At 67.0% G+C, this 52,442-nt stretch carries 51 protein-coding genes, 2 tRNA genes and 1 pseudogene (1 of these 54 running past the window's edge); 24 read left to right on the top strand and 30 right to left on the bottom strand.

The window, feature by feature from the left end; translation table 11 throughout:
- Nucleotides 1-89 precede the first annotated feature (89 nt).
- Nucleotides 90-1,289: pseudogene (locus HWX08_RS30440) on the top strand (alpha,alpha-trehalose-phosphate synthase (UDP-forming)); the annotation flags it as partial.
- Entirely contained in the window at nt 1,282-1,863 is a 582-nt protein-coding gene (locus HWX08_RS30435; RefSeq protein ID WP_174921167.1) for an AAA family ATPase, read from the top strand. The pseudogene HWX08_RS30440 and the gene HWX08_RS30435, both read left to right, overlap by 8 nt.
- A gap of 40 nt (nt 1,864-1,903) precedes the next feature.
- On the opposite strand, the gene HWX08_RS30430 is transcribed toward HWX08_RS30435, so the two are convergent.
- Together HWX08_RS30430 and HWX08_RS30425 are read right to left on the bottom strand one after the other, a co-directional pair.
- The gene (locus tag HWX08_RS30430; protein ID WP_069257291.1) at nt 1,904-3,271 is read right to left on the bottom strand and encodes an MFS transporter; all 1,368 of its coding nucleotides are present in this window, start codon (nt 3,269-3,271) and stop codon (nt 1,904-1,906) included.
- 159 nt (nt 3,272-3,430) lie between these two features.
- Entirely contained in the window at nt 3,431-3,811 is a 381-nt protein-coding gene (locus HWX08_RS30425; RefSeq protein ID WP_069257290.1) for a DUF5594 family protein, read from the bottom strand.
- Between the two features lie 117 nt (nt 3,812-3,928).
- On the opposite strand from HWX08_RS30425, the gene HWX08_RS30420 reads away from it, so the two are divergent.
- A complete protein-coding gene (locus tag HWX08_RS30420; RefSeq protein ID WP_069257289.1) occupies nt 3,929-4,330 on the top strand; it encodes a hypothetical protein in 402 nt (133 codons plus the stop codon).
- 184 nt (nt 4,331-4,514) lie between these two features.
- Here the strand turns inward: HWX08_RS30420 and HWX08_RS30415 are convergent, their stop codons facing one another.
- Nucleotides 4,515-4,826 (bottom strand): hypothetical protein, encoded by a 312-nt coding sequence (locus HWX08_RS30415; protein WP_174921168.1) that lies wholly within the window; start codon nt 4,824-4,826, stop codon nt 4,515-4,517.
- A gap of 143 nt (nt 4,827-4,969) precedes the next feature.
- On the opposite strand from HWX08_RS30415, the gene eco reads away from it, so the two are divergent.
- Nucleotides 4,970-5,470: a serine protease inhibitor ecotin gene (gene eco, locus HWX08_RS30410; RefSeq protein WP_069257287.1), complete on the top strand. Its 501-nt coding sequence runs from the start codon at nt 4,970-4,972 to the stop codon at nt 5,468-5,470.
- A gap of 63 nt (nt 5,471-5,533) precedes the next feature.
- Here eco and HWX08_RS30405 read toward each other — a convergent pair whose 3' ends face one another.
- Entirely contained in the window at nt 5,534-6,148 is a 615-nt protein-coding gene (locus HWX08_RS30405) for a TetR/AcrR family transcriptional regulator (protein ID WP_174921169.1), read from the bottom strand.
- Nucleotides 6,149-6,263: 115 nt separating this feature from the next.
- Here HWX08_RS30405 and HWX08_RS30400 point away from each other — a divergent pair, with 115 nt between their 5' ends.
- Nucleotides 6,264-7,004, top strand: coding sequence for an SDR family NAD(P)-dependent oxidoreductase (locus HWX08_RS30400; RefSeq protein WP_174921170.1), 741 nt, complete (start codon nt 6,264-6,266; stop codon nt 7,002-7,004).
- 45 nt (nt 7,005-7,049) lie between these two features.
- Here HWX08_RS30400 and HWX08_RS30395 read toward each other — a convergent pair whose 3' ends face one another.
- From HWX08_RS30395 to HWX08_RS30380, 4 genes are all read right to left on the bottom strand, one after another.
- Entirely contained in the window at nt 7,050-7,382 is a 333-nt protein-coding gene (locus HWX08_RS30395; protein WP_174921171.1) for a hypothetical protein, read from the bottom strand.
- A gap of 215 nt (nt 7,383-7,597) precedes the next feature.
- A tRNA-Met gene (locus tag HWX08_RS30390) sits at nt 7,598-7,674 on the bottom strand.
- A gap of 316 nt (nt 7,675-7,990) precedes the next feature.
- Nucleotides 7,991-8,308, bottom strand: coding sequence for a hypothetical protein (locus HWX08_RS30385; RefSeq protein ID WP_069257283.1), 318 nt, complete (start codon nt 8,306-8,308; stop codon nt 7,991-7,993).
- 86 nt (nt 8,309-8,394) lie between these two features.
- A complete protein-coding gene (locus tag HWX08_RS30380; protein ID WP_069257282.1) occupies nt 8,395-8,631 on the bottom strand; it encodes a hypothetical protein in 237 nt (78 codons plus the stop codon).
- Between the two features lie 552 nt (nt 8,632-9,183).
- On the opposite strand from HWX08_RS30380, the gene HWX08_RS30375 reads away from it, so the two are divergent.
- Complete coding sequence (locus tag HWX08_RS30375; protein WP_069257281.1) at nt 9,184-9,531, top strand: hypothetical protein; 348 nt, start codon at nt 9,184-9,186, stop codon at nt 9,529-9,531.
- Nucleotides 9,532-9,909: 378 nt separating this feature from the next.
- On the opposite strand, the gene HWX08_RS30370 is transcribed toward HWX08_RS30375, so the two are convergent.
- Both HWX08_RS30370 and HWX08_RS30365 read right to left on the bottom strand, forming a co-directional pair.
- Nucleotides 9,910-9,984, bottom strand: a tRNA-Arg gene (locus HWX08_RS30370).
- A 165-nt stretch (nt 9,985-10,149) separates the two neighbouring features.
- Nucleotides 10,150-10,332 (bottom strand): rubredoxin, encoded by a 183-nt coding sequence (locus tag HWX08_RS30365; RefSeq protein ID WP_006398668.1) that lies wholly within the window; start codon nt 10,330-10,332, stop codon nt 10,150-10,152.
- Between the two features lie 208 nt (nt 10,333-10,540).
- Here HWX08_RS30365 and HWX08_RS30360 point away from each other — a divergent pair, with 208 nt between their 5' ends.
- The 5 genes from HWX08_RS30360 (at nt 10,541) to HWX08_RS30340 (ending at nt 18,524) form a co-directional block, all read left to right on the top strand.
- On the top strand, nt 10,541-10,945 hold the full coding sequence (locus HWX08_RS30360) for a DUF4399 domain-containing protein (RefSeq protein ID WP_069258044.1): 405 nt from the start codon (nt 10,541-10,543) through the stop codon (nt 10,943-10,945).
- A gap of 311 nt (nt 10,946-11,256) precedes the next feature.
- Nucleotides 11,257-13,206: an ATP-binding cassette domain-containing protein gene (locus HWX08_RS30355; RefSeq protein WP_069257280.1), complete on the top strand. Its 1,950-nt coding sequence runs from the start codon at nt 11,257-11,259 to the stop codon at nt 13,204-13,206.
- Nucleotides 13,207-13,441: 235 nt separating this feature from the next.
- Nucleotides 13,442-15,424, top strand: coding sequence for a DNA topoisomerase IV subunit B (locus tag HWX08_RS30350; protein WP_069257279.1), 1,983 nt, complete (start codon nt 13,442-13,444; stop codon nt 15,422-15,424).
- A 69-nt stretch (nt 15,425-15,493) separates the two neighbouring features.
- Complete coding sequence (gene parC / locus HWX08_RS30345) at nt 15,494-17,815, top strand: DNA topoisomerase IV subunit A (protein WP_069257278.1); 2,322 nt, start codon at nt 15,494-15,496, stop codon at nt 17,813-17,815.
- Nucleotides 17,816-18,065: 250 nt separating this feature from the next.
- Nucleotides 18,066-18,524 carry a CopD family protein gene (locus HWX08_RS30340; RefSeq protein ID WP_069257277.1) on the top strand — a complete coding sequence of 153 codons (459 nt, stop codon included), beginning with the start codon at nt 18,066-18,068 and terminating at the stop codon, nt 18,522-18,524.
- Between the two features lie 49 nt (nt 18,525-18,573).
- Here the strand turns inward: HWX08_RS30340 and HWX08_RS30335 are convergent, their stop codons facing one another.
- Nucleotides 18,574-19,458, bottom strand: a complete 885-nt coding sequence (locus HWX08_RS30335) for a LysR family transcriptional regulator (protein WP_069257276.1) — start codon at nt 19,456-19,458, stop codon at nt 18,574-18,576.
- 113 nt (nt 19,459-19,571) lie between these two features.
- On the opposite strand from HWX08_RS30335, the gene HWX08_RS30330 reads away from it, so the two are divergent.
- A complete protein-coding gene (locus tag HWX08_RS30330; protein WP_069258043.1) occupies nt 19,572-20,018 on the top strand; it encodes a multidrug/biocide efflux PACE transporter in 447 nt (148 codons plus the stop codon).
- A gap of 66 nt (nt 20,019-20,084) precedes the next feature.
- On the opposite strand, the gene HWX08_RS30325 is transcribed toward HWX08_RS30330, so the two are convergent.
- From HWX08_RS30325 to HWX08_RS30295, 7 genes are all read right to left on the bottom strand, one after another.
- Nucleotides 20,085-21,293: a chromate transporter gene (locus HWX08_RS30325; RefSeq protein WP_069257275.1), complete on the bottom strand. Its 1,209-nt coding sequence runs from the start codon at nt 21,291-21,293 to the stop codon at nt 20,085-20,087.
- 190 nt (nt 21,294-21,483) lie between these two features.
- Nucleotides 21,484-23,823 carry a bifunctional diguanylate cyclase/phosphodiesterase gene (locus tag HWX08_RS30320; RefSeq protein ID WP_069257274.1) on the bottom strand — a complete coding sequence of 780 codons (2,340 nt, stop codon included), beginning with the start codon at nt 23,821-23,823 and terminating at the stop codon, nt 21,484-21,486.
- Between the two features lie 219 nt (nt 23,824-24,042).
- Entirely contained in the window at nt 24,043-24,924 is an 882-nt protein-coding gene (locus HWX08_RS30315) for a PhzF family phenazine biosynthesis protein (RefSeq protein WP_174921173.1), read from the bottom strand.
- 13 nt (nt 24,925-24,937) lie between these two features.
- Nucleotides 24,938-25,396 (bottom strand): RidA family protein, encoded by a 459-nt coding sequence (locus tag HWX08_RS30310; RefSeq protein ID WP_034208050.1) that lies wholly within the window; start codon nt 25,394-25,396, stop codon nt 24,938-24,940.
- A gap of 42 nt (nt 25,397-25,438) precedes the next feature.
- The gene (locus HWX08_RS30305) at nt 25,439-26,620 is read right to left on the bottom strand and encodes an aminotransferase-like domain-containing protein (protein ID WP_069257272.1); all 1,182 of its coding nucleotides are present in this window, start codon (nt 26,618-26,620) and stop codon (nt 25,439-25,441) included.
- 152 nt (nt 26,621-26,772) lie between these two features.
- Nucleotides 26,773-27,681: a DMT family transporter gene (locus tag HWX08_RS30300; protein WP_174921174.1), complete on the bottom strand. Its 909-nt coding sequence runs from the start codon at nt 27,679-27,681 to the stop codon at nt 26,773-26,775.
- A gap of 54 nt (nt 27,682-27,735) precedes the next feature.
- Nucleotides 27,736-28,428 (bottom strand): VOC family protein, encoded by a 693-nt coding sequence (locus HWX08_RS30295; RefSeq protein WP_174921175.1) that lies wholly within the window; start codon nt 28,426-28,428, stop codon nt 27,736-27,738.
- Between the two features lie 243 nt (nt 28,429-28,671).
- Here HWX08_RS30295 and HWX08_RS30290 point away from each other — a divergent pair, with 243 nt between their 5' ends.
- From HWX08_RS30290 to HWX08_RS30275, 4 genes are all read left to right on the top strand, one after another.
- Nucleotides 28,672-30,132, top strand: a complete 1,461-nt coding sequence (locus tag HWX08_RS30290) for an aminotransferase-like domain-containing protein (RefSeq protein WP_069257269.1) — start codon at nt 28,672-28,674, stop codon at nt 30,130-30,132.
- Nucleotides 30,133-30,286: 154 nt separating this feature from the next.
- Entirely contained in the window at nt 30,287-32,185 is a 1,899-nt protein-coding gene (gene htpG, locus HWX08_RS30285; protein ID WP_174921176.1) for a molecular chaperone HtpG, read from the top strand.
- Between the two features lie 8 nt (nt 32,186-32,193).
- Complete coding sequence (locus HWX08_RS30280) at nt 32,194-32,790, top strand: chorismate--pyruvate lyase family protein (RefSeq protein ID WP_069258042.1); 597 nt, start codon at nt 32,194-32,196, stop codon at nt 32,788-32,790.
- Nucleotides 32,790-33,266 carry a DNA-deoxyinosine glycosylase gene (locus HWX08_RS30275; protein WP_174921177.1) on the top strand — a complete coding sequence of 159 codons (477 nt, stop codon included), beginning with the start codon at nt 32,790-32,792 and terminating at the stop codon, nt 33,264-33,266. Before HWX08_RS30280 ends, HWX08_RS30275 begins: the two co-directional genes overlap by 1 nt.
- Before the next feature lie 64 nt (nt 33,267-33,330).
- Here HWX08_RS30275 and HWX08_RS30270 read toward each other — a convergent pair whose 3' ends face one another.
- Together HWX08_RS30270 and HWX08_RS30265 are read right to left on the bottom strand one after the other, a co-directional pair.
- Nucleotides 33,331-33,654, bottom strand: coding sequence for a helix-turn-helix domain-containing protein (locus tag HWX08_RS30270; protein ID WP_069257266.1), 324 nt, complete (start codon nt 33,652-33,654; stop codon nt 33,331-33,333).
- Nucleotides 33,651-34,031 (bottom strand): type II toxin-antitoxin system RelE/ParE family toxin, encoded by a 381-nt coding sequence (locus HWX08_RS30265; RefSeq protein WP_174921178.1) that lies wholly within the window; start codon nt 34,029-34,031, stop codon nt 33,651-33,653. Before HWX08_RS30265 ends, HWX08_RS30270 begins: the two co-directional genes overlap by 4 nt.
- A gap of 509 nt (nt 34,032-34,540) precedes the next feature.
- Between HWX08_RS30265 and HWX08_RS30260 the strand changes: the two genes are divergently transcribed.
- From HWX08_RS30260 to mctP, 3 genes are all read left to right on the top strand, one after another.
- Complete coding sequence (locus tag HWX08_RS30260; protein WP_069257264.1) at nt 34,541-35,458, top strand: class I SAM-dependent methyltransferase; 918 nt, start codon at nt 34,541-34,543, stop codon at nt 35,456-35,458.
- 198 nt (nt 35,459-35,656) lie between these two features.
- Nucleotides 35,657-35,899, top strand: coding sequence for a DUF3311 domain-containing protein (locus HWX08_RS30255; protein ID WP_069257263.1), 243 nt, complete (start codon nt 35,657-35,659; stop codon nt 35,897-35,899).
- Nucleotides 35,896-37,446 (top strand): monocarboxylate uptake permease MctP, encoded by a 1,551-nt coding sequence (gene mctP / locus HWX08_RS30250; RefSeq protein WP_069257262.1) that lies wholly within the window; start codon nt 35,896-35,898, stop codon nt 37,444-37,446. The genes HWX08_RS30255 and mctP overlap by 4 nt, the downstream gene beginning before the upstream one ends.
- Nucleotides 37,447-37,506: 60 nt before the next feature.
- Here mctP and HWX08_RS30245 read toward each other — a convergent pair whose 3' ends face one another.
- The 5 genes from HWX08_RS30245 to HWX08_RS30225 form a co-directional block, all read right to left on the bottom strand.
- The gene (locus HWX08_RS30245; RefSeq protein ID WP_069257261.1) at nt 37,507-37,962 is read right to left on the bottom strand and encodes a VOC family protein; all 456 of its coding nucleotides are present in this window, start codon (nt 37,960-37,962) and stop codon (nt 37,507-37,509) included.
- Between the two features lie 243 nt (nt 37,963-38,205).
- On the bottom strand, nt 38,206-39,159 hold the full coding sequence (gene tal, locus HWX08_RS30240) for a transaldolase (RefSeq protein ID WP_069257260.1): 954 nt from the start codon (nt 39,157-39,159) through the stop codon (nt 38,206-38,208).
- A 168-nt stretch (nt 39,160-39,327) separates the two neighbouring features.
- On the bottom strand, nt 39,328-40,539 hold the full coding sequence (locus HWX08_RS30235) for a benzoate/H(+) symporter BenE family transporter (protein ID WP_174921179.1): 1,212 nt from the start codon (nt 40,537-40,539) through the stop codon (nt 39,328-39,330).
- 54 nt (nt 40,540-40,593) lie between these two features.
- Entirely contained in the window at nt 40,594-41,769 is a 1,176-nt protein-coding gene (locus tag HWX08_RS30230) for a vWA domain-containing protein (protein WP_174921180.1), read from the bottom strand.
- A 27-nt stretch (nt 41,770-41,796) separates the two neighbouring features.
- Nucleotides 41,797-42,639, bottom strand: coding sequence for an AAA family ATPase (locus tag HWX08_RS30225; protein WP_069257257.1), 843 nt, complete (start codon nt 42,637-42,639; stop codon nt 41,797-41,799).
- A gap of 236 nt (nt 42,640-42,875) precedes the next feature.
- On the opposite strand from HWX08_RS30225, the gene HWX08_RS30220 reads away from it, so the two are divergent.
- On the top strand, nt 42,876-43,235 hold the full coding sequence (locus HWX08_RS30220; RefSeq protein ID WP_069257256.1) for a c-type cytochrome: 360 nt from the start codon (nt 42,876-42,878) through the stop codon (nt 43,233-43,235).
- Between the two features lie 40 nt (nt 43,236-43,275).
- Nucleotides 43,276-43,635 (top strand): c-type cytochrome, encoded by a 360-nt coding sequence (locus tag HWX08_RS30215; protein ID WP_069257255.1) that lies wholly within the window; start codon nt 43,276-43,278, stop codon nt 43,633-43,635.
- A gap of 114 nt (nt 43,636-43,749) precedes the next feature.
- Here the strand turns inward: HWX08_RS30215 and HWX08_RS30210 are convergent, their stop codons facing one another.
- The gene (locus HWX08_RS30210; RefSeq protein WP_069257254.1) at nt 43,750-44,184 is read right to left on the bottom strand and encodes a DUF1841 family protein; all 435 of its coding nucleotides are present in this window, start codon (nt 44,182-44,184) and stop codon (nt 43,750-43,752) included.
- Nucleotides 44,185-44,446: 262 nt separating this feature from the next.
- Between HWX08_RS30210 and HWX08_RS30205 the strand changes: the two genes are divergently transcribed.
- On the top strand, nt 44,447-45,376 hold the full coding sequence (locus tag HWX08_RS30205; protein WP_174921181.1) for a DMT family transporter: 930 nt from the start codon (nt 44,447-44,449) through the stop codon (nt 45,374-45,376).
- Between the two features lie 156 nt (nt 45,377-45,532).
- Here HWX08_RS30205 and nth read toward each other — a convergent pair whose 3' ends face one another.
- Together nth and rsxB are read right to left on the bottom strand one after the other, a co-directional pair.
- Complete coding sequence (gene nth / locus HWX08_RS30200) at nt 45,533-46,177, bottom strand: endonuclease III (protein ID WP_107312252.1); 645 nt, start codon at nt 46,175-46,177, stop codon at nt 45,533-45,535.
- Entirely contained in the window at nt 46,174-47,166 is a 993-nt protein-coding gene (gene rsxB, locus HWX08_RS30195; RefSeq protein ID WP_174921209.1) for an electron transport complex subunit RsxB, read from the bottom strand. Before rsxB ends, nth begins: the two co-directional genes overlap by 4 nt.
- Nucleotides 47,167-47,322: 156 nt before the next feature.
- Here rsxB and HWX08_RS30190 point away from each other — a divergent pair, with 156 nt between their 5' ends.
- Nucleotides 47,323-47,955: a TetR/AcrR family transcriptional regulator gene (locus HWX08_RS30190; protein WP_069257250.1), complete on the top strand. Its 633-nt coding sequence runs from the start codon at nt 47,323-47,325 to the stop codon at nt 47,953-47,955.
- A gap of 90 nt (nt 47,956-48,045) precedes the next feature.
- On the opposite strand, the gene HWX08_RS30185 is transcribed toward HWX08_RS30190, so the two are convergent.
- Nucleotides 48,046-49,524, bottom strand: coding sequence for a polyhydroxyalkanoate depolymerase (locus tag HWX08_RS30185; protein ID WP_174921182.1), 1,479 nt, complete (start codon nt 49,522-49,524; stop codon nt 48,046-48,048).
- 211 nt (nt 49,525-49,735) lie between these two features.
- Nucleotides 49,736-51,565, bottom strand: a complete 1,830-nt coding sequence (locus HWX08_RS30180) for a glycoside hydrolase family 15 protein (protein WP_069257248.1) — start codon at nt 51,563-51,565, stop codon at nt 49,736-49,738.
- 165 nt (nt 51,566-51,730) lie between these two features.
- Here HWX08_RS30180 and HWX08_RS30175 point away from each other — a divergent pair, with 165 nt between their 5' ends.
- A protein-coding gene (locus HWX08_RS30175) for a lactonase family protein (RefSeq protein ID WP_174921183.1) crosses the window boundary here: on the top strand, nt 51,731-52,442 show its 5' portion. Its footprint extends 533 nt past the window's final position; the window shows 712 of its 1,245 coding nt (coding positions 1-712); the start codon lies at nt 51,731-51,733; the stop codon falls past the right edge of the window.

The raw sequence follows: 52,442 nt of genomic DNA, 5'->3' as shown, positions 1-52,442 counted from the left end.
ACCGGACGTCGCTCCAACATTCTTCGGCTGGAATAAGCCGATTAATGTTCACAATGTGGAACGACGGAATTTTCTGGGGTTCCGGCGTAGATCCCCACTATCGCGGCTTCTCGAACGCGACGCTGTGGCCGGTGTTCCATTACCGCGGCGATCTCGCGCGCTTCGATCGCCAGGAGTACGCGGGTTACCTGCGCGTGAACGCGATGCTCGCGAAGCAGCTCGCCGCATTGCTGCGCCCCGACGACCTGATCTGGGTGCACGACTACCACCTGTTGCCGTTCGCGCATTACCTGCGCGAGCTCGGCGTGACGAACCCGATCGGCTTCTTCCTGCACATTCCGTTTCCGTCGCCCGACATGCTGCGCCTCGTGCCGCCGCACGAGGAACTCGTGAAGTTCATGTGCGCGTACGACGTCGCGGGTTTCCAGACCGAGGCCGACAAGCAGGCGTTCACCGACTACATCGAGCGGCGCGGGATCGGTGCGGCGAGCGACGACGGGATGCTGCACGCGCACGGTCGCGTCGTGAAGGTCGCCGCCTATCCGATCGGCGTGCATCCCGATGCGATCGCGCAGGCGGCCGTCCAGTACGGCACACGCAAGCCGGTGAAGATGCTGCGAGAGGCACTCGACGGCCGCAAGCTGGTGATGAGTGTCGACCGCCTCGACTATTCGAAGGGGCTCGTCGAGCGCTTCCAGTCGTTCGAGCGGATGCTCGCGAACGCGCCGGGCTGGCAGGGACGTGTGTCGCTGCTGCAGATCGCGCCGCCGACGCGTTCCGACGTGAAGACCTATCAGGACATTCGCGAAACGCTCGAAGGCGAGGCCGGCCGCATCAACGGCCGCTTCTCGCAGCTCGACTGGACGCCGATCCAGTACCTGAACCGCAAGTACGAGCGCAACCTGCTGATGGCGTTCTTCCGGATGTCGCAGGTCGGCTACGTGACGCCGTTGCGCGACGGAATGAACCTCGTCGCGAAGGAGTACGTCGCGTCGCAGGACCCGGCCGATCCGGGCGTGCTCGTGCTGTCGGAGTTCGCGGGCGCGGCGGCCGAGCTGACCGGCGCGCTCCTCGTCAATCCGTACGACCTGTCGCAGATGGCCGACGCGCTCGAGCGCGCGCTGTCGATGCCGCTCGCGGAGCGGCAGGCGCGCCACGAGGAGAACCTCGCGCGGCTGCGCGAAAACGACCTGTCGGTCTGGCGCGATACGTTCGTCGCCGACCTGCGCAGTGTCGCGGCGGCCGCGTCGGTCACGCGGCGCGCCGGCCGGCGGATTGCGCATGCGTGAATTCGGGCAGGCGCCCGGCACGGACGACGATGCCGCGCGCCGCTTCTTCGTCGTGACCGGCGGCCCTGGCTCGGGCAAGAGCACGTTGCTCGATGCGCTCGAGCAGGCCGGCTTCGCGCGCTCGCAGGAGGCCGGGCGCGGCGTGATCCGCGACCAGATGGCGATCGACGGGCGGGCGCTGCCGTGGCGCGACCCGGCCGCGTTCGCCGAGCTGATGCTGAGCTGGGAGATGCGCTCGTACGAGCTCGCGCGGCATGCGGGCGGGCCGGTGTTCTTCGATCGCGGCGTGCCGGACGTGATCGGCTACCTGCGGCTGACGGGGCTGCCGGTGCCCGCGCATGCGCAAGCCGCGGCCCGCCGTTTCCGCTATCACCCGCGCGTGTTCATCGCGCCGCCGTGGCCCGACATCTATACGCAGGACACCGAGCGCAGGCAGGATTTCGCCGAAGCCCTGCGTACCTACGACGCGATGGTCGAGGGCTACACGACCTATGGCTACCGGCTGGTCGAACTGCCCCGCGACAGCGTGCAGGCGCGCGTGCGTTTCGTGACGGACGCGCTCGACGCCGAATGACGCGCGGGCGTCCGCCAGCGGCGCGCGACGCGCGGCGCCGTCAGGTTGCCGCGTCCGGCCGCGGCGAAGCGATGCGCAGCATGCTGACGGCCGCGGCCACCGCCGCGAATACCGCGGCGACATAGAGCGCAATCGTCGGCCCGCGATCGGGCGCGAGCCCGAAGATCAATGCGACGAGTGCGGCGCCGAGCGTCTGCCCGGTGAGCCGCGCGGTGCTCAGCATCCCGCCCGCGCCGCCGCTGCGTTCGCGCGGCGCCGACGACAGCATCGCGCGGTTGTTCGGCGACTGGAACAGCCCGAAGCCCGCGCCGCACAGCGCCATCCGCCACACGATGTCGACGGTGCCCGGGTGCGCGCCGATCGTCGCGAGCGACAGCAGCCCGGCCGCGAACAGCGCAAGCCCGATTCCGCCGAGGATGCCGGCCGAATAGCGATCCGACAGCACGCCCGCGAGCGGCGCCGCGAACACGATCACGAGCGGCCACGGCGTCATGTAGAGGCCCGTCTCGACCTGCGAGAAGCCGAGCGAGTGCTGCAGCCAGAACGGCAGCGCGACGAACGCGAGCATCTGCGACGTGAACGACGCCATCGACGTATAGATCGACAGCGCGAACATCGGGATGCGCATCAGGTCGACGGGCAGGAGCGGCGCCGGCTGCGACAACTGGCGCTTCACGAAGAAGTAGCCGACGACGAACGCGACGGCCAGCTCGGCCGCGACGTACGCGTGGCCTTCGCCGTGGCCGAGCCCGTCGACGGCCGTGATCAGCAGCCCGAACACGCACGCGTTCATCAGCGCGCTCGGGAAATCGTACGGCGCATCGTGCAGCGGGTTGGACGGCAGCGCGCGCACGCTGCCGAGCACCGCGGCGATGCCGATCGGCACGTTGACCGCGAACAGCCACGGCCACGACGCAACCGACAGGATCGCGGATGCGACCGTCGGCCCGATCGCCGACGACAGCGCCACCACCATCGCGTTGATCGACAGCCCGCGCCCGAGCATCGACGACGGGTAGATCATCCGCACGAGCGCCGCGTTGACGCTCATGATGCCGGCCGCACCGAACCCCTGGATCACGCGCATCACGGCGAGCATCGGCAGCGAGCCCGCGAGCGCGCAGCCGAGCGACGCCGCGGTGAACAGCGCGAGGCCGGCGATGTAGATGCGGCGATAGCCGATGCGCTCGCCGAGCGACGCGAGCGGCAGCAGCGTGATCGTGACCGCGAGCTGGTAAGCGTTGACGATCCAGATCGACGCGGCGTCGGACGCGTGCAGGTCGCGCGCAATGGTCGGCAGCGCGACGTTCGCGATCGCGCCGTCGAGCACGGCGAGCGTGATGCCCAGTGCGACACAGACGATCGCCCAGTAGCGTTGCGGAAGCGGCAGGCCGGTATCGGCGTTCATGGCGGGAGCAGATGCAGGGTTGTCCGCGCGCCCGGTTGCCGGTTGCATGCGCAACCATGCGAAAGGGTGGAGGCGGCGATCAGCGGTCCGGCCGGCGCGACTGCACCGGAGCGGGGCCGGTCGAGTGTATCACCGGGCCGCATTGCGCGACGCCGGCACTCAGCCTTCGAAGTCGAGGCCGCCGAGCCGCACGAGCGGATCGGCCTGCGTGCGCGACAGGAGATCGATGTCGCGGGCGCTTTGCCATGCGCCGAGTTTTTTCGGCAGCGCGGCCAGGTAGTGCTCGAAGCGCTGCGGGCCGTCCGGCTCCATCAGCCGCTCGATTTCGTCGGTATCCCAGGTCAGTTCGAGGTTCAGCGGATGCGCGAAGCCGCTGACGTGCTCGTGCGGCGCGCTGCGGATCTGCACGCGCGTCGGATGTCCGTGGCCGCCGTACGGGACGACGTCGGTCAGTACGTGATCGGCGAAGAAGGCGGCGATCGCCTGCGCGATGCGCGGCGCGAATTCGGTATCGAAACGGCGGGCGGTTTCGGGCTGCATGACGGCGTCTCCTATGTGCCGAAAATCGTAGCATGGCGGCGCCGCGTTTCGTTGGGCGTGATGGCGGTAATCGCGCGTTACCACTTGCTGCATCTATTACGGCCGCATGCCGCCACAATGCATCGCATCCAGTACCACTACGCGTGGGAGTGCATCATGAAAAAAATTGCCGCAGTGTGTGTCCTCGCCGGTTCGCTTGCCGTGGCGGGCCCCGCGTCCGCGCATGGCCGCGACGGCGGTGCCGTCATCGGCGCATTGATCGGCGGGGCGGTGCTGGGCGCGATCGTGACGTCCGCGATGAATCCGCCCGTCGCGTATCAGGCGCCCGCGTACCAGGCACCGGCCTATCAGCCGCCGACGTATTACCAGGCGCCCGCGTATCAGCAGCCTGCGTATCCGACCTACCAGCAGGCGCAGTACCAGGACGCGGGCCCGAACTACTGCTACGACCGCTACCAGCGTGCGTACGTGTGCGGCGCGCCCGTGTCCGGTGGCTACGCGCAGCCGGCCGGCTGGTAAGCGCGCGGGCGAACGGCGTGTGAACGGTCGGCGTCCCGCCGACGTTCGCGTTGCCGCACCGGACGACAAAAGGCCCTCGCTTCATGCGAGGGCCTTTGTCTTGTGCGCGGCGGTCCGCACTTCTGCATGCCGGGTGCGCCACCGGCGGGCCGTGCGCGGATACAAACGGTTGCAATTGCGTGCGTCAGTGGCGATGGCCGCCGCCTCCGCTGCCCCCGTCGCCTCCGTTCCAGTCGCCGCGATGTCCGCCGCCGCGACCCCAGCCGTTGCCGCGGTTGCCGCGGTCGCCGTCCCAGTGGTGGTCGCGCCGACCGCGATCCCAGTCGCGTCCGCCGCCTCCGCCCCAGATATTGACCGTGCCGTACACGGGCGACGGGCTGTACGCGTAGCCCGGCGACGAATAGTACGGCTGCCCGTAGCCGTATCCGGCGTCCGGGGCGACGACGCAGCCGGTCAGCAGGGTGGCGACGCCGGCGACAGCAATGAGCTTCAGCATGATGTTCTCCGTTGATTCCCCTATAAGTACCGCGCAAGCGGATTGCCAGCTGTTTGCAATTGTGTCGTCAAATTACAGTGCAGTAAGGTCATGAGACGAAAGTGTTAGCATCCGGGGCTCATTTGTTTTTGGGGAGTACATCGATGAAATTCGCGATCCGGGCCGTGCTGGCCGCTTTCTGCGTGACGACTGCCGCCGCCTGCGTGGCCGCGCCTGCGTCGGCGCCCGCCGTGCCGGCCGAGTCGATCAAGATGTTTCCGCAGGCAGCGGCCGGCCAGCAGCGCGTCGTGATCGCGCTGCCTGCGCTCGAGAACGAAGGCGATGCGCGCGTCGAGCTGATGATCGGCAAGACGCTGCAGACCGACTGCAACCAGCAGTGGTTCGGCGGCGAGCTGACCGCGGAGGACGTGAAGGGCTGGGGCTATACGTACTACCAGCTCACCGACGTGAAGGGGCCGGCATCGACGCTGATGGCATGCCCGGGCCAGGCGCCGCAGCAACGGTTCGTGCAGGTGCGCGCCGATGGCCAGCTGCTGCGCTACAACAGCCGCCTGCCGCTCGTCGTCTATGTGCCGGACGGCTTCGAGGTGCGCTATCGCGTGTGGCATGCGTCGAAGGACGTGCAGCACGCGGTAAAGCAGTAACGTGCGGAAGCGGAAGCGGAAGCGGAAGCGGAAGCGGCGGCGCGCGGCGGCGGTGTGCTGCCGCTATGCGCTGCCCTTGCCGACGAGCGCGGGCCATGCGGCCAGCGCGGCTTGCGCGACGGCCTCGAGATCGCGACGGCTGGCCCCGTCGCGCGCCTGGATCGACATGCCCTGCTGGACCGTGACGTAATACCGCGCGATCGCGTCGAGGTCCGCTTGCGCGGCGATTTCGCCGGTCGCCACGCCTTGCTCGAGGCGCTCGCGCAGATTCTCCACCGTGCGCTCACGCATCGCGATCAGCGTTTGCCGAACCGTATCGGAACGGTCGGCCGGATGCAGTGCCGACAGCACGATCAGGCAGCCGGCCGGCTTCGAGCGCCGCGTGAACACGCGCGCGGTATCCATCAGGTAGTTCCGCACGGCGTCGTGCGCGCTGCCTGCCTGCTCGACGCCGCCCCAGATCTCCCGTCCCTCCGTTGCGCGGTAGTGCTCGAGCGCCTGCCGGAACAACGCTTCCTTGCTGCCGAACGCCGCATACAGGCTCGGTGACGCGATGCCCATCGCGCTCGTGAGGTCCGTCATCGACGCGCCTTCGTAGCCGAGACGCCAGAATACCTCCATCGCGCGATCCAGCGCCGCTTCCTTGTCGAAGCTTCTCGGTCGGCCCCGCTCAGCCATTGCGTCCGTTCCTTCATTGATATCTGTATCGATCGATAAAATAAATCAATTGACTGTGCCGCGCAACTTGCCACATTCTGTGTCGGTCGCTACATAAATGAGGAAAGGAACCGACATGAACCGACTTCAGGGCAAGCGTGCACTCGTCACGGGCGGCAGCCGCGGCATTGGCGCGGCGATCGCGAAACGGCTGGCAGCCGATGGCGCGGACGTCGCGATTACCTACGAGAAATCGGCCGAGCGGGCGCAGGCCGTCGTCGCCGGCATCGAGGCGCTGGGCCGCCGTGCCGTCGCTATCCAGGCCGACAGTGCCGATCCGGCGGCCGTGCGCGACGCGGTCGATCGTGCGGCGGACGCGTTCGGCGGCCTCGACATCCTCGTCAACAACGCGGGGATTTTCCGGGCCGGCGCGCTGGACGACCTCACGCTCGACGATATCGACGCGACGCTGAACGTGAACGTGCGCGCGGTGATCGTCGCGTCGCAGGCGGCGGCGCGGCATCTCGGGGAGGGCGGGCGCATCGTGTCGACCGGCAGTTGCCTCGCCACGCGCGTGCCCGATGCGGGGATGAGCCTCTATGCGGCCAGCAAGGCTGCGCTGATCGGCTGGACGCAGGGGCTCGCGCGCGATCTCGGCCCGCGCGGCATCACGGTCAATATCGTGCATCCGGGGTCGACGGATACCGACATGAATCCGGCCGATGGCGACCATGCGAATGCGCAGCGTTCGCGCATGGCGATTCCGCAGTACGGCAAGGCCGATGACGTCGCGGGGCTCGTCGCGTTCGTGGTCGGGCCGGAAGGGCGGTCGATCAACGGGACCGGGTTGACGATCGACGGTGGTGCGAACGCGTGAACGCGCGGCCACCCGGCGTGATTCGACCGGGCGGCGTTGCGTTCGTTATCGGCAGCCGAGCCGGTGATGCTCGGTTTCCAAGTCGGCCCGCTTGTCGTAGGCGCGCAGTTCGGTGCGCGGCTTGCCGTCCGGGCCCATCCCGCGCACGACCTTCTGGCCGCGGTCGGGAGCGTGCGTGACGGCGTCGATGCCGGCGGCCAGTTCGCGGCAGCGTGAGTCGGCGGAGGGGGCTTCCGTGCGTGGTGCGGCTGCGGTCGTGATGTTGGCGATGCCGGGGCTGACGTAGCGCTGTGTCGCGGGCGCGGTGACGATATCGGCGGCGATAGCCGTGCCGGTCAGCGCTGACAGCGCGGCGAGCGCCGCGATTGTTCGAATCATGGCGAGAGTCCGGATGCTGAAGAAGGTTCGGAATTCTACGCAATGTGTGGCGCGTGGCCGTGGCGATCGGGCGGGATGCGATCGTGTGTCGCAGGGCAGACCGGCGCTGAAGGTTCTGCGATGCGTGTGCGCTGTCGGCAGGCGGTGCGCATGTCGGCGCAGCACATGTGGAAAGCAAAAAGCCCGCTTGCTTTCGCAGAGCGGGCTTCGGGTATTGGTTGCGGGGGTAGGATTTGAACCTACGACCTTCGGGTTATGAGCCCGACGAGCTGCCAGACTGCTCCACCCCGCGGCGCGAAGTGTACTTGGGCTGAGGTGGAGAGTCAATCGATCTGTTGAGTTGTTTCGAACGGAACCAGCGGATCACCATTAACAAGCGCGATGGTCTGGTTCGTGGGGCGACTGCCGACGTTTCCCGATCTGCTTCGACGTGAGTCGTTTTTTGCGGCCGTCGTTGCGGTATTTGATCGTGGGAACGTGGATGAGACCATGAGGAGGGCGGGTCCCCGAACAGGCGACCGATGCGCACTTCTTTTACCGGTATCCACGATGGAGCGTCGCTAGCGACCGTCAAGTCGCGGACAGGGCACATGGACGTCGGCAATGCCCTATCGTCGAGGGTGCTTCATTTCCTCGGTTTCCATCGATGCGAGTCGTTCTTCACTGGCCGATACGGATTCCATGGCTTCGTTGACGGAAGCCAGTGCATATTCGCAGGCCAGTTTCGTTTCCTCGACAGTCGGCTCCGGCTCTTCGTCGTCGGTGAGCGGAGGGGAGAGCATGTCTTCGAGCATCATCGTCAGCTCGGGCGTGTCCCACGGTTCACCCCTTTGCTCCTTCTTCTTGATGTAGTGCCGGATTTCCGCGTCTTGCTCGGGCGAGAGGGGGAGGTGCCGAAATGTATTGCTAGGGTTGGCGTCAATCATGATGTTTCTCCGAATCTTGGAAACGGCGCCTTCGGACGGTTCCCTGGAATGCGAGTGCAACCGGAAAGCGTTGAAGGAGCCGTTGCCTACTTGCGGCAGTGCGGATCCTGGATCAGTGCGAGGCGGGCTAGAAGCTCGTCCACCTGGAGTTCGAGGATCCTGTTTCGCACGGATTGCGTGCGGAGCTTGTTGAGCTTGACTCTCCAGTACGCGGGATCGTTTACCGACGACTTGTTGACGAACGCATGCTGCGCTTGCTCAAGTAGCCCGATCGCTCGCCTGATATGCAGTATTTCGCGTTCCGCTTCGCAGTACCAGCTCATGTTTGCCGCCTTCTGATGATTTTTATCGTGACTTGCTGCTCCTCGAGCGCCCTTGCGTTCATTCGACGACGACGCGCGAGCCGATCTCGAACCGTGCTGCTGCACGGCGCGACGGGTGGGGTGTAAGGGGCAAATGTGGCGCGCCGGCAGGGCGCCACGCAGACTTGGGGAGAGGCCGAGCGGTCAATCTACAATTGGGTGCTCTGGTCAACCCATCATACGCGCATCGCTGTCAGGCAACTGCTTTATTTCGTCTGCGGAGGGAGGGGGGCCGTGGTCCTTCGGCCCGACGACGGGGGCGGTTGGGTGTCGAACGTCGAGGTAGTACGGGAGATGCCGTAGCTGTGCGCATTTGAACTCGCCACCGCTTGCGCAGGGCATAGCCATGTCGCATTGACAGAGCGCCGCCTGGTCGCTGCCGTGACGGAATCTCGATATCATCCCGCTCCAGGAATCGGACTCAATTTCCGGAGAATCCGCGAGCCGCCGAGGCTATGGCCACCTATCTCCGCGAGAATCCGCGCAGGGCTCACTGAGCGAGCTAACGACCCTATGAACGAATCACAAGATATCGAGCGCGCTGAATCTGGGCCTTCATCGGGTGCGATAACGCTCGCTATTGCGACCTTCATCGGACTGTGGCTTCCGTGGATCGGCTTTGCGTACTGGTATGTCGAGGCCGGCGGATTTCACAGCGGAATTTTTGCACCCGGCACGGCGGGCTTCCTTTTGTTTACCGCTGCCACGTGGGTCGTGACCCCCCTCTTTACCTTGATCTACGTCGTTTATGCGATGCGCTCAGCGCTTCGCAATACATACGACCAAATAATGTTCGCCATTGAGTGTCTGATTCTTCTTGGAATGTGGGCGGTTGCGGCATCTCCGTTCGTCGGCCGCTAGGTTGAAGCGTGCGGCACCGCGGCTAACGCTAGAACGAGAGAAGCCCGCCTCCAGTGTTGCAGGATTGCGTTCGGCGTGTGCCATCTGGCGCGCTACAAGCGGTACTACTTCGCAGTGTTCGATTGGACGAGCAAGAACATCCCGTTGTTGTCCGTGAGTGTGTACGGGGCCACGCCGGCCTTTGCGTTCCATACCTGCACGTCAGTGAGCCGGAGTGTTGGTATCCGTGGTGTTGGTATCGGCTGATACCAACAAAAACACCGACACTTTCTCCGGCTGTCACTGAGCAACGTTGGGTAATGAAGGGAGCTAGATGTCCGCCAGACGGACCTGAGCGGGCGATTTCTTGTGAATCTTGGGGATGGTTTGGAACTCGACTGGTCCCCCCGACAGGAATCGAACCTGTATCTAGCGCTTAGGAGGCGCTTGTTCTATCCATTGAACTACGGGGAGAGCCCTATCCGGGCAATCGCGCAAAAAACGCGAACCGGACGGCGGTGTGGACAGCGCGCAGAGTATAGCAAACGCGCGGCGCAACGGCGGGGCGGAATGCACGCCGACGCGCGTGATCGCGTACTCAGCCGCGATCGGAAATCAGCCAATCAGCCAATCGGCGAATCAGAAATCGACGACGACGAAATCTTCCTTGCCCACGTCGCACAGCGGGCAGCGCCAGTCGGCGGGAATGTCGGCGAAACGGGTGCCGGGCGCGATGCCTTCGTCGGGCAGCCCTTCCGCTTCGTTGTACACCCACCCGCAAATCAGGCAGACCCAGCTCTGGTATTCGGTTACTTCGCTCATAACACTCGGGAAAAAATAAAAATCCGGTCATGCCGTCCGCGGCTCGGCCGGCGGACGAAAGGCGCAATGGTACCGGAATTTCTTCGAACGACTGCGCAACGTCGTTTTAAACCGACTAAACGTACGCATTGCGAACAACGCAACCGAAATACCGATGCCGTCCGTGCGGTGTATGCTTCCGGGGCTGTTCAATCATGAGGAGAACGCGATGCTGAACAAAAAGTGGATCGCAGGCGCGGTGTGCGTGGCGGCGATGGCCGTGTCGACGCTCGCGCGGGCCGAGGCGCGTGTGTATTTCGAAGCGCCGAGCGAGGGCGCGACGGTGTCGAACCCGGTGCACGTGAAGTTCGGGGTCGAAGGGATGGATCTGCGGCCCGCCGGCGACATGACGCCGAACACCGGCCATCATCACTTGCTGATCGACGGACAGCCGGTCCCGAAGGGTGACGTGATCCCCGCGACCGAACGCTCGCTGCACTTCGGCAAGGCGCAGACCGAAACCGACCTCAAGCTGCCGCCCGGCCCGCACACGCTGACGCTGCAGTTCGGCGACGGCGCGCACCGTTCGTACGGCCCGGAAATGAGCTCGACGATCAAGATCAACGTGAAGTAATCGCACGTGGCGCGTGCCGGCGCCCGACGCGTCCGGCGCGCAATGGTCGATCGGCCGGCCGCGGCATCCGGCCGGCGCGAGCCCCTTGCCCGGAACCTGCGCCCGGCGTCCGCTACCGGAAGCCGGGCGCACGCGGTGCACGAATCGCATCGCGCCGAGGTGCTTCGACGGACGCCCCAGGATTGCCGCCAAAAGCGCGTTCCAACTGGCATCTCGTCCCCTTTGCCGGCCCCGTCCATCCAGCCATGCCGGTGCCTGCCTCCGCGCCCGGTACAATGGGCGCTTCCGATTTCTCTCTTCGCCGTCTCCCCATGTCGCTCTATTCCATTACCGGCGCGCAGCTCGCGTTCGGTCACGTCGCGTTGCTCGATCACGCGGACTTCTCGCTGGAAGCCGGCGAGCGCGTCGGCCTGATCGGCCGCAACGGCGCGGGCAAGTCGTCGCTGCTGAAGATCGTCGCCGGCCTCGCGAAGCCCGACGACGGGCTGGTCACGCGCCAGCAGGAACTCGTGACCGTCTATGTGCCGCAGGAGCCCGAATTCGAGCCGGGCGCGACGGTGTTCGACGCGGTTGCTTCCGGGCTCGCCCACACGCGCGAACTGCTCGAAGAATACGATTCGATCGCGCACCGCCTCGCGGATATCCCGGAAGGCGCCGAACACGATGCGCTGCTCGCACGGATGAACGCGCTGCAGTCGTCGCTCGATGCGCACGACGCGTGGAACTGGCGCACGCGCGTGTCGATGACGCTCGCGCAGATCGGCCTGGCGGACGTCGACGCGCCCGTCGACGCGCTGTCGGGCGGCATGCAGAAGCGTGTCGCGCTGGCGCGCGCGCTGGTGCTGCAGCCCGACGTGCTGCTGCTCGACGAGCCGACCAACCACCTCGACTTCGACGGCATCCGCTGGCTGGAAGAGCTGCTCGTCGCGCAGCGCGCGGGCCTGCTGTTCATCACGCACGATCGCGCGTTCCTCGACCGCGTCGCGACGCGCATCGTCGACCTCGATCGCGGCCGGCTGCTGTCGTACCCGGGCAATTTCTCCGCGTACCAGACGCGCAAGGCGCAGCAGCTCGAAGTCGAACGCGTGGAAAACGAGAAGTTCGACAAGCTGCTCGCGCAGGAAGAAGTGTGGATCCGCAAGGGCGTCGAGGCGCGCCGCACGCGCAGCGTCGGCCGCATCGCGCGGCTCGTGCAGATGCGCAACGAGCGCGCGGAGCGCCGCAACGCGCAGGGCAACGTGAAGCTCGACGTCGCGCAGGGCGAGAAGTCCGGCAAGATCGTCGCGGAGCTGACCGACGTGACGAAGCGCTACGGCGGCCGCACGGTGGTCGATCGCTTCTCGACGACGGTGATGCGCGGCGACAAGATCGGCTTCATCGGCCCGAACGGCGCGGGCAAGACCACGCTGCTCAAGCTGATCCTCGGCGAACTCAAGCCCGACGAAGGCACGGTGCGCACCGGCACGAACCTGCAGGTGGCGTACTTCGACCAGATGCGTGCGCAGCTCGACCAGGAAAAGAGCCTCGCGGATACGATCAGCCCCGGCAGCGAATGGGTCGAGATCGGCGGCGTGCGCAAGCACGTGATGAGTTATCTCGGCGATTTCCTGTTCGCGCCGGAGCGCGCGCGTTCGCCGGTGAAGTCGCTGTCGGGCGGCGAGCGCAACCGGCTGCTGCTCGCGCGCCTGTTCGCGCGTCCTGCCAACGTGCTGGTGCTCGACGAACCGACCAACGACCTCGACATCCCGACGCTCGAACTGCTCGAGGAACTGCTGGCCGACTACGACGGCACGGTGCTGCTCGTCAGCCACGATCGCGCGTTCCTCGACAACGTCGTGACGTCGGTGATCGCGGCCGAGGGCGACGGCAAGTGGCGCGAATACGTCGGCGGCTTCACCGACTGGCAGATCCAGAGCGAGCGCTCGGAGCAGCTCGCGCAGCAGGAAGCCGCGAAGCGCGCGGTCAAGGAAGCGGCGCCGGTGAAGGACGAGCCGGCGAAGAGCGCCGCGGGCCGCAACGCGCAGCGCACGGTGAAGCTGTCGTTCAACGAGCAGCGCGAACTCGATTCGCTGCCGGAGAAGATCGCCGCGCTCGAAGCGGAGCAGAAGACGATCAATGCGCAGCTCGAGGACGGTGCGATTTTTGCGAAGGATCCGCAGGAAGGCACGCGCCTGACCGAGCGCTTCGCGGCGATCGACGACGAGTTGCTGGCCGCGCTCGAACGGTGGGAAACGCTCGAGGCGAAGCGCAAGCCCGCATAATTCGCGTGACGCGGGGTGCGGCCGTCGCGCGCGATTGCGCAATTGGCGCGCCACGCGGAACCAGTAAAATACCGCGCGTCCCGGGCAGCGCAGCGCACGCCGCGCGCCCGCTTTCGGAGCAGTCCAAGCACACCGTTGTTTCGATTCGCTTTTTTACGGAACTCAACGTTTTGTCCACGACGTTATCCACACGAGGTGTGGACAACGTCCCGATGAATGACGAAATTCAGCGCCTATGTCAACGAAGAAACCCAGCGCGGCCTATAGCGAAGCATCGATCAAGGTGCTCAAGGGTCTCGAGCCGGTCAAGCAGCGCCCCGGCATGTACACCCGTACCGAGAATCCGCTGCACATCATCCAGGAAGTCATCGACAACGCGTCCGACGAGGCGCTCGGCGGCCACGGCAAGCAGATCACGGTCACGCTGCATACCGACCAGTCGGTCTCGGTCGAGGACGACGGCCGCGGCATCCCGTTCGGCATGCACCCCGAAGAGGGCGTGCCGGTCGTCGAGATCGTGTTCACGCGCCTGCATGCGGGCGGCAAGTTCGACAAGGCCGCGGGCGGCGCCTATACGTTCTCGGGCGGCCTGCACGGCGTCGGCGTGTCGGTGACGAATGCGCTGGCGACTCGCCTCGACGTGACGGTCTGGCGCGACGGCAAGATTGCGGAGCTCGGCTTCGCCGACGGCGACGTCGTGAAGCCGCTCACGACGCAAGGCGCGGGCCGTGGCGAGAAGAAGTCGGGCACGCGCGTGCAGGTGTGGCCGAATCCGAAGTATTTCGATTCGCCGAACCTGCCGCTCGGCGAGCTGCAGCGCCTGCTGCGCTCGAAGGCGGTGCTGCTGCCGGGCGTCGAGGTCGTGCTCGTCAACGAGAAGACCGGCGAGCGCCAGACGTGGAAATATGAAGACGGCCTGCGCGGCTACCTGCTCGACGAGATGAACGGCAGCGAGCTGCTGATCCCGCTGTTCGAAGGCGAGCGCTTCGCCGATGCGCGCTCGACCGACGAAACCTTCGCCGAGGGCGAGGGCGCGTCATGGGTCGTCGCCTGGAGCGAGGAAGGTTCGCTCGTGCGCGAGTCGTACGTGAACCTGATCCCGACGCCGGCCGGCGGCACGCACGAATCCGGCCTGCGCGACGGTCTCTACCAGGCGGTGAAAAGCTTCGTCGAACTGCACAACCTGCAGCCGAAGGGCGTGAAGCTGCTCGCGGAAGACGTGTTCGCGCGCGTGTCGTTCGTGCTGTCCGCGAAGGTGCTCGATCCGCAGTTCCAGGGGCAGATCAAAGAGCGCCTGAACAGCCGCGACGCGGTGAAGCTCGTGTCGTCGTTCTCGCGCCCGGCGCTCGAACTGTGGCTGAACCAGCACGTCGAGCACGGCAAGAAGCTCGCCGAGCTCGTGATCAAGCAGGCGCAGGCGCGCACGCGTGCGGGCCAGAAGGTCGAGAAGCGCAAGAGCTCGGGCGTCGCGGTGCTGCCCGGCAAGCTGACCGACTGCGAGACCGAAGATATCGCGCGCAACGAGCTGTTCCTCGTCGAAGGCGATTCGGCGGGCGGCTCCGCGAAGATGGGCCGCGACAAGGAATACCAGGCGATCCTGCCGCTGCGCGGCAAGGTGCTGAACACGTGGGAAACCGAGCGCGACCGCCTGTTCGCGAACAATGAAGTGCACGACATCTCGGTCGCGATCGGCGTCGATCCGCACAGCCCGGACGACACCGTCGACCTGTCGAACCTGCGCTACGGCAAAATCTGCATCCTGTCGGACGCGGACGTCGACGGCTCGCACATCCAGGTGCTGCTGCTCACGCTGTTCTTCAAGCATTTCCCGCAACTGATCGAACGCGGCAACGTGTACGTCGCGCGTCCGCCGCTGTTCCGCGTCGACGCGCCGGCACGCGGCAAGAAGCCCGCGCAGAAACTGTACGCACTCGACGAAGGCGAACTCGAAGCGATCCTCGACAAGCTGCGCAAGGACGGCGTGCGCGAGACGCAATGGAGCATCAGCCGCTTCAAGGGTCTCGGTGAAATGAGCGCCGAGCAGCTGTGGGACACGACGATGAACCCCGACACGCGCCGGCTGATGCCGGTGAAGCTCGGCGAGCTCGACTACGAGGCGACCGTCGCGCGCATGACGATGCTGATGGGCAAGGGCGAGGCAGCCGCGCGGCGCGGCTGGCTCGAGGAAAAGGGCAACGACGTCGAAGCAGACATCTAAGCGGAGCACCTGCGCGGCCGGGCATGACGCCCGGCCCGGCCTCACGCCACTTACGAATACGGAATTCAGATGGACGACAATACTTCCGATCTCTTCGCCGGGTCCGACGCACCGGATGCCGAAGCGCTGACGCTCGGCAACTACGCGGAGCAGGCGTACCTCAGCTACGCGGTCAGCGTCGTGAAGAGCCGCGCGCTGCCCGACGTGTGCGACGGCCAGAAGCCGGTGCAGCGCCGGATTCTCTACGCGATGAACGAAATGGGCCTTGGCCCGGACGCGAAGCCGGTGAAGTCGGCGCGCGTGGTCGGCGACGTGCTCGGTAAATATCACCCGCACGGCGACCAGTCGGCGTACGACGCGCTCGTGCGTCTCGCGCAGGACTTCTCGCTGCGCTACCCGCTGATCGACGGGCAGGGCAACTTCGGCTCGCGCGACGGCGACGGCGCGGCGGCGATGCGATACACCGAAGCACGCCTCACGCCGATCGCGAAGCTGCTGCTCGACGAGATCGACCAGGGCACGGTCGACTTCATGCCGAACTACGACGGCTCGTTCGAGGAGCCGAAGACGCTGCCGAGCCGCATGCCGTTCGTGCTGCTGAACGGCGCATCGGGCATCGCGGTCGGCCTGGCCACCGAAATTCCGTCGCACAACCTGCGCGAAGTCGCGGCGGCGGCGGTCGCATTGATCCGCAATCCGAAGCTCTCGCACGCGGAGCTGATGAACCTGATTCCCGGCCCGGATTTCCCGGGCGGCGGCCAGATCATCTCGAGCGACGCTGAAATCGCGGCGGCGTACGAAACCGGCCGCGGCAGCCTGAAGGTGCGCGCGCGCTGGAAGATCGAGGATCTCGCGCGCGGCCAGTGGCAACTGGTCGTCACCGAGCTGCCGCCGAGCACGTCGGGCCAGAAGGTGCTCGAGGAAATCGAGGAGCTGACGAACCCGAAGCTCAAGCTCGGCAAGAAGACGCTGACGCCCGAGCAGCTCAACACGAAGAAGGCGATGCTCGACCTGCTCGACGCGGTGCGCGACGAGTCGGGCAAGGAAGCGGCGGTGCGGCTCGTGTTCGAGCCGAAGTCGCGCACGATCGACCAGACGGAATTCGTGAACACGCTGCTCGCGTACACGAGCCTCGAATCGAACGCGACGCTGAACCTCGTGATGATCGGCGCCGACGGCCGGCCGGGCCAGAAGGGGCTGCTGACGATCCTTGACGAGTGGGTGAAGTTCCGCCAGTTGACGATGACGCGCCGTTGCCGCCATCGTCTCGCGAAGGTCGACGACCGCATCCACATCCTCGAAGGGCGGATGATCGTCTTCCTGAACATCGACGAGGTGATCCGGATCATCCGCGAGGCGGACGAACCGAAGGCCGCGCTGATGAGCGCGTTCGGCCTCACCGATCGCCAGGCGGAAGACATTCTCGAAATCCGGCTGCGCCAGCTCGCGCGGCTCGAGAAGATCAAGATCGAGAAGGAACTCGAAACGCTGCGCGACGAGAAGGCGAAGCTCGAGGAACTGCTCGCGAACGAAAGCGCGATGAAGCGGCTGATGATCAAGGAGATCGAGGCAGACGCGAAGCAGTACGGCGACGATCGCCGCACGCTGATCCAGCAGGAAAAGCGCGCGACGTTCGAGGCGAAGGTGGTCGACGAGCCGGTGACGGTGGTCGTCTCGCAGAAGGGCTGGGTGCGTGCGCTGAAGGGCCACGGGCTCGACCCGGCGGCCTTCTCGTTCAAGGCCGGCGACAGCCTGTACGCGGCGTTCCAGTGCCGCACGCCCGATCGCCTGATCGCATGGGGCAGCAGCGGCCGCGTGTACTCGGTCGACGTGTCGGTGCTGCCGGGCGGGCGCGGCGACGGCGTGCCGGTCACGTCGCTGATCGAGCTCGAATCGGGCTCGCATCTGATGCACTACTACGCGGCGCCGGCCGATCAGCAACTGCTGCTCGCGTCGAGCAACGGCTTCGGCTTCCTCGCGAAAGTGGGCGACATGGTGAGCCGCGTGAAGGCCGGCAAGTCGTTCATGACGATCGACGCGGGCGCGGTGCCGCTCGCGCCGATGCCGGTGCTGCCGAACGCGACGCAGGTCGCGTGCCTGTCGAGCGGCGGCCGTCTGCTGGTGTTCGGGATGGACGAGATGAAGACGCTGTCCGGCGGCGGTCGCGGCGTGATCCTGATGGCGCTCGACGACAAGGAAACGCTCGTGCAGGCGCTGGCGATCGATCCGGCGGGCGTCGTGCTGATCGGCACCGGCCGCGGCGGCAAGACGATGGACGAGACGTTGTCGTATGCGGGGCTTGCGCCGCACATTGGCAAGCGCGCCCGCAAGGGTCGCACGCCGGAGACGAAGCTCAAGGTCGTCAGCGAGCTGCGTCCGCTGCTCGGCTGACGCCGCGCACGATCGACCGTCCGGCTCGGACGCCATCGAAGGCCGCACTTCCGCTTCGGCGGACGTGCGGCCTTTGCTTTTGGGAGGGGCATTCGGGTAAGCAAGCGTGGCGCTGTCATGCGGAACTTGCAAAATAGTGTGAAATCGCGCCTGGGGTCTGAACCGCGCGGCGACAATCCGGTCGAACACGCCTCGATGCCGCGTGCGACGCGGTCGCTCGCCGCACCCCACTCCTCACAGGATTGCCGTCATGTCCCATGCTGTCGCCGTCGCGCTGTTTCTTCATCTGCTGGCCGTCGCCGTGTGGGTGGGCGGGATGGTCTTCGCCAACTTCTGCCTGCGTCCGGCGCTGTCCGACCTGGCGCCGCAGCTCCGGCTGCCGCTGATCGAAGGCGTGTTCGGCCGTTTCTTCAACTGGGTGTCGGGCGCTGTGATCGTGATCCTGCTGTCCGGCGGTTTCCTGCTCGTGGAATTCGGTGGCGCGCACGCGACGTGGTCGCTGCATGCGATGGCCGGGCTCGGCGTCGTGATGATGCTGATCTTCGGACATATCCGCTTCGCGCTGTTCCCGCGCATCCGCCGGGCGGTGCAGGCGCAGAAGTGGCCGGACGGCGCGCGCGCGGTGAATACGGTGCGCCTGCTCGTTCTCGTGAACCTCGTGCTCGGCGTCGTCACGATCGGCGCGGCGGTGTTGTCGCGCGGGTTCTGACCGGTCGGCGCCGGCCGGCCCGCAGCCGCCGGCGCATCGGTACGTGCCGCTACGCGGCCAGCATCGCATCGAGCAGCCATGCGCCGACCGGGCCGAGCGGCCGGTTGCGCGACCAGACCGCATCGACCCGCACGCGGCGCGGCCAGCCGCGCGCACGCAGCTCGCACAGGCGATCGCGCGCGAAGTGGTCGACCATCCAGCGCGGCAGCTCGGCCCAGCCGAACCCCAGCACGGCCATCTCCAGCAGCATCAGGTAGCTCGGCGCCAGCCAGTGCTGCGTGCCGACGACGATTCGATCGTCGCCGCCGCGGCCTTCCGTTTTCACATAGGTATTGAGGCGCAGTTCGCGCGCATCGCGCAGCGCGGCGTGCGGCACGTCGGCGTCGCCGTATTCGGCGAGCGCGTGCGTGCGCCCGACGAACAGGCCGATCTCCGACTCCTCCGCGATCGTCGCCGCGCCGATATCGGCCGGGTAGGCCGCCCGCGCGGCCATCAGCCCGAGCTGCGCGCGCCCCTGCTGGATCAGGTCGAGCACGTCTTCGTGCTCCGCGATCTGGCATTCGAGCTCGAGCGCCGGAAAGCGTTGTTCGAGCGCCATTAACGTTTCTTCGTAGCGCTTCGACTGGTACGTATCGGAGACGACGAGCGTCAGACGCGCTTCCTCGCCGCGTGCAAGCCGCGCGGCCGTGCGGTCGATCGCCGCGCCGGCTTCGAGCGCCCGCTGGACCTGCGGCAGCAGCGCGCGCCCGGCGTCGGTCAGCGTCGGCGCGCGGGTCGAGCGGTCGAACAATTGCACGCCGAGATCGATCTCGAGGTTCGCGATCGCCTCCGACACGGTCGACTGGCGCTTGCCGAGCTTGCGCGCGGCAGCCGTAAACGAGCCGAGCAACGCGGCTTCGGCGAATGCGAGCAGGGCTTCGGGGGCATGGCGCATGCGGCGCTCCGGGCGGTGATATATCGGTAAAACCGATGATATCAAACTGGATTCATACGGTCGTGCCGATCAAAATGGCCGTCATGAACGAAGTACACGAATCGGAGGGCATCATGAAACAGGTCAATAAAACGGTGACGGAACGGCTGCTGCATGCGCTGACGTTCGAACTGGTCGCGATCGCGCTGTGCGCGCCGATCGGCGCGTGGCTGCTCGACATGCCGGTGTCGCACGTCGGCGTGCTGACGGTGATGGTGTCGCTGATCGCGATGGCGTGGAACATGGCGTTCAACACGCTGTTCGACCGCGTCGAGCGCCGTGCGGGGCGCACGCGCACGCTCGGCATGCGGATCGCACATGCGGTCCTGTTCGAGCTCGGCCTCGTCGCGATGGTGGTGCCGGTTGCGGCGTGGTGGCTGAACGTGAGTCTCGTCGAGGCGCTGCTGCTCGACCTCGGCATCGTGCTGTTCTTCCTGCCTTACACGTTCTGCTTCAATCTCGCGTACGACGCGCTGCGCGCGCGCTGGATTGCGCGCCGGGTCGCGGTGCACGCAGGGTGAGGGCGGGCGAGAGGGGCGAGACGGGCGAATGCCGGCCGCGCTTGGCGGGGCGGCGGCCGTCGCCCATCAGTGCGCGGCGGCCCACAGCCACACGCCGCACGCAACCGCGACCGTGCCGTACACCGCATAGACGGGCACCTTGAAGCGGGCGAAGCACAGCGTCGCGAACGCGCCCGTCAGCCAGTAAACGGGGTCGACCGGCTCGCGGTGCAGGATCCTCACCACGGCGACGACGAGAAACCCCGTGGTCGCCGCACGCAGCAGGCGCATCCCGTGCTCGAAGCGCGAATGGCGCTTGAGCCGGAACAGGTGCTTCTGCGCGAACACGACGAGGCACCCCGACGGGATGAACAGCGCGGCCGTCGCGAGCAGCGCGCCGACCCAGCCGTCGGTGAGGTAGCCGAGAAACGGCACGACGTTCAGCAGCGGCCCCGGCGCGACGGGCGACAGCGCGAACGCCAGCGTGAAGTCGTGATCGGAGATGCCGGTGGCCGGCGTGACGAACAGCGTCTTGAGCACCGGCAGCGCGGAAAAGCCGCCGCCGAACAGCGTCATGCCGGCGCCGGCGAGGCGCGGCCACAGCAGCGTCGCCTGGTAATCGCCGGGCAGCGGGACCGCGAACAGCGTGACGAGCACGCCGAGCAGCACGAGCAGGTTGCGGTCGCGGGTGGACAGCGTGACGTCGACCGCGTCGCGTTGCGGCGGCCCCGTCAGCCAGCCGGCCGCGAATGCCGCGAACAGAATGCCGACGAAAGCGGCCGGATTATGGGCGAAACCGAGCAGAATCGTCGACAGCGCGGCGATCAGCTGTTCGCGCCGCGTGCGCGCGAGCGAGCGCAACTGCTTGACCCACGTGACGCCGATCAGTGCGGCGAGCACCATCCCGAAGTGATTGATCAGCATCGGCACGGCCAGCGAGCGCACGAACGGCGTGCGATAGAAGATCGCGAACAGCGTCATCAGCAGGGAGAACGGCAGCACGCTCGCGATGCCGGCGACCCACGCGCCGATGCGGCCGTGCAGCAACTGGCCGACCTGGATGGCCACGTTGCAGCCGACCGGGCCCGGCACGAGCCACGCAAGCGCGACGAGGTCGCCGAATACGTGAGGCTCGATGCGCCGCAGCCGTTCCACGTAGTGGCGCTCGAGCTGCGCCATCATCGACAGCCCGCCCCACGAGACCGCCGAAATGCTGGCGACGACCTTGAACAGCTGCCACAGGGAAGCCCGCGCCCGTTCGACGTCGGCGGGCGCTTCGAATTCGACGGTTGTCATATTAGTGGTGGGGGCACGGGGCCCGATCTCTCGCGTGTGGCCACGCCGGCGGCCCGCCGGCACGTTGGCCCTCCCGATTGTCCGCCGCGCATCGTGACACTGCCATGCGCGAAAACGCTAGTTCATGAACTAAACAATCGGATCGGAAAACGAAACGATGCACGCCGCGCCAGCCACGGCCGCGTTGCGCTCACGCGCCGGTGCTGCCGGTCGCGCGGTGCGCGATCACGTTCGGCGCGTCGCCGCGCACGCCGAAGCGCGCGATCAATGCGGGAATCGCGTCGGCCGGCACCGGGCGCGAGAACAGGAAGCCCTGCGCCTCGACGTCGCCGAGCGCGGACAGCCACGTGATCTGCTCCTCGGTTTCCGTGCCTTCGACGACGACGGTCAGGCCGAGCGAGCGGGCGAGATGCACGATCGACGACACCATCACGCAGACGCTGCGATCGTTCGGGATCGCCTGCACGAACGAGCGGTCGACCTTCAGCGTGTCGACGGAGAAGCGGTGCAGGTACGACAGCGACGAATAGCCGGTGCCGAAATCGTCGAGGGCGATCCGGATGCCGAGCTTCTTCAGCGCGACGATCTTCTCGGACACCAGCTCCGGATATTCCATCATCGCGGTTTCGGTGATCTCGATCTCGAGCCGGTTCGCGTCGATGCCGGTTTCCTGCAGCGTGCGCGAGATCGTCTCGATCAGGTCGCCGCGCCAGAACTGCACCGGCGAGATGTTGACCGCGAGCGTCAGCGTGTCGTGGCCCTCGTCGCGCCAGCGCGCGATCTGCTCGCATGCGGTGCGGATCACGAAGTCGCCGATCGGCACGATCAGGCCGGTCGATTCGGCGATCGAAATGAATTCGTTCGCGGAGATGATCCCGTGCTCGGGGTGATCCCAGCGCGCGAGCGCCTCAAAGCCGGTGATGTGGCGATGCGTGAGGTCGATCTTCGGCTGGTACGCGAGGAACAGCTGCCCCTCGGCGAGCGCGACGCGCAGTTGCTGTTCCCAGCGCATCAGGTGGTCGGCGCGGTGCGACAGGTGCGGCGCATAGAACTGATAGCAGTTCTTGCCGGCGTCCTTCGCGCTGTACATCGCGAGATCGGCCTTCTTCAGCAGGTCGATTTCGCTTTCGTTCGCGACGGTGTGCAGCGCGATGCCGATGCTCGCGTGCAGCACGAACGAGCTGCCGCGCACGTCGAACGGTTCGCCGAACATCCGGATGATCGCTTCGGCGAGCCGCACCGCGCGCCGCTCGACGTCATCGCCCTTCATCACGACGACGAACTCGTCGCCGCCGATGCGCGCGAGCGAGCCTTCGTCGCCGACCGCATCGGACAGGCGCGACGCGGTCATCTGCAGCACGATGTCGCCAGCGTTGTGGCCGAGCGTGTCGTTGACGGTCTTGAAGTTGTCGAGATCGATGAACAGCAGCCCGAGCCGCGACAGGCTGGCCGGCATCGACACGTCGTTGCGCAGCCCGCGCAGCGTCGCATAGCGGTTCGCGAGGCCGGTGAGCAGGTCGTATTCGGCGAGCTGCGTCATTTCGCGCTCGCGGCCGAGCAGCTTGCCGATCAGGCCCGTCGCGACGCCGAAGAACGCGAGCATCGCGAGCGTGATGAAGCTCGTCATCAGCAGGTAGACGTTGCGCGTGTGGTAGTAGTCCGCGAATTCTTCCGTCTGCGATAGCCCGACCATCACCGCGAGCGGGTAGCCGTCGAGGTGGCGGTACGACACGATGCGCGTCACGCCGTCGATCGGATCGATGATCGTGCCCGTCACGCGCTCGGCGATCGGGTAGACGCCCGATGCCGAAAACGCGCCGGGCGCGTTGCTGACCGAACCCGTGCGCCGCGCGAGCACGCCGCCCGTATCGGACACGACCGCGATCACGCCTTCCTTGCCGATCGCCGCGTTGTTGTAGAAATCGTTCGTGAAGTAGCTCGGGTCTTCCGACACGACGACGATGCCCGCGAAGCTGCCGTCCGGGTTGTTCAGGCGTCGCGTCATCTGCAGCGTCCAGTGGCTCGACACGCGGCCGAGCACCGGCTTGCTGATGAACAGGCGATCGTCGTTGTGCGCGAGGTGGACCTTGAAGTGCTCGCGGTCGGACAGGTTGATCGGCTGCGGGTGCAGCTCGGCCGTGTTCGCGAACAGGATGCCCTTCGCGTTGACGAGCGACACCTGGATCAGCGTGTCGCTCGGCACGACACCTTTCTCGACGGCGCTCGCGAGATTGAAGCGGGCGGGCGACTTCTCGAATTCGAATTTGACGAAGCGGGTGATCTGGTCGACCTGGTGGATCGCCTTGACCGTATGCTGCTCGAGCGCGGACGACAGGATCGCAGCGGAAGCCGCCGCCTCCTTGTACGCGCTGTCCTTTTCCACCGACAGACGCGCGATGATCACGGCCCACAGCAGCGCAAGCGCCAGCATCCCGAGCAGCGGGATCGCAAATAGCGCACGCCGGCGCGATTTGCGCGGCGCGCGCAGCGGCCGGTTCGGCGGCGTGTGGTTGGACCGGGCGGAGCTCATCGAAGAGGGTGGCGTCCTGCTCGCGTGCGCCATCCGTCGGGATGGCCGGCTATGGTTGGGGTTGTCCCGACGTCTGTTCGTTCGCGGGACACGCAACCATGGACAGACCTCCGAAACAACGGATTAGGCCCGATATTACTGGCTGGAACGTTTTTGCGATAGCTGGGCGAAGCGTAGGGGGCGCCGGACGGGCCGGCGCCGTCGCCCATCGCGAAAATGTCACGCGGGTGACAGGAAGGTGCCGTCGACGACCGTGACGACCTGGCCGCCGATCCACGTGGTGCCGTCTTCGTCATAGTTCACGAAGATGCGGCCGTCGCGGCCGATCGCGGTGCCCTGGCGGGCCGTATACGACGGGCCGGGGCGGCGCGACTGCCGCGTCAGCAGCCCGGCCAGTGCGGCGTTTGCGCTGCCGGTGACGGGGTCCTCGCCGGCGCCGAAGGTGCCGCCCGTCATCAGGCAGCGGATTTCGAACGTCGCGGGGCCGCCTTCGGCATGCGGCGCGTAGACTGCGAGGCCGTCCACGCCGTAGCGGCGCGTGAGCGCCTCCAGCGCGGCCGGATCGGGGGACAGGCCGATGCAGGCGTCCGCCGACGTCAGCCGCACGACCAGCCACGGCGCGCCGTTGTCGACCGCGCAGGGCTCGGCGCCCAGGTCGATCGCATCGCTGCGCAACGCCGCAGCCAGCGCCGGGTAGTCCGACCGGTCGAGCGGCGTGACGCGTGCCGGCGGTGCGGCGAACGCCCAGCCGTCGGCCTGCTCGCGCAGCGCGACCTGGCCGACGCCGCACTGCTGGACCAGCCGGCCCGGCGTGCGCGGCCGCGCACCGCTTTCGAGGAACGCATGCGCGGTGCCCAGCGTCGGATGGCCGGCGAACGGCAGTTCGCCCTCCGTCGTGAAGATCCGGACGCGGTAGTCGGCTTCCGGATCGGTCGGCGTGCAGACGAACGTCGTTTCCGACAGGTTCGTCCAGCGGGCGATCGCGAGCATTGCGTCGTCGTCGAGCGAATCGGCGTCGAACACCACCGCGAGCGCGTTGCCCTTGAACGGCACCGACGTGAACACGTCGACCTGCTTGAAGCGCACGAGCCGGCCGGGCATTTCGGTGCCCGTGTTACGCAACTTCGGCGATCAGTTCGATCTCGACGCACGCGCCGAGCGGGATCTGCGCGACGCCGAACGCCGAGCGCGCGTGCTTGCCGGCGTCGCCGAACACTTCCGCGATCAGCTCCGACGCGCCGTTCGTCACGATGTGCTGTTCGGTGAAGTCGAGCGTCGAGTTGACGAGGCTCATCAGCTTGACGATGCGCGTGACCTTGTTCAGATCGCCGGTGTGCGCGTGCAGCGTCGCGAGCAGGTCGATCGCGATGGAGCGGGCGGCCGCCTTGCCGTCTTCCGTCTGCAGGTCCGCGCCGAGCTTGCCGGCCCAGACCTTGCCGTCCTTCTTCGCGATGTGGCCCGACAGGTAGACGGTGTTGCCGCTCTGCGCGCTCATCACGTAGGCGGCGGCCGGTGCGCCGGCGGTCGGGAGTTCGATGCCGAGCGACTTCAGTTTGTCGTAGACGTTAGCCATGTATTCGATTCCTCGTAGAGAGTCGTGACAGGAAAAAGGGGATCAGAGGCGCTCGCGCAGCAGCTTGCCGAGGCGCGCGACGCCTTCCTCGATCTTCTCGGGCGGCACCGTGACGAACGACAGGCGCAGCGTGTTCTGCTGCGCGTTGTCCGCGAAGAACGGCGCGCCCGGCACGAACGCGACGTGCTGGTCGACGGCCGCGGCGAGCAGCTTCATGCTGTCGATCTGCGCGGGCAGGTCGACCCAGATGAACATCCCGCCTTCCGGGCGATTCCACGTGACGCCTTCCGGCATGTGGCGCGCGAGCGCGGCGAGCATCGCGTCGCACTGCGCGCTGTACAGCTCGCGGATCGTCGGGATGTGCTCGTCGAGGAAACCGTCCTTGATCACTTCGTGCGCGATGCGCTGCGTGAGCGTCGGCGTGTGCAGGTCGGTGGCCTGCTTGGCCTGCACGAGCTTGAAGTGGAGCTCCTCGGGCGCAATGATGTAGCCGATCCGCAGGCCCGGTGCGAGCACCTTCGAGAACGTGCCGAGATGCACGATGTGATCGGGCGCCATCGACAGCATCGTCGGCAGCGGTTCGCCGCGGTAGTTCAGCGCGCCGTACGGATCGTCTTCCAGCACCGGGAACGGGCTCGACTGCGCGAACGCGGCGAGCGCGCGGCGGCGCTCGACGGGCAGGCGGCGGCCCGTCGGGTTCTGGAAGTTCGGCTGCGCGTACAGCAGGCGCGCGCCTTGCGTGAGTTCGGGGGTGAGGCCTTCCGGCAGCAGGCCCTGCTCGTCGGTCGGCACCTGCACGTAGCGCGGCTCGTACAGCGAGAACGACTGCAGCGCGCCGAGATAGGTCGGGGTTTCCACGAGGATCGGGCTGCCCGGATCGACGAGCGCCTTGCCGAGCAGGTCGAGCGCCTGCTGCGAGCCGGTCGTGATCAGCACCTGCGACACGCGCACGCCGTAGCGTTCGGCGATCCATTCGCGCAGCGGCAGGTAGCCTTCGGTCGCGCTGTACTGGAGCGCGGCGGCCGGCGCGTCGCGCAGCACGCGGTCGGCGGCGGCGCGCATGCGTTCGGCCGGGAACGTCGCGGGGGCGGGCAGGCCGCCGGCGAACGAGATGACCTCGGGGCGTTCCGTGACCTTCAGGATTTCGCGGATCGCAGAGCTCGTCAGCTTGCGGGCGCGTTCGGAAAGCTGCCAGTGCGGCGGATGCAGGTCGCTCGGATTCATAGTCTCCTCGTTCGGATATCGTGGTCAGTCAAGAAAGGTCGTTCGGGCAAATCGCCTCGATGCTGCCGGGTAGACAGGCACGAGCGCGATCGGGCCTTCGCGGCCGGGTGGGCAAAACCGATCAGGCAAAACGTCCATTATGGCGCACCTGTTCAGCCGGCGCGAGCCGGTTGCGCGGCCGTAGCGACCGCCGAGCGGCGCCCGAGCACCACGGTGGCGATCACCGCGGCCGCGAACAGCCACGTCGACGACGTGACGGTTTCGCCGAACAGCAGCGCGGAAAAGGCGATCGTGAAGAAAATCTGCAGCAACTGCACCTGGCCGACGCGCGCGATGCCGCCCATCGCGAGCCCCGCGTACCACGCGAAAAAGCCGATGAATTGCGAAAAGAGGGTCACGTAGCCGAACGCGAGCCACGTGCGCAGCGCGAGCGGGCCCGGATGCGCGGCATGCTGTATCCACGCGAGCCAGCCGACCGGCAGCACGAGGAACGGCGCGGACACGACGAGCGCCCAGCAGATCACCTGCCAGCCGCCGATCTGGCGCGCGAGGCGCGCGCCTTCCGCATAGCCGAGCGCGCCGATGCCGACCGCGACGAGCATCAGCGCGTCGCCGGCCTGCACGGTGCCGCCGCCGTCGCGCAGCGCGAACGCAATCACGAGCGCGCTGCCGGCCACCGCGCTGGCCCAGAACGCCTTCGACGGCCGCTCGTGCGACAGCCACGCCGCGTACAGCGCGACGAACAGCGGCTGGAGGCCGTTGACCACCGCGCCGTGCGAGGCCGGCACCGATTTCATCGCCCACGCGGAAAACACCGGATACGCGATGATTACGCCGGCCGACGTGATCGCGAGGCTTTTCAGTTGCGCACGGGTCGGCAGCGGCTCGCGGCGCCACCACAGCAGCAGGCCCGCCGGCACCGCGGCGGCGAGTGCGCGGCCGAGCCCGTTGAGCAGCGGATTGAGTTCGGAGACGACGATACGCGTCATCGGCAGCGTGAGGCTGAAAATCATCACGCCGATGAGGCCGAGCAGCATGCCCCGGGTTTCGCGCGAATTCATGTGGTGGGGGGCTCCGTATTGCGGGTGGTTGTAAGCGGAAAGGCGGCAGCGCGTTCAGCGCAGCGTGCGGGCACCGTGCGGCGTGTCGAATTCGGCGACCAGTGCCGGCGGGCCGTCGGTGGCTTCGAGGTCGAGCAGATGGGCGGCGCCGAGCCAGTCGAGCTGCTCGCGGATCGCATCCGCGCGCGGATGGGCGCCTTTGAGCGCCTTCAGCGCGACGCCGTCGCCCGGCAGCGATTCGGCCGGGTGGCGTGCGCTGTCCCACTGGATCAGCGACGGCAGGAGGCCGTCGCCGGCACCCTGCCACGCGGGGAACGCGCCGTCGTCGGGCACCGTGAGGCCCCAGCCGAAATCGCCGCGCCGCATCGCGACGACCGGCGGAATGCGGGCCGGGTACTGGCGCTGCCACAGCGCGAGCTGGCGCGGGCGGTCGACCCGCGCGACCCAGTGCGCGAGAAACGGCCCTTGGGCGAGCCGCGCGTGCATGGCCGGATCGTCGAGCGCGAACAGCCGCGCGCGCGGCGGCTCGGCGCCATCGTTCGGCGCCGGTGCGTCGGGATCGATCGCGATCACTTCGAGGTACAGCCCGCCCCATGCGCCGAACAGCGCATTGTGGGTGCGCATCAGCGGGTGGCGGCCGCCGCCGGCCGGTTCGATGCCGAGTGCGTCGGCGACATGGCGGACGCCTTCGTCGAGCGTGCGCGCGGCGATCACGAGATGGTCGAGTGTCAGGGAACGGGCTGGCATGAACGTCGGTCGGGAAGCGAAAGTGTCACGGTGGGCAGGCGCGGCGCCGGGCGGCGGCCGGACCGGCCGGCGTACCGCCCACGAAGCAGGCTGCGATGCAGGCCGGCAGGCGCGGCCTGCTTCGTGCGGCGGGGCTGAACGGCGGCCGCACGCTCGCCATTTCGGTCAACTGTAATCGTCACTACCGGCACAGTAACGGTACAATCGGCGCGATAGCCTTCGGTACAGTTGGAGCCCCCGCCCATGTCCACCGTCCCACTCGCCCAGATTCCCGCGCCGCACGACACGGCCACGCTCACGCTCGTCGACCAGCTCGTCCAGTGGGCGCGGCGGCGCATCGACGAACGCGTGTTCCGGCCCGGCATGCGGATGCCGTCGATCCGCAAGCTCGCGCTCGACAAGAGCGTATCGCGCTTCACCGTCGTCGAGGCGTACGAGCGGCTCGTCGCGCAGGGCTATCTCGATTCGCGGCGCGGCTCGGGCTTCTACGTACGCGAGCGCACGGCCGCCGGCCCGCAGCCGGCCGACGGCATCGCGCGCGTGGCCGAGGCCGCGCCGGTGCACAACACGATCGACGTCGTCTGGCTGCTGCGCAACATGCTGCACACGGTCAGCCCGGAAAAGGGGCCGGGTCTCGGTTATCTGCCGGGCCGCTGGCTCGACGGCGAACTGATCACCGGCGCGCTGCGTGCGCTCGGGCGCCAGTCCGGCGCGCAGATGCTCGGCTTCGGCACCGCGCAGGGCTTCCTGCCGCTGCGCCAGCAACTGCAGACGCGCCTCGCCGAAGTCGAGATCGGCGCGAAGCCCGAACAGGTCGTGATGGTGTCGGGGATCACGCAGGCGATCGACCTGATCGCGCGGATCTACGTGAAGCCGGGCGATGCGGTGATCGTCGGCGATCCGGCCTGGTTCCAGATGTTCGGCCGCTTCGCGGCGCAGGGCGCGCAACTCGTCGGGATGCCGTACACGCCGGACGGCCCCGATCTCGATGCACTCGAGACGCTCGTGCAGATGTGGCGGCCGAAGATGCTCGTGATCAATTCGGTGCTGCAGAACCCGACCGGCACGTCGCTGTCGGCCGCGCAGGCGTTCCGGATCCTGAAGCTCGCGGAGGCGTACGACTTCCTCGTCGTCGAGGACGACGTGTACGGCGACCTGTGCCCGCCGAGCTACCCGGCCACGCGCCTCGCGAGCCTCGACCAGTTGAAGCGCGTGATCTATCTCGGCAGCTATTCGAAGACGCTCGCGGCGAACCTGAGGGTCGGCTACGTCGCGTGCGCGCCGGAGATCGCGAAGGCCCTCACCGACCAGAAGATGCTGGTCGGGATGACGACGCCCGAGCTCAACGAGCGCGTGCTTTACAAGATCCTGACCGAAGGGCACTACCGGCGCCACGTGGAGCGGCTGCGCGCGCGCCTCGACGGCGTGCGCGACAAGACCGCGCGGATGCTCGAGCGCACGGGGCTTCGGCTCTTCACGATGCCGGCGGCCGGGATGTTCCTGTGGGCCGACACGGGCGTCGATTCGGACGCGCTCGCGGCCGCCGCGCACGAGGCGGGTTTTCTGCTGACGCCGGGCAGCCTGTTTTCGCCGCAGCAGTCGCCGTCGACGTGGACCCGCTTCAACGTCGCGAACTGTGGTGATCCGGCGCTGCAGGGGTTTCTCGCACGCTATATCGACTCGGCCGTGCGGCGCGCGTCGTGACGCGGCGCGCCGGCTCTTGAAATCGCACGCGCCACCCCCAGATAGGCGCGCGAACCGCCGGCACCGGGCGGTCGGCCGTTCGCGGGCCTCGCGGCATCGCGCGCCGACCGTCTGCGCCACAACATCCAAGTTCAAGTAAGAGGAAACAGCATCCATGGCACATGAAACGATGAGCTTTCAGGCAGAGGTCAAGCAACTCCTCCACCTGATGATCCATTCGCTCTACAGCAACAAGGAAATTTTCCTGCGCGAACTGGTGTCGAACGCGTCCGACGCGGCCGACAAGCTGCGTTTCGAAGGGCTCGCGGACAACGCGCTGTACGAGAACGATCCGAACCTGCGCATCCGCATCGGCTACGACAAGGCCGCGCGCACGATCACGATCGACGACAACGGCATCGGCATGAGCCGCGACGAAGCGATCGCGAACCTCGGCACGATCGCGCGTTCGGGTACCAAGGAATTCTTCACGAAGCTGTCCGGCGATCAGCAGAAGGATGCGGCACTGATCGGCCAGTTCGGCGTCGGCTTCTACTCGGGCTTCATCGTCGCGGACAAGATCACCGTCGAGACGCGCCGCGCGGGCCTGCCGGCGAACGAAGCCGTGCGCTGGGAAAGCGCGGGCGAGGGCGATTTCACGATCGACGCGATCGAGCGCGCACAGCGCGGCACGACGATCACGCTGCACCTGCGCGAAGGCGAGGACGAGCTGCTGTCGTCGCACCGCCTGAAGTCGATCATCCAGAAGTATTCCGACCACATCGCGCTGCCGATCCTGATGCAGAAGGAAGAATGGGATCAGGAAAAGGGCGAGATGGTCCTGAAGGACGAGGACGAGACCGTCAACCAGGCGAGCGCGCTGTGGACGCGTTCGAAGGGCGACATCACCGACGAGCAGTACACGCAGTTCTACCAGCACATCGCGCACGACCACCAGGATCCGCTCACGTGGACGCACAACCGCGTCGAGGGCCGCAGCGAGTACACGCAACTGCTGTACGTGCCGTCGCACGCGCCGTTCGACCTGTGGAACCGCGACTACCGCGGCGGCCTGAAGCTGTACGTGAAGCGCGTGTTCATCATGGACGACGCCGAGCAACTGCTGCCGCAATACCTGCGTTTCGTGAAGGGCGTCGTCGATTCGGCGGATCTGCCGTTGAACGTGTCGCGCGAGATCCTGCAGGAAAGCCGCGACGTGAAGGCGATCCGCGAAGGCGTGACCAAGCGCGCGCTGTCGATGCTCGAAGAGCTCGCGAACGCGGAAGACGATGCAGGCAAGGAGAAGTACAAGACGTTCTGGAGCGCGTTCGGCCAGGTGCTGAAGGAAGGCGTCGGTGAAGATCACGCGAACCGCGAGCGCATCGCGAAGCTGCTGCGCTTCGCGTCGACGCACGGCGACACCGACGCGCAGGACGTGTCGCTCGCCGACTACGTGTCGCGCATGAAGCCCGAGCAGAGCAAGATCTACTACGTGACGGCCGACACGTGGCAGGCCGCGAAGAACAGCCCGCATCTCGAAGTGTTCCGCAAGAAGGGCGTCGAGGTGCTGCTGCTGACCGATCGCGTCGACGAATGGATGCTGTCGTTCCTCCACGAATTCGACGGCAAGCCGCTCGCGAGCGTGGCCCGCGGCGACCTCGATCTCGGCGAGCTGAACGACGAGGAGAAGAAGGCGCAGGAGCAGGCGGGCGAGGCGATCAAGCCGGTCGTCGAGAAGATGAAGGAAGCGCTCGGCGACAAGGTGAAGGAAGTGCGCGTCACGTTCCGCCTGACCGATTCGCCGTCGTGCCTCGTCGCGGACGACAACGACATGAGCGGCTACCTGCAGCGGATGCTGAAGGCGGCCGGCCAGAACGCGCCGGCGATGCAGCCGATCCTCGAGATCAACCCCGAGCATGCGCTCGTGAAGCAGTTGAACGCCGACAGCGCCGATTTCGGCGACTGGTGCCATCTGCTGTTCGATCAGGCGCTCTTGGCCGAAGGCGGCATGCTCGACGATCCGGCGAGCTTCGTGAAGCGGACCAACGCGCTGCTGCTGTCGCGCGCCGCGTGAACGCACGCATGCGATTCGACGGCGCTCGGGCCGGCTGGCGCGAGACGCCGCGGCCTGGCTGCACGCTCGACCAGCGCGACTGGCTGACGCGCGGCGGATCGCTGACCGCGCACCTCGCACGGCTCGGCCGCGTGAACGTGCGCGTGACGCGCGAGGCCGTCGACTCCCCGTGGTTCGACGAGCCGGACGCGCTCGCCAGTTCGCCGCGCGCGCCGATGTGGGTGCGCGAGGTGATCCTGTCGGTCGACGGTACGCCGTACGTCGCCGCGCACAGCATCGCGCCGCTCGCGGCCAGCAAGGGCGTGTGGCAGGCGATGCGGCGGCTGCGCACGCGGCCGCTGGCGGAGCTGCTGTACAGCGATCCGCAGGTCGAGCGTTCGGCGCTCGTCAGCCGGCGCGTGATCGCCGGCCATCCGTTGTATGCGCTTGCGTCGCATGCGCTTGGCGGGGCGCGCGCACCGCACGCGTTCGTCGCGCGGCGTTCGGTGTTCCAGCGTCACGGCAAGCCGTTGATGGTCACCGAGTGCATGCTGCCGGCGCTGTGGCGTCATCTCGATGCGCATGGCGACGGGCCGCGCTCAGGCGGGCCGAGCGAGGGCAACTGATGCTGCAGGGCTTTCCGCCGGTCGTCGGGCCGAATACGCACACGATGATCCTCGGCAGCTTTCCGGGCGAAGCGTCGCTCGACGCCGCGCAGTATTACGCGCATCCGCGCAACCAGTTCTGGCGGTTGCTGGGTGCGGTGCTGGGCGAGCCCGGGCTGCACGAGCTGGCTTATGACGCGCGTCTCGAGCGCGTGTTGACGCACGGCATCGGCATCTGGGACGTACTCGATGCGTGCCATCGCCAGGGCAGCCTCGATTCTGCGATCCGCAATGCGAAGCCGAACGATTTCGACTCGCTGCGCGAGCATGCGCCATTGCTCAGGCGCGTGTGTTTCAACGGCAAGACGGCGGGGCGCTTTGCCGACGTGATCGGCGAGGCCGGGTACGAGACGCTCGTGCTGCCTTCGTCGAGCCCGGCGAATGCGATGCTGTCGTTCGAGCAGAAGCTCGAGCAGTGGCGTCGAATCGTCCTTTGAGCCGTCACGCACTGCCGGCGGCATGGCCGGCAGTCGCTCCCGCGCTAGGGGCGGGAGGTGAACGTCACGCGGCGAATACGACTTCGATGTGCCCCGCGATTTCCGAATGACGGTCCGGCCCGACGACGATCCGCACATCGCGCCCGAGCTTCGCCAGACATTCGAGCATCTTCGTTTCGCTCACGCCGCGAAACTGCCCGCGCAGCATGTTCGACAGCTTCGGCTGCGTCATGCCGAGCAACCGGGCCGCATGCTGCTGCGTCCACCGTCGTGACTTGATGATCTCCGCGATCTTGGCGGCGAGCTGGGCTTTCACCCGCATTTCGTCCGCATCGCGCATGCCCAGATCAGCGTAGACGTTTCCGCTGCCCGGTTCGATTTCGGTCATCGCCTTGCTCCTTTTGCGTGTGCTTCGGCGGCTTTCAGCCGTTCGCGCACCAGATCGCGGTCCGGTTTCGGTGTCGCGATGCCGTTCGCCGATTTCTTCTGGAAACAGTGCAGCACGTACACGCTGTTGCCGAGCTTTACCGTGTAGACGGCGCGGTACGTACCGTGGTCTTCCGATTCCACGATCTCGAGCACGCCTGCCGATCCGAATCCGCTCAACGGCTTGGCCTGGTCGTGCTTTCGCCCCGTCTGGGCCAGATACAGCGCATAGCCGAACGTGTCCTGCACGGCTTCGGGCATCGCTTTCAGGTCTTTGCGCGCCGAGCCGAGCCAGTAGAGCGGTTTGGTGTACGGATCCATCGACGAATTTATTCCCATTTGGGTATATTTTCAAGGGGCACAAAGCAACCCGCCATGCCGTTCGTACACGGTCGTTCCGTCAGTGGGCGATTCGCGGCGTCAGGCGTGACACGGGCGGTGAATGCCGGCGGCAGACGTGGGTTGAGCACCGAGGCCCCGGACCAAGGTGTTGAAGGCAAACGCAGGTGCGACGGCCCGGCTTGCGGCCGTTGCTTCGCATTTTTGCGTCGCGGGGGACTCGGGACAATTCAGCCGTTCGATAGAGGCTGTCGTAATGGATCAATGCCGGAGGGGGCGGTTGTCGGGCGCGTGAACGACGAACCGGTACTGCATCGGCAGCATACGCTGCGTAGCGGTGTGGCCTGTTCACGCAGGAGGCGGCCGTTCAATTAACGGCGGGAGGATGCGCGTGTCGCACGTCGCGCGGAGCGCGCGGCGGCGTGCGCGTATCCGCTTTCCCGCTGCCGCGACGCGCGAATGCTATCCTCTCGTCCGCGAAAACCAGCCTCACCCAGCGAGATTCAATCATGACCCGACTGATCAAGCGCGCGTCCGCCGAAGCGCGCGCGTCCAAGCGCAGCAAGCCGTCCGCGTACAACGGCTCCGAAAAGCTCCAGCCGCCGCGCGTGAAGCGCCGCCCGGACATCGACGAACACGACGACGTGCCGGTGCTCGAAGCGCCGCGCAAGCCGCGCTTCGCACCTGTGACGTTCTCGGAAGAGGGCGGCGTGCGCTTCCTGCACTTCGGTACCGAATGGGTGCAGGGCGCGATGCGGATCTCGAAGCCGCTGCATATCGAACTCGAATACGCGCAGCAGATGATGGCGTGGCTCCTGTTCCTCGAAACGCCCGAGCGGATCGTCCAGCTCGGGCTCGGCACCGGCGCACTGACCAAGTTCTCGCACCGGTTCCTGCCGCACGCGAAGGTCGAGGCGGTCGAGCTGAACCCGGCCGTGATCGTCGCCGCGCGCACGATGTTCGCGCTGCCGCCCGACGACGCGCGCCTCGCCGTGCACGAAGCCGACGCATGGGACTTCGTCAACGACCCGGCCAATCGCGGCACGACGGGCGCGATCCAGATCGACCTGTACGACGCGACCGCGCGCGGTCCGGTGCTCGACAGCGTGTCGTTCTACCGCGCGGTGCGCGGCTGCCTCGCCGACGCGGGCATCGCGACGATCAACCTGTTCGGCGATCACCCGAGCTTCGTGCGCAACATGAAGCACCTGAACGCCGCGTTCGATCACCGTGTGATCGCGCTGCCGGAAGTGCACGACGGCAACCGGATCGCGATCGCCTTCTCGGGCCCCGCGCTCGACGTGCCGTTCGCGCAGCTCGACGCCCGCGCGAAGCTGATCGAGGACACGCTGAAGCTGCCCGCGCGCAAGTGGGTGAAAGCATTGAAAGAAACGACCGGCGCACGCGACACCGCGTTCGCGATCTGACGCCGCATGCACCGGCGACAGGCCGGTGCAACCACGCGACAGGGGGCGGATCACCTCGGGTTCGCCCCTGCTTGACCGCGTGCTCGCGGCTCCTATACTGGCGCGAAGCCAGGGGAGCCGCTGCCTACCCGTTTTGCGCTCCTCTCGGCGCCGTACCCGCTCAACAAGATCGATAACCGGGAAAGAAGAGGAGACGTCATGGCTCACGATGCCGACGCCAACCGGGCCGCCAAGCGCTGGCTCTGGCTGCTGGTACTGCCGCTGATCGCGATGGTCTGGGTACCGTCGTACAGCAAGATCGAACCGCAGTTGTTCGGTTTTCCGTTTTTCTACTGGTACCAGCTGCTTTGGGTCTTCATCAGCGCGGTGATTACCGCGTTCGTGTATTTCAAGACCAAGAACGCATGGAAGGCGAGCGGCCCGCACGGAGGTGCGCAATGAATCTCGGCGCTACTTTCGTCTTCGTCCTGCTGTTCATCGGCGTCACGATCATCGGTTTCCTGGCCGCGAACTGGCGGCGCGGCGATCTCGCCCATCTCGACGAATGGGGCCTCGGCGGACGCCGCTTCGGCACGATCGTCACGTGGTTCCTGCTCGGCGGCGACCTCTACACGGCCTACACGTTCGTCGCGGTGCCCGCGCTCGTGTTCGGCGCCGGTGCGATGGGCTTCTTCGCGCTGCCTTATACGATCCTGATCTATCCGTTCGCGTTCGTCGTGTTCCCGAAGCTGTGGAGCATCGCGAAGCGGCACGGCTACGTGACGGCCGCCGACTTCGTCAACGCGCGCTACGGCAGCCGGATGCTGGCGCTCGCGATCGCGGTCACAGGCATCGTCGCGACGATGCCGTACATCGCGCTGCAGCTCGTCGGCATCGAAGTGGTGATCGGCGCGCTCGGCTTCGACACGACCGGCTTCGTCGGCGACCTGCCGCTGATCATCGCGTTCGCGATCCTCGCCGCGTACACGTACACGTCGGGGCTGCGCGCACCGGCGATGATCGCGATCGTGAAGGACGTGCTGATCTACATCACGATTGCCGCGGCGGTCGTCGTGATTCCCGCGAAGCTCGGCGGCTTCGGGCATATCTTCGCGAGCGTGCCGCCCGCGAAACTGCTGCTGAAGGCGCCCGACGCGATGAGCCTGAACGGCTACAGCGCATACGCGACGCTCGCGATCGGCTCGGCGCTCGCGCTGTTCCTGTACCCGCACTCGGTCACGGCGATCCTGTCGTCGTCGTCGGGCAACTCGATCCGCCGCAACATGGCGATGCTGCCCGCGTACTCGTTCGTGCTCGGCCTGCTCGCGCTGCTCGGCTACATGGCGCTCGCGTCGGGCGTGAAGGACATGCCGCAGTACGCGCCGTACTTCAAGGCGTTCGGCCCGAACTTCGCGGTGCCCGCGCTGTTCCTCGAATACTTCCCGTCGTGGTTCGTCGGCGTCGCGTTCGCGGCGATCGGCATCGGTGCGCTGGTGCCGGCGGCGATCATGTCGATCGCCGCCGCGAACCTGTACACGCGCAACATCCACCGCGAGTTCGTGAACCGCAACATGTCGCACGACCAGGAGACGCACGTCGCGAAGCTCGTGTCGCTGATCGTGAAGGTCGGCGCGGTCGCGTTCATCCTCGGACTGCCGCTGACCTACGCAATCCAGCTGCAACTGCTCGGCGGGATCTGGATCATCCAGACGCTGCCCGCGATCGTGCTCGGCCTCTATACGCGCGTGCTCGACCATCGCGGCCTGCTGGCCGGCTGGGCGGCCGGCATCGTGTGCGGCACGTGGATGGCGATTTCGCTGAAGCTCGCCAGCTCGATCTTCACGATCCACCTGTTCGGTGTCGCGATTCCCGGCTACGCAGCCGTATGGTCGCTGGTCGTGAACCTGGTGGTGGCGGTGGTGGTGAGCGTGCTGGTGCGCGTGATGGGCATGGCGCATGCGGAGGATCGCACGCGGCCGGAGGACTATCTCGACGTGGTCGAGAGCTGAGACGGACGGCTTGCGACGGAGAAACGCCCGCCACCTCGCGGTGGCGGGCGTTTTCTTGCGTCAGCCCTTCGCGCGCTGCGCGAGGTCCTCGCGCTGAGACAGGTCCTCGACGTTGACCATCCAGTGCACGCCGAAGCGATCCTTCACCATCCCGAAGCCGAGCGCCCAGAACGTCTTGCCGAACGGCATCGTCACTTCGCCGCCGTCGGCGAGCGCATTGAACAGCTTCTGGCCTTCGTCGACCGTCGCCGGGTTCAGCGACAGCGAATAGCCGGCGTGCACGCCGCCGCCGGGCTGGCTGCAGTCGCCGTCCGAGCACATGATCATCGAGTCGCCGATCGTGAAGCTCGCATGCATCACCTTGTCGGCCATCTCCGGCGTCATCGGGTAGTCGGGATTCGGCGGCGCGTCCTTGAAGTGCATCTTGAACATCGTCTTCGCACCGAGCGCCTTTTCGTAGAACTGAAGGGCTTCATCGGCGCGACCGTAGAACGTCAGGTACGGTTGAACTTGCATCGTTGTCTCCTGTAGTGGGGGAACCGGCCAGCGCATTCGCGCGGGCTCGGCGTCGTGCAAGACTGACTGGGAAAGGGGGCCTCGGGAGGCGGCCGACGCACCCGTGACGTGGATTGTAGTGCGCGTGCTTGACGATGGAATGAAAAATAAAAACGGCCGCGAACAGGACGTTCGCGGCCGTATGCGGCGTGCGTGCTGACGGCTGTTGCCAGTGTTGCTGACAGCCGCTGACGCGTGCGCGGCTCAGCGCAGCGAGTCGATCAGCTTCTCGAGCTTCACCGCATCCGCAGCGAATACGCGGATGCCTTCGGCGAGCTTTTCGGTCGCCATCGCGTCGTCGTTCAGCTGGAAGCGGAACGCGGCTTCGTCGATCGCGACGCGCGCGGCGGGCTTGTCCTGCAGCGCTTCCGGCGACAGTTTGCGCGTGACGGTCTCGTTGCTGTCCTGCAGCTTCTGCAGCAAATCGGGACTGATCGTCAGCAGGTCGCAGCCGGCGAGTTCGGTGATCTGGCTCGTCGTGCGGAAGCTCGCGCCCATCACTTCGGTCTTGTAGCCGAACGTTTTGTAGTACGTGTAGATGCGGCGCACCGACTGCACGCCCGGATCGTTCGCACCGCCGTCCTTCTCTTCATTCCACTCCGCACCGGCCTGCTTCTTGTACCAGTCGTAGATGCGGCCGACGAACGGCGAGATCAGCTGCGCCCCGGCTTCCGCGCAGGCGGCGGCCTGCACGAGCGAGAAAAGCAGGGTCATGTTGCACTTGATCCCTTCCTTCTGCAGCACTTCGGCCGCGCGGATGCCTTCCCACGTCGACGCGAGCTTGATCAGGATGCGTTCGCGGCCGATACCGGCTGCTTCGTACAGCTTGATGAGCTCGCGGCCCTTGTCGATCGAGCGCTGCGTATCGAACGACAGGCGCGCGTCGACCTCGGTCGACACACGGCCCGGGATCAGCTTCAGGATCTCGGTGCCGAATGCGATCAGCAGGCGGTCGATGATGAAATCGGTGCTTTCGTTGCGATGATCGCGGACGGTCTTCTCGAGGATCGGCTTGTACGCGTCCTTCTGGACCGCCTTCAGGATCAGCGACGGGTTCGTGGTCGCGTCCTGCGGCTGGTATTGCGCAAGCTGCTGGAAATCGCCCGTGTCGGCGACGACGGTCGTGTACTGCTTCAGCTGGTCGAGTGCGGTAGTCATGGCGATTCGGAAGAAGGGCGCAAGGCGCCGGGTTCTCACGGGCCGCGCGAGCGCGGCGGCGAAGCGAAGCGGCGCCGGGCGCCGCCTCCGATCCATCATTTTAGGCCCGATTCGTGTCGAGCACGTTTTGGTGTGCGGCACGCCCGCCGCGACGGGCGCGGCGCCGCGTCACGCAGGGCGGCGCGCGTTCAGGATCACCTGCGTGACGATGCCCGCGACGAGCCCCCAGAACGCCGAACCGATCGACAGGAGCGTGAGGCCCGACGCGGTGACCATGAACGTGACGAGCGCGGCTTCGCGCTGCTTCACGTCCTGCATCGCGTTCGCGAGGCCGCTCATGATCGAGCCGAACAGCGCGAGCGCGGCGACCGACACGACGAGCGCCTTCGGCAGCGCCGCGAACAGCGCGGCGATCGTCGCGCCGAAGATGCCGGCGATCAGATAGAACATGCCGCACCACACGGCGGCCGTATAGCGCTTCGAGCGATCCTCGTGCGCTTCCGGGCCCGTGCAGATCGCGGCCGTGATCGCCGCGAGATTGACGCCGTGCGAGCCGAACGGCGCGAGCAGCAGCGACGCGAGGCCGGTCGTCGCGATCAGCGGCGACGACGGCGTCTGATAGCCGTCCGCGCGCAGCACCGCGATGCCCGGCACGTTCTGCGACGCCATCGCGACGACGAACAGCGGAATGCCGATGCTGACGATCGACGCGATCGAGAACGCGGGCATCGTGAACACGGGCTTCGCGAACGCGACGTGAAAGCCGCTGAAGTCGAGCAGGCCGAGCCCGCCTGCCACGGCCGTGCCGACGATCAGCGTCGTGACGATCGCGTAGCGCGGCGCGAACCGCTTGACGATCAGGTAAGTGAAGAACATCGCGAGCACGAGCGCGGTCTGGAACTGCGCGGCGCGGAAGATCTCGATGCCGATTTCGAACAGGATGCCCGCGAGCAGCGCGGCGGCGATGCCGGCCGGAATCTTGCGCATCAGCGTGTCGAACAGCCCGCTCACGCCGACGGCCGTCAGCAGCACCGCGCAGACGACGAACGCACCGATCGCCTCGGGGTAGGGCACGCCGGGCAGCGACGCGATCAGCAGCGCGGCGCCGGGAGTCGACCACGCGACCACGACCGGCGCGCGAAAGCGCAGCGACAGGCCGATCGTCGTCAGCGCCATGCCGATCGACAGCGCCCAGATCCACGACGAGATCTGCGCATCGGTGAGGTGGGCGGCGCGGCCGGCCTGGAACATCAGCACGAGCGAGCTCGTGTAGCCGGTCATCATCGCGACGAAGCCGGCGACGAGTGCCGAGACGGACGTATCGGCGAAAAAGCGGCGGCCGCCGACGCGGCTGGCGCTCGCGGTGGGCGAGGGGTTCATGCTATCTCCGGGGAGAGGCCGCTCGGACGCGGCCTTCGTACTGGGTGGGTATCGTTACTTGCTGAGTGCGCGCATCGCGGTTTCGAGACCCGCGAGCGTGAGCGGATACATGCGATGGCCGAGCAGGTCGCGGATCACCGCGACCGACTGCCGGTATTCCCATAGCCGCTCGGGCTCGGGGTTCAGCCACGCATGATGGGGGAACTGGTCGGCGAGGCGGCGCAGCCACACGGCGCCGGCTTCCGGGTTGTTGTACTCGACCGAACCGCCGGGCTGCAGCACTTCGTACGGGCTCATCGTCGCGTCGCCGACGAAGATCAGCTTGTAGTCGGGCGTGAACTTGTGCAGCACGTCCCACGTCGCGGTGCGCTCCGAGTGGCGGCGCCGGTTGTTCTTCCACAGGTGGTCGTACACGCAGTTGTGGAAGTAGAAGAACTCCAGGTGCTTGAATTCGGCCTTCGCGGCCGAGAACAGTTCTTCGGTACGCTTGATGTGATCGTCCATCGAGCCGCCGACGTCGAGCAGCATCAGCACCTTCACGTTGTTGTGGCGCTCGGGCACCATCCGCAGGTCGAGCCAGCCCGCGTTCGCGGCGGTGCTGCGGATCGTGCCGGGCAGGTCGAGCTCCTCGGCCGCGCCTTCGCGCGCGAAGCGGCGCAGCCGCCGCAACGCGACCTTGATGTTGCGCGTGCCGATCTCGACCGAATCGTCGTAGTCGCGATACGCGCGCGCTTCCCACACCTTCACCGCGGCGCGGTTGCCGTTCGACGGGCCGCCGATGCGCACGCCTTCCGGGTTGTAGCCGCCGTGCCCGAACGGCGACGTGCCGCCGGTGCCGATCCACTTGTTGCCGCCTTCGTGGCGTTCCTTCTGCTCGTCGAGCAGTTCCTTCAAACGCTCCATCAGCTTGTCGAGCCCGCCCATTGCCTCGATCTGCGCCTTCTCCTCCGGCGACAGCTCGCGCTCGAGGCGCTTTTCGAGCCAGTCGAGCGGAATGTCGAACGCTTCGGACGGCAGCGCGGACACGCCGTGGAAATACGCGCCGAACGCCTGGTCGAACTTGTCGAAATACTGCTCGTCCTTGACGAGCGTCATTCGCGCGAGGAAATAGAACGCGTCGATCGACGGCGAGATCAGCCCGGCCTTCAGCGATTCGAGCAGCGTCAGGTATTCCTTCACCGAGACGGGCAGCTTGGCTGCGCGCAGCGCGTAGAAGAAATTGAGCAGCATGGCCGGGCCTTCGCGGGTGAGGAGGAGTTACCGGTTGTGCCGGTTCATGTAGACGAGCCGTTCGAGCAGGCTCAGGTCCTGCTCGTTCTTCAGCAGCGCACCGGCGAGCGGCGGCACGATCTGCTTCGCGTCCACGCCGCGCAACTGGTCGGCCGGGATGTTCTCGGCGAGCAGCAGCTTCAGCCAGTCGAGCAGTTCGGACGTCGACGGCTTCTTCTTCAGGCCCGCCACGCCGCGCAATTCGAAGAAACTCTCGAGCGCCGCGCGCAACAGCTCTTCGCGGATGTCGGGGAAGTGCACGGCGACGATCTTCTGCATCGTCGCCGGGTCGGGAAACTGGATGTAGTGGAAGAAGCAGCGGCGCAGGAACGCGTCGGGCAGCTCCTTCTCGTTGTTCGACGTGATGATGACGAGCGGGCGGTGCTTCGCGCGGACCGTCTCGCGCGTCTCGTACACGTGGAATTCCATCCGGTCGAGTTCGCGCAGCAGGTCGTTCGGGAATTCGATGTCGGCCTTGTCGATCTCGTCGATCAGCAGCACGCTCGGGTGCTCGGCGTCGAACGCCTGCCACAGCACGCCCTTGACGATGTAGTTCGAGATGTCCTTCACGCGCGCGTCGCCGAGCTGCGAATCGCGCAGCCGCGACACGGCGTCGTATTCGTACAGGCCCTGCTGCGCCTTGGTGGTCGACTTGATGTGCCACTGCAGCAGCGGCATGTCGAGCGCGGCGGCCACTTCCTCGGCGAGCATGGTCTTGCCGGTGCCGGGCTCGCCCTTGATCAGCAGCGGGCGTTGCAGCGTCAGCGCGGCATTGACCGCGAGCTTCAGATCGTCGGTGGCGACGTAGTGCGAGGACCCTTCGAAACGCATGGCGGCGCTCTTCTCAATCGGGGAAAAAAACCCAGTATAAGTCAGAAGGGCTGTCGGGTTGGACCGCGCCCGCGTATCGTTGCGGGATTGTGGCGGGGCGCCTTATGGACGCATTCCCCGCCGACGCGGTACAATCTGGCCGTTTTTTTTGGCCTGCGTGGCGATCCGATAAGCAAAACGGCGCGGGCCGTTGCCGCTTCGGCGCCAGTTTCCCCTCAAGCTAGGTTACAAGAGCTATGAACAAATTCGTCGGCAAACACGTCGTTGTCGCAGCGCTCGTGGCGCTCGCGGGCAGCGCGCAGGCGGCCGGTGTGGTCGGCAACCCGAAGGACGGGGCGAGCAAGGTCGCCATGTGCATCGGCTGCCACGGCATCCAGGACTACCGCGCGGCGTACCCGGAGGTCTACCGGGTGCCTGTCCTCGGCGGCCAGAACCAGCAATATCTCGAGAACGCGCTGAAGGCCTATCGCAAGAAGGATCGTCACTTCCCGTCGATGAATGCGATCGCCGGCTCGCTGACGGACCAGGACATCGCGGATCTGGCGGCGTACTACGCGTCCCAGAAGGCCGACTCGAAGGACAACCCCTACAAGTAAAGCGCGCGCCGCCGATCTCTGCGGCGGGACAGGAGCATTCATGAACAACGCATTCAAGACGGCGGCGGTTGCACTGGCGGCCGGCCTCGCGATCGGTACCGCACACGCCGCGGACACCGTGAAGGGCAAGGAACTGGTCGAGTCGCACAACTGCGCCGCCTGCCACGGCGCGCAGATGAACAAGCCGATCAACGCCGAATATCCGCGCCTCGCCGGCCAGCACGCCGACTACCTCGTATGGGCGATGCGCCAGTACCAGATGGGCCTGACGAATCCGCTGCTCGGTCGCAACAACGCGATCATGCAGGCGCAGGTGCAGAACCTGTCGGTCAACGACATGAAGGACATCGCGGCCTACATCGAGTCGCTGAAAGAGACCGATCTCGTGTTCAAGAAGTAAGCGCGACGCGTCCGACGGACGCCCTGCGCAGCAAAAATACCCCGCCGCGGCGGGGTATTTTTTTGTTCGCGCGGCGGTGACCGGCGCCGTCGGGCCGGGCGAGCGCCGCGGCGCTCAGTCGCGCGATGCGCGGCGCAGGATGCGCTGCAGGTACGCGTCGGTATCGGGCGGCGTGTTCGTGCGCTGGGCTTCCCAGATCGTCTCGCCGAGGCATTCCATGATCACGTGCTGCGCGTCGTGGGTCGAGTCGAGCTTGGCCGCGAGCTTGTCGTGCGCGGCGCGGATGCCGGGCGGCTGGTCGATCGACAGCTGTTCGCTGATCGCGAGGTGCATCGACAGGTGCAGGAACGGGTTCGTGCGGCCTTCCTCGGGCGTGTACTCGCGCGCGGCGGCGCCGTCGGCGTCGGCGAGCTCGTCGTGGTATTCGGGGTGCTCGACGATCCAGTCGGCCGCGATCGCTTCCAGCGGCGTCAGGATCTCGCCCGCGCGCTGCTTGCGCCAGGTCTCGGTGAAAAAGCGACGCACTTCGTCGCGGCTTGGATTGAACATGGTGGGGAAACGTCGTGATTCGGACGGCTTGATGCCGCGTCGCGCATTGTACGCCGGGTCGGCGGACGGCGCTGACAGTGGGGCGGAGCCGGCGGTGCGGCGGCAGGAGGCGCAATGCAGCCGGCGTACATGCGCCGCGCCGGCCGGTCGCCCCGCTCCGCTGCCGGCGTCGGGGAACGGGTAAGCGCGGGCTAGGCTCGCCGCCGCCGCGCCGTTACACTCCGACGATTTCCGTCGCCACGCCTTTCGCACCCGTTCCGTCATGACCGCCACTTTCCGCCCGTCGTCCGCCGCCCTGCAGGGCACGCTCTACGTCGCGCTGTCCGCCGCCGCGTTCGGCGCGATGGCGATTTTCGGCCGCTATGCGTATGCGGGCGGCGTCGACGTGCTCGGATTGCTGATCGTGCGCTTCGCGATCGGCGGCGCGGTGCTCGCCGCGATTGCCCGGCATCGCCGGGTCGCATGGCCGCGCGCTCGCGCGCTTGCGCCGCTGGTGGCGATGGGTGCGCTCGGCTACGTCGGGCAGTCGTTCTGCTATTTCAGCGCGCTGCAGCACGCGCAGGCGAGCCTCGTCGCGCTGCTGCTGTACCTGTACCCGGCCTTCGTCACCCTGCTGGCCGCATGGTGGCTCGGCGAGCGCCTCACGCGCGCGAAGGCCGTCGCGCTCGTGCTGTGCGTCGCCGGGTCGGCGCTGATGGTCGGCGGCGGGCACGGCGAGCCGCTCGGGATCGCGCTCGCGCTGGCCGCCGCGGTGATCTATTCGCTGTACATCGTCGGGGGCGCGAAGGCGACGCGGGGCGTCGATCCGCTCGCGACCACCGCGATCATCTGTCTGTCGGCGACCGCGACGCTCGTGGCGATCGCCCTGGTGCGGACCGCGATGTTCGGCGCGCCGCCGCGCTGGCCCGCGACGGCCGGCGGCTGGGCGTCGATGCTCGCGATCGCGCTCGTGTCGACGGTGGCCGCGATGCTCGCGTTCTTTGCCGGGCTCGAGCGGCTCGGGGCCGCGCGCACGTCGATGTTGTCGACGCTCGAACCGGTCGTGACGGTCGCGCTCGCGGCGCTGCTGTTCGGCGAAGCGCTGTCGCCGCTGCAGTGGGCGGGCGGCGTGGCGATTCTGGTGGCCGTGCTGGCGCTGGTGCGCGCGGGCGGCGCGGCCGCCGACGACGCGACGGCGACGTCGAACGCGTAGCCCGGAACGGGAAAGCGGGGGCGTGGCGCGGCGGACTCCGCGTCGCGTTGTGGCAGCCGCGACTGACGGGCCGAATGGCAGCCGACGGCGCGTGCATCGCGCGTCCGAACAACGGGTACGGGGCCGTCCCCGCGGCAGGTCGGCCGCGGCTGCGCGTCACTCGTTCGGCGGCGGTGTCTTCGGCCTGAATTCGCACAGCGGCTCGATTGCGCAATGCCAGCATTCGGGCTTGCGGGCCTTGCACACATAGCGCCCGTGCAGGATCAGCCAGTGGTGCGCGTCCTGCAGGAATTCCTTCGGCGTGAACTTCTCGAGCGCGGCCTCGACGGCCCGCACGTCCTTGCCCGGTGCGAGCCCCGTGCGGTTCGCGACGCGGAAGATATGCGTGTCGACCGCGATCGTCGGCTGGCCGAACGCGGTGTTCAGCACGACGTTCGCGGTCTTGCGGCCGACGCCCGGCAGCCCTTCGAGCGCTTCGCGATCGGCCGGCACCTCGCCGTCGTAGCGGTCGAGCAGGATCCGGCTCGTCGCGACCACGTTCTTCGCCTTGGTCCGGTACAGCCCGATCGTCTTGATGTACTCGGTGACGCCTTCCTCGCCGAGTGCGACGATTTGTCGCGGCGTATTCGCGACCGGAAACATCTTCCGCATCGCCTTGTTGACCGACACGTCGGTCGCCTGGGCAGACAGCATCACCGCGATCAGCAGCTCGAACGGCGTCGAGTATTCGAGTTCGGTGGTCGGATGCGGATTGAGGCTCTGCAGCGTTTCGTAGATCGCGCGTCGTTTGCTGGCGTTCATGGAGCGTTCTGGTCGGGCGGGGCGGACGGGCCGCCCGGGCCGTCGTTGCCTGCGTCGTTCTCTTCGTCGGTGCGAGCCGCGTCCGCCGCGTCGGCGTCGCGCTGCGCCTGCTGTTCGGCGAGCCGTTTGCGGCGCGCTTCCGCCGCATCGATCTGTGCCTGGACGGCTGCGCTCACGCCTTCGGTGTTCTTCGGCCCGGCGCCTTGCCCGGACAGTTCCTCCTTCTTCTTGCGCGCCCGTTCGAGCGCGGCGGCGATGATCGCGCGCTTCTTCGCTTCGGCGTCGTCCGCGGCCGGCGCGCCGGACGGCGCTTCCGCTTGCGCGGCAGCCGGCTTCGCGGCGCTGGCCGCGCGACGTGCCGCGGCGCGCGCCTCGGCGGCCTCGCGTTCGCGGCGCTGGCGCGCGAGCCGCAGGTCATGATGCTCGCGCGCGGCATCGGCCTGCACCTGCGACCATGCGTCCCAGCCGGTGCGATCGCCGGTCACCGGCAGCATCGCGATGCAGTCGACCGGGCAGGGCGGCACGCACAGGTCGCAGCCGGTGCACTGCGACGCGATGATCGTGTGCATCTGCTTCGGTGCGCCGACGATCGCATCGACCGGGCACGCCTGGATGCACAGCGTGCAGCCGATGCACAGGTTTTCGTCGATGAAGGCGACCGCGCGCGGATGCTCGCTGCCGTTCATGGGGTTCAGCGGGATCACCGGTTTGCCGAGCAGGCTCGCGAGGCGCGCGATGCCTTCGGCGCCCCCGGGCGGGCACTGGTTGTAGTTCGCGTCGCCGGAGGCGATCGCCTCGGCGTACGGACGGCAGCCGTTATAGCCGCACTTCGTGCATTGCGTCTGGGGAAGCAGATCTTCGATGCGATCTGCGAGTGTTCTGGAATCGGTCACGGTGACTACGGGCGCTGCGGCGCCGAATGGCTCTCGGCCGCGTCGGGCGCGGCCGGAAAGGTTTGCCAAAGCTCGATTATCGCCGATTTCCCGCATTGCGCTGGACGCCGTCTGTGCGCATAATCGAACCGCTTTTTTGCAGGGGCTCAGCAGGAGGGCGGCCGTCCGCGGCGCGCCCGTTCCAGGGCGGCCGGCGCCAAGGCGGTGGGGGTGTCGGTCCGGATCACGCGGCTCACATAGCAAAACGCCACCATGAATCAGCCAAAAATCAAAAGAGATCCTGAAGGTACTCGCCGTCGAATCCTGATGGCGGCGGCCGAAGAGTTCGCGAGTGGAGGGCTGTTCGGCGCACGCGTCGACCAGATCGCGCGCCGGGCCGAAACCAACGAGCGCATGCTCTATTACTACTTCGGCAGCAAGGAGCAGCTGTTCACCGCCGTGCTCGAACACGCGTTCTCCGCGCTGACGGAGGCCGAGCGCGTGCTCGATCTCGACGGCGTCGCGCCGGTCGAAGCCGTCACGCGGCTCGCGCATTTCGTTTGGGACTACTACCGCGACCATCCGGAGCTGCTCAGGCTCATCAACAACGAGAACCTGCACGAAGCGCGCTACCTGCACAAGTCGACGCGGATCCGCGAGATGATGTCGCCGATCGTCGCGAAGCTCGGCAACGTGCTGACGCGCGGCCAGAAGGCCGGGCTGTTCCGTGCCGACGTCGATCCGCTGCGCTTCTACGTGACGCTGTCGGGGCTCGGCTACTACATCGTGTCGAACCGCTTCACGCTCGCCGCGACGCTCGGCCGCGATTTCACCGATACCGACGAGCGCGCCGAGATGGTCCGGATGAACACCGAGGTGCTGCTCGCGTATCTGCTGCGGCGCTGACGCGCGGGCCGCGCTGAAGCGGTCGCCGGATGCAAAAACGCCGCCGTGCGCAGGCAACGGCGGCGTTTTTGCGTCGGAACGCGACGCGCGTCAGGCGGCCTTGCGCGTGCGCAAGGCTTTTGCGCGCGGGCCGGCGGCGGCCCGCTTGGCGGCCGGTGCGGGCTTGGCGGGCGCCGCTGCGGCGGCCTTGGCAGGCGCCTTCGCGCGGGTGCGCTTCGCCGCGGCGACGCGCGTCGTTTCGGCCTGCGCGCTGGCGCTCGGCACGGCAGCGAGCGTCGTTGCCGCCGGTGCGTCCGGGACGTCCTTCGTCGCGCCGTGCTTCTGCTCGGGCGCATGCTCGCGGATGAAGTCGCGCAGCTGCGGATAGATGATCGTGCGCCAGCGGCGGCCCGAGAAAATCCCGTAGTGACCGCATTTTTCGGCGGTCAGGCTGCGGCGATCGTCTTGCGGGATGCCCGTGCACAGCTCGTGCGCGACGTGCGTCTGGCCGCTGCCCGAGATGTCGTCGAGTTCGCCCTCGATCGTCATCAGCGCGGTGTGCTTGATGTCCTGCGGCCGCACGCGCTCGCCTTCGACATCCCACGTGCCTTCCGCGAGCCGGAATTCCTGGAACACGACGCGGATCGTCTCGAGGTAATACTCGGCGGCCATGTCGAGCACCGCGTTGTATTCGTCGTAGAAGCGGCGGTGCGCTTCGGCATCGTCCTCGTCGCCGCGCAGCAGGCTCTGGTAGAAATCCCAGTGCGATTGCGCGTGCCGCTCCGGGTTCATCGCGACGAAGCCCGTGTGCTGCAGGAAGCCCGGATACACCTGGCGGCCTTCGCCCGGATAGTTCGCGGGCACCGTGTGAATCACGTTGTTCTCGAACCACGCGGTCGAGTGCTGGGTGGCGAGCGAATTCACCGACGTCGGGCTGCGACGCGCATCGATCGGGCCGCCCATCATCGTCATCGTGAGCGGCGTGTCCTCGCCGCGGCTCGCCATCAGCGAAATCGCCGCGAGCACCGGCACCGTCGGCTGGCACACCGAGATCACGTGCAGGTTGCGCGCGCCGATGTGACGGATGAACTCCTGGATATACGCGATGTAGTCGTGCAGGTGGAACGGGCCGGTTTCGACCGGCACCATCCGCGCGTCGATCCAGTCGGTGATGTAGACCTTGTGATCCTGCAGCAGCGTGCGCACGGTGTCGCGCAGCAGCGTCGAGTGGTGGCCCGACAGCGGGGCGCAGACCAGCACGACCGGCTCGTCCTTCAACTGCGTGACGGCGTCGGCGTCGTCCGAATAGCGCTTGAAGCGCAACAGCCGGCAGAACGGCTTCTCGATGATCGTCTGCTCGACGATCGGGATGTTGTGGCCGTCCTTGACGATCTGGTGAATGTTGAACTCGGGCTTCTCGTAATCCTTGCCGAGCCGGTACATCAGTTCGTAGGCGGCGGCCATCCGCGGCGCACCCGGCATCAGCGAGAACGGGCTGGACGGATTGGCGAACGATTTGGACGCGGCCTGGGCCCAGGCCGTCAGCGGGCTCAACATGGCGCGCTGGAATTCGTGCAGTTGGTAAAGCATGCAGACTACTCCCGCGTGGGGGACGGTGCGCAAGGGCGGCGTGGGGCGTCGCGGCGTGCCGTGTGGGTCAGCGACCGGCCATGATGCACTGCAGCCGGACAATCGCGTCGATCATATCGGACAACGATCGGTGGTGCAATGCAACATTTCCCCGATTTTTCATCAAAGTTTTGCGATTTGACGATCTCTGACCATACCGCTCGCGCCCCGCTCAGCGGCCTGTCGCGACGGCCGGCGCGGGCTGGCCGGCTGCGCGCGCCATCGCGTCTTCGTGGTGCATCAGGTTCATCGCGGTATGCACCAGCGCCACGTGGGAGAACGCCTGCGGGAAGTTGCCGACGAGCCGCCCGGCTACCGGGTCGTACTCTTCCGCGAGCAATCCGAGGTCGTTCGACAGTGCTAGCAGCCGGCTGAACAGGCGGTGCGCGTCGTCGATCCGGCCCAGCAGCGCGTAGTTGTCGACCAGCCAGAAGCTGCACGCGAGAAACGTGCCTTCGCCGGGCGGCAGGCCGTCGTCGTACTCGGTCGTGCGGTAGCGCATCACGAGTCCGTCGTGCAGCAATTCCCGCTCGATCGCGTCGACCGTGCCGACGATGCGCGGGTCTTCCGGCGGCAGGAAGCCGAGCAGCGGCATCAGCAGCACGCTCGCGTCGAGCTCGTCGCTGCCGTAGCTCTGCGCGAACGCCTGCTTGCCTTCGTGCCACGCGTTGCTGCAGACGTCGGCGTGGATCCGGTCGCGCAGCGCGCGCCAGCGGTCGAGCGAGCCGGGCAGCCGGAACATTTCCGCCGACTTGATCGCGCGGTCGAACGCGACCCACGCCATCACCTTCGAGAACGTGAAATGGCGGCGGCCGCCGCGCGTTTCCCAGATGCCTTCGTCGGGTTCCTGCCAGATCTTCTCGAGATGGTCGAGCAGCGCGCACTGCACCGACCAGACCGTGTCGTCCGCCTGCAGGCCGCCCACGCGCGCGAGGTGCAGCGCGGCCATCACCTCGCCGAACACGTCGAGCTGAAGCTGGTTCGCGGCGCCGTTGCCGACCCGCACCGGCTTCGAATCCTGGTAGCCGGGCAGCCAGTCGAGCTCCATTTCCGGCAGCCGGCGTTCGCCGGCGATCCCGTACATGATCTGGATCTGTTCGGGCGAGCCGGCCATCACGCGGCCGAGCCACGTGCGCCACGCGCGCGCCTCGTCGTAATAGCCGCCGCGCATCAGCGCGAGCAGCGTGATCGTCGCGTCGCGCAGCCAGCAGTAGCGGTAGTCCCAGTTGCGGTTGCCGCCGATCTTCTCGGGCAGCGACGTGGTCGGCGCCGCGACGATGCCGCCGGTCGGCTCGTAAGCGAGCGCCTTCAGCGTGATCAGCGAACGGCGCACCGCGGCCGCGTAGCGGCCCTGCACCTGACAGCGGCCCGACCATTCGAGCCAGTAGTTCTCGGTGCGCGCGAGCATCGACAGCGGATCGCGCGCGGGCGGCAGCCGCAGGTGCGACGCCGCATAGCCGAGCGAGAACGGCACGCGCTCGTCGGCGCTCACCGTGAATTCCGCGAGCGTATGGAGGTTCTTGCCGGTGAGCGGCACCGGCGTGCGCAGCACGACGGTGTCGGGGCCCGCAATCGCCTTCATGCCGTCCTCGCGGCTCAGTTGCGTGACCCACGGGATCGAGAAGCCGTAGTCGAAGCGCAACACGAGCTCCATGCGCATCTTCATCGTGCCGTGGCGGCCGACGACGATCCGGACCAGTTCGGACCAGCCGTTGCCGGGCGGCATGAAGTCGATCACGGTGACGGCGCCGTCGGCGCTTTCGTAGTCGGTTTCGAGAATCAGCGTGTCGCCGCGATAGCGGCGGGTCGTGTGCGTGATCGCGGCGTCGGCGGCCGGTGCGAGCAGCCAGCGGCCGTGCTCGGGGGTGCCGAGAAGCGCCGCGAAGCAGGCGCCCGAATCGAAGCGGGGCCAGCACAGCCAGTCGACGGAGCCGTCTTTTGCAATCAGCGCGGCAGTGTGGCCGTCGCCGACGAGGGCGTAGTCTTCGATCAGGGCAGGCATGGGCAGGCGATCCTTGGGTATTCGAGTTCACAATGCGGACGGCGGTGTCCAGGCTTCACGCGCTGGCGTCGCGCCCCGTATACTCGGCCGGGCGGCGGAGCGCATGAACAGCCGGCGTTTCGTCCTATCTCAACACTTGAAGCGACTCGACGCAAGGAGGATTCAATGCCCAACCGTTTACGCGAGCGTGACGCACGCGCTTCGACACGAGGGTTCCCGCTTAGGCTCGCTCACTGGATGAAAGGTTTCGCGATCGTGCTTTCGTTGTCCGCGACCCATGCATTTGCGCAGCAATCGTCCGCTCCGGCCGACGGCATCTACAACCTGCTCGTCGGCACCTATACGGGCGGAGGCAGCGACGGCATCTATGTTTACCGCTTCGATACTAAAACCGGCAGCGTCGCACCGGTGTCGTCGGCGAAGACGGTCAATCCGTCCTACCTGTTGCCGAGCCGCGACGGTCGCACCGTCTACGCGGTCAACGAACTGCCCGGCGACGACGGGCCGGCGACGCAGCGCGGCGGCATCAGCGCGTTTAGCTTCGACGCGAAGACGGGCGCGCTGAGCTTCATCGACCGCGTGTCGTCGGAAGGGAACGATCCTTGCTATCTCGCGCTGTCGCCGGACGGCAAGTACCTCGTGACGGCCAACTACTCGGTCGCGAAGGATCCGGGCGGCAGTTTCGCGGTGTTTCCGCTGCGCGAGGACGGCGCGGTCGGCCAGGCCGTGCTGAGCGTGCACCACGAAGGCACGGGGCCCGTGAAGGGCCGCCAGGACGGCGCGCACGTGCATTCGACGGTGTTTTCGCCGGACGGCCATTACCTGTTCGTGCAGGATCTCGGCGCGGACAAGATCTACGGCTACCGCTACACGGTGG

Source organism: Burkholderia metallica (genome assembly GCF_902832845.1).
Taxonomy (GTDB): Bacteria; Pseudomonadota; Gammaproteobacteria; order Burkholderiales; family Burkholderiaceae; genus Burkholderia; species Burkholderia metallica.
The sequence above is the reverse complement of the archived record's forward strand: the minus strand, read 5'-3'. Positions and strand labels throughout refer to the sequence as shown.

Coding starts and splice junctions, on each gene's coding strand:
- HWX08_RS30435 (WP_174921167.1), top strand. CDS start 1,282: ATGCGTGAATTCGGGCAGGCGCCCGGCACGGACGACGATGCCGCGCGC.
- HWX08_RS30430 (WP_069257291.1), bottom strand. CDS start 3,271: ATGAACGCCGATACCGGCCTGCCGCTTCCGCAACGCTACTGGGCGATC.
- HWX08_RS30425 (WP_069257290.1), bottom strand. CDS start 3,811: ATGCAGCCCGAAACCGCCCGCCGTTTCGATACCGAATTCGCGCCGCGC.
- HWX08_RS30420 (WP_069257289.1), top strand. CDS start 3,929: ATGCATCGCATCCAGTACCACTACGCGTGGGAGTGCATCATGAAAAAA.
- HWX08_RS30415 (WP_174921168.1), bottom strand. CDS start 4,826: ATGCTGAAGCTCATTGCTGTCGCCGGCGTCGCCACCCTGCTGACCGGC.
- eco (WP_069257287.1), top strand. CDS start 4,970: ATGAAATTCGCGATCCGGGCCGTGCTGGCCGCTTTCTGCGTGACGACT.
- HWX08_RS30405 (WP_174921169.1), bottom strand. CDS start 6,148: ATGGCTGAGCGGGGCCGACCGAGAAGCTTCGACAAGGAAGCGGCGCTG.
- HWX08_RS30400 (WP_174921170.1), top strand. CDS start 6,264: ATGAACCGACTTCAGGGCAAGCGTGCACTCGTCACGGGCGGCAGCCGC.
- HWX08_RS30395 (WP_174921171.1), bottom strand. CDS start 7,382: ATGATTCGAACAATCGCGGCGCTCGCCGCGCTGTCAGCGCTGACCGGC.
- HWX08_RS30385 (WP_069257283.1), bottom strand. CDS start 8,308: ATGATTGACGCCAACCCTAGCAATACATTTCGGCACCTCCCCCTCTCG.
- HWX08_RS30380 (WP_069257282.1), bottom strand. CDS start 8,631: ATGAGCTGGTACTGCGAAGCGGAACGCGAAATACTGCATATCAGGCGA.
- HWX08_RS30375 (WP_069257281.1), top strand. CDS start 9,184: ATGAACGAATCACAAGATATCGAGCGCGCTGAATCTGGGCCTTCATCG.
- HWX08_RS30365 (WP_006398668.1), bottom strand. CDS start 10,332: ATGAGCGAAGTAACCGAATACCAGAGCTGGGTCTGCCTGATTTGCGGG.
- HWX08_RS30360 (WP_069258044.1), top strand. CDS start 10,541: ATGCTGAACAAAAAGTGGATCGCAGGCGCGGTGTGCGTGGCGGCGATG.
- HWX08_RS30355 (WP_069257280.1), top strand. CDS start 11,257: ATGTCGCTCTATTCCATTACCGGCGCGCAGCTCGCGTTCGGTCACGTC.
- HWX08_RS30350 (WP_069257279.1), top strand. CDS start 13,442: ATGTCAACGAAGAAACCCAGCGCGGCCTATAGCGAAGCATCGATCAAG.
- parC (WP_069257278.1), top strand. CDS start 15,494: ATGGACGACAATACTTCCGATCTCTTCGCCGGGTCCGACGCACCGGAT.
- HWX08_RS30340 (WP_069257277.1), top strand. CDS start 18,066: ATGTCCCATGCTGTCGCCGTCGCGCTGTTTCTTCATCTGCTGGCCGTC.
- HWX08_RS30335 (WP_069257276.1), bottom strand. CDS start 19,458: ATGCGCCATGCCCCCGAAGCCCTGCTCGCATTCGCCGAAGCCGCGTTG.
- HWX08_RS30330 (WP_069258043.1), top strand. CDS start 19,572: ATGAAACAGGTCAATAAAACGGTGACGGAACGGCTGCTGCATGCGCTG.
- HWX08_RS30325 (WP_069257275.1), bottom strand. CDS start 21,293: ATGACAACCGTCGAATTCGAAGCGCCCGCCGACGTCGAACGGGCGCGG.
- HWX08_RS30320 (WP_069257274.1), bottom strand. CDS start 23,823: ATGAGCTCCGCCCGGTCCAACCACACGCCGCCGAACCGGCCGCTGCGC.
- HWX08_RS30315 (WP_174921173.1), bottom strand. CDS start 24,924: ATGCCCGGCCGGCTCGTGCGCTTCAAGCAGGTCGACGTGTTCACGTCG.
- HWX08_RS30310 (WP_034208050.1), bottom strand. CDS start 25,396: ATGGCTAACGTCTACGACAAACTGAAGTCGCTCGGCATCGAACTCCCG.
- HWX08_RS30305 (WP_069257272.1), bottom strand. CDS start 26,620: ATGAATCCGAGCGACCTGCATCCGCCGCACTGGCAGCTTTCCGAACGC.
- HWX08_RS30300 (WP_174921174.1), bottom strand. CDS start 27,681: ATGAATTCGCGCGAAACCCGGGGCATGCTGCTCGGCCTCATCGGCGTG.
- HWX08_RS30295 (WP_174921175.1), bottom strand. CDS start 28,428: ATGCCAGCCCGTTCCCTGACACTCGACCATCTCGTGATCGCCGCGCGC.
- HWX08_RS30290 (WP_069257269.1), top strand. CDS start 28,672: ATGTCCACCGTCCCACTCGCCCAGATTCCCGCGCCGCACGACACGGCC.
- htpG (WP_174921176.1), top strand. CDS start 30,287: ATGGCACATGAAACGATGAGCTTTCAGGCAGAGGTCAAGCAACTCCTC.
- HWX08_RS30280 (WP_069258042.1), top strand. CDS start 32,194: ATGCGATTCGACGGCGCTCGGGCCGGCTGGCGCGAGACGCCGCGGCCT.
- HWX08_RS30275 (WP_174921177.1), top strand. CDS start 32,790: ATGCTGCAGGGCTTTCCGCCGGTCGTCGGGCCGAATACGCACACGATG.
- HWX08_RS30270 (WP_069257266.1), bottom strand. CDS start 33,654: ATGACCGAAATCGAACCGGGCAGCGGAAACGTCTACGCTGATCTGGGC.
- HWX08_RS30265 (WP_174921178.1), bottom strand. CDS start 34,031: ATGGGAATAAATTCGTCGATGGATCCGTACACCAAACCGCTCTACTGG.
- HWX08_RS30260 (WP_069257264.1), top strand. CDS start 34,541: ATGACCCGACTGATCAAGCGCGCGTCCGCCGAAGCGCGCGCGTCCAAG.
- HWX08_RS30255 (WP_069257263.1), top strand. CDS start 35,657: ATGGCTCACGATGCCGACGCCAACCGGGCCGCCAAGCGCTGGCTCTGG.
- mctP (WP_069257262.1), top strand. CDS start 35,896: ATGAATCTCGGCGCTACTTTCGTCTTCGTCCTGCTGTTCATCGGCGTC.
- HWX08_RS30245 (WP_069257261.1), bottom strand. CDS start 37,962: ATGCAAGTTCAACCGTACCTGACGTTCTACGGTCGCGCCGATGAAGCC.
- tal (WP_069257260.1), bottom strand. CDS start 39,159: ATGACTACCGCACTCGACCAGCTGAAGCAGTACACGACCGTCGTCGCC.
- HWX08_RS30235 (WP_174921179.1), bottom strand. CDS start 40,539: ATGAACCCCTCGCCCACCGCGAGCGCCAGCCGCGTCGGCGGCCGCCGC.
- HWX08_RS30230 (WP_174921180.1), bottom strand. CDS start 41,769: ATGCTGCTCAATTTCTTCTACGCGCTGCGCGCAGCCAAGCTGCCCGTC.
- HWX08_RS30225 (WP_069257257.1), bottom strand. CDS start 42,639: ATGCGTTTCGAAGGGTCCTCGCACTACGTCGCCACCGACGATCTGAAG.
- HWX08_RS30220 (WP_069257256.1), top strand. CDS start 42,876: ATGAACAAATTCGTCGGCAAACACGTCGTTGTCGCAGCGCTCGTGGCG.
- HWX08_RS30215 (WP_069257255.1), top strand. CDS start 43,276: ATGAACAACGCATTCAAGACGGCGGCGGTTGCACTGGCGGCCGGCCTC.
- HWX08_RS30210 (WP_069257254.1), bottom strand. CDS start 44,184: ATGTTCAATCCAAGCCGCGACGAAGTGCGTCGCTTTTTCACCGAGACC.
- HWX08_RS30205 (WP_174921181.1), top strand. CDS start 44,447: ATGACCGCCACTTTCCGCCCGTCGTCCGCCGCCCTGCAGGGCACGCTC.
- nth (WP_107312252.1), bottom strand. CDS start 46,177: ATGAACGCCAGCAAACGACGCGCGATCTACGAAACGCTGCAGAGCCTC.
- rsxB (WP_174921209.1), bottom strand. CDS start 47,166: ATGCGGGAAATCGGCGATAATCGAGCTTTGGCAAACCTTTCCGGCCGC.
- HWX08_RS30190 (WP_069257250.1), top strand. CDS start 47,323: ATGAATCAGCCAAAAATCAAAAGAGATCCTGAAGGTACTCGCCGTCGA.
- HWX08_RS30185 (WP_174921182.1), bottom strand. CDS start 49,524: ATGCTTTACCAACTGCACGAATTCCAGCGCGCCATGTTGAGCCCGCTG.
- HWX08_RS30180 (WP_069257248.1), bottom strand. CDS start 51,565: ATGCCTGCCCTGATCGAAGACTACGCCCTCGTCGGCGACGGCCACACT.